The sequence below is a fragment of the Amycolatopsis sp. NPDC041971 genome (assembly GCF_055588925.1).
This window is the reverse complement of sequence record NZ_JBVJCE010000003.1, coordinates 441,984-486,437: the sequence shown is the minus strand read 5'-3', so window position 1 is coordinate 486,437 and position 44,454 is coordinate 441,984. Positions and strand designations below refer to the sequence as shown.

Sequence of the window (44,454 nt, the reverse complement as noted above, 5' to 3'; positions counted from 1 at the left end):
GGGCGAGGGTGGGGGGGGGTTTGGTGGTGGGGGCCGGGAGGGGTTTGCTGATGTTTGGAGCCCTTCCTCCCCTTGTGTTTTCGTCCTCTGGATGCGGTCCTTGCACACGCAAGGACCGCATCCAGAGGACGAAACGCGGAAGAGGGTCAGGGTTTCTTCTTGCCGTACGGGTCGCAGCGGGCGGTCCCGAGGTAGATGTCGCCCTTCGCCGGTCCGCCGCCCTGCGGGAACAGCTTGATGTGCAGCATGTGCGTCACGAGGCTTCCGTCGGGCGGCGTCGGCGTGACGGTCTCGTTGACCGTCAGCGACGCCAGTGCCGTCCCGTCTTTCCCGCCGGGGATGGTCAGCCGGTGGTTCTGCGGGATGTTCTCCGGCAGCGTGAAGCCGGTGACGTCGCCGAATTCGATGTAGCCCAGGCTGCCGTCCTTGGTGGTGCTGCACTTCGCCTTGAACGTGCGGACGCCGATCACCGGGCCGCCGAAACGGTTGAGCAGGGTGGTTTCGAACCGCCGCCCGGACGCCTCGGCGACGGCCACCGCGCCGGTCCGGCCACAGTTCGAGTCGCCGCCGCCGAACCGGGCGAAGTCGCCGGTGATACTGCCCTGGGTCTTCGCGATCAAGGGGCCGTCGACGTCGCACGGCGCGAGCTCGCCGGTGACGACGTGCTCGTCGCCGATCTCCACGTCGAGCGAACCGACCGACGCGGACGCCGTCGCGGGCGCGGGCTCGGCTGACGCGCTCGCCGGTCCTCCCGTCGCCAGCGCCCCGGTCAGCATCGTCACCGACAACAGCCTCGAAACGGGTTTTTTCATGTCCGGCAGCCTTCACCAACTGCCTGTCCCGTGCAGGGTCATGCCACCCGGTCGAGTGGATCGTGAGGTGCCCGACATTCGGACCGCGGCCCGTCGTCTGGCGTTAACCTCGGTTCACATTCGTGTACTCATAGGAGGTCTGAGTGTCTTCGCTGTCCGTGGCCGTCCCCCGTCCGGTCCTCGCCGACCTCGTTCCCGGCGCCCTCGTCCGCGACGCGGTCCTGGTCGCCGGTGGTGCCGCCCTGACCGGCGCGGCCGCGCAGATCATGCTCCCGGTGCCCGGCTCGCCGGTGCCGATGACCGGCCAGACGTTCGCCGCCCTGCTGGTCGGTGCCGCGCTCGGCTGGAAACGCGGCGCGTTGTCGATGGCGCTGTACCTCGCCGTCGGCGCGGCCGGTTTCGGCTGGTTCCGGGACGGTTCTTCGGGCCTGTTCGGCCCCAGCGCCGGCTACATCGTCGGCTTCGTGCTCGCCGGCGCGCTGGTGGGTGCGCTCGCCGGCCGCGGCGGCGACCGCACGCCGCTGCGTATGGCGGGGACGATGGTGCTGGGCAACCTCGCCATCTACTCGGTCGGTGTGCCGTGGCTGATGGTCTCGGGCGGCTACGGCCTGTCGACCGCGCTCCAGTACGGGGTCGTGCCGTTCCTCATCGGTGACGCGCTGAAGATCGCCGTCGCGGCGGCTCTGCTGCCGGGCACCTGGGCGCTGGTTTCCCGCTTCCGCCAGGAGGCGTGACCGGCCCTTTCGCGGCCCCACGAGCTGCCATGAACGGTCCGTTCCTTGCAAAATTTGCGAGGAACGGACCGTTCCTTGCACGGGGCGGGCGATCTTGACGGTGCCCCCGGCTATCGTCTTGTCCCGTGCCTTCCCGTGCTGACTTCCCCGGTGTCCTCGAACTCCTGACCCACGCGGTCGAGTCCGTGGGCGGTGCCGAGCGCGAGGGCCAGGTGAAGATGGCGGACGCCGTCGGCCGCGCCATCCGCACCGGTGAGCACCTGGCCGTCCAGGCGGGCACGGGTACCGGGAAGTCGTTGGCCTACCTCGTTCCCGCGATCCGGCACGCGGTCGATAAGGAGGCCACGGTCGTGGTCTCCACGGCCACCATCGCCCTGCAGCGCCAGCTGGTCGACCGAGACCTCCCCCGGCTGGCGAAGGCGCTGAAGAAGCCCCTCGGCCGCGAGCCCACCTTCGCGATCCTCAAGGGCCGCCGTAACTATCTCTGCCTTCACCGGCTCGATTCCGGCGCCCCGGACGAGCCCGAAGACCAGCAGCTGTTCGATCCGTTCGCCGTGTCCCGGCTCGGCAAGGAGGTCACGCGGCTGCGGGAATGGTCGTCCGACACCGAAACCGGTGACCGTGACGAGCTGGTCCCCGGCGTCTCCGATCAGGCGTGGCGCCAGGTGTCCGTCACCGCGAAGGAATGCTTGGGTGCCTCGCGCTGTCCCATCGGCACGGACTGCTTCGCGGAACGGTCCCGCGCCGAGGCGGGCAAGGCCGATGTCGTGGTCACCAACCACGCGCTGCTGGCGATCGACGCGCTGCAGGGCTACCAGGTGCTCCCCGAACACGACCTGGTGATCATCGACGAGGCGCACGACCTCGTGGACCGCGTGACCTCCGTGGCGACCGGCGAGCTGACCAGCGGCATGGTCTCCGCCGCCGCCCGGCGCTGCGGGAAACTGGTCGACGACGAAGTGGCCGACCAGTTGCTGGAGGCGAGCGACGGGCTGGCCCTGATCCTCGACGACCTGCCGTCTGGCCGCATGGACTCGCTGCCGCAATCCCTCACCGGCGCGATCCCCGCGGTGCGCGACGCCGCGCACCGCTGCCTCACCGCGCTCGGCAAGGACCGGAAGGAGGACGTCGACGAGGCCACGGCCCGCAAACTGGCGCGGTCGCTGCTCGAAGAGGTCCACGACACCGCGGTCCGGCTGCTCGAGGCCTTCGACGACGACAAGGCGCATCAGCGCGACGTCGTGTGGCTCACCGGGGACCGCTTCTCCACGAACCCGCGTCCGCCCGCGCTGAAGGTCGCCCCGCTGGGTGTCGCCGGTCTGTTGCGCGAGCGTGTCTTCAACCAGCACACGACCGTCCTCACGTCGGCGACGCTGACCCTGGGCGGCACGTTCGACACCATGGCCCGGCAGTGGGGTCTCCCGCCCGGCGGCGCGAGGGTCGAGAAGGCGCCTGGCGCGGCGACGGACAAGGCCGCTCCCGCCGACAGCGACGACGCCGAAGGCCCGAAGTGGACAGGCCTCGACGTCGGCTCCCCGTTCGACCACAAACGCAACGGCATCCTTTATCTGGCCAAGCATCTGCCGCCGCCGGGACGGGACGGGTTGCAGCCCTCGACCATGGACGAGCTGGCCGAGCTGATCGAGGCCGCGGGCGGCCGCACGCTCGGCCTGTTCTCCTCGATGCGCGCGGCGAAGCAGGCCACCGAGGAGATGCGGGAGCGGCTCGACCTGCCGATCCTCTGCCAGGGCGACGATTCCACCGGTCTGCTGGTGCAGAAGTTCTCCGAAGACGCGCGCACCTGCCTGTTCGGCACGCTGTCGCTGTGGCAGGGCGTCGACGTGCCCGGTCCGTCACTCCAGCTCGTGGTGGTCGACAGGATCCCGTTCCCCCGCCCGGACGATCCGGTCTCGTCGGCGCGGCAGCGGGCCGTGGAAGCCAGGGGCGGCAACGGTTTCCTCACCGTCGCGGCCACGCACGCCGCGCTGCTGCTCGCCCAGGGCACCGGACGGCTGCACCGTTCGGTCACCGATCGCGGCGTCGTGGCGATCCTGGACTCGCGGCTGGCCACCGCCCGCTACGGCGGATTCCTGCGTGCGTCGCTGCCGCCGTTCTGGCCGACCATGGATCCGAAGGTCGCCCGCGACGCGCTGCGCCGCCTCGACGCCGCCGCCCCGGCCTGAGTGGTCTGGAACACGGCCGAGTACCGTTAATGGAACGCCGAAGACAGGGAGAGCCGGTTGTCCCACGAGTCGCCCAACGCACAATCCCGGACCGTCAGCGTCGATGACACCGGAGTGCGGCGCCAGCTCGCGGACGGAAGCGAGGAAGCCGTCACGTGGTCCGAGCTGTCCGCGGTGGTGGTCAGAGTGATCCCTGAAGGCCCGTGGAAAGAAGACGTCTTCTTCATGCTCGCGGGCGCCGACGGGAAGGGCACCGCGATCCCCAGTGGCGACCCGGCCGCCGACGCCTTGATCGAGCGGCTCCAGACGCTGCCCGGCTTCGACAACGAGAAGTTCATCGAGGCCATGACCACCGACGCCGACGAGGCGTACGTGGTCTGGAGCGCCGAAGGCCACGCCGCCAAACACTGAGCCCAAGCGCTATGAACGGTCCGTTACTTGCAAATTTTGCAAGTAACGGACCGTTCATAGCATCCGGAGGACCTACTCGACCGGGAAGCTTTCCGTGACCGGGACGCCCTTCTTCAACGTCCGGCTCACCGTGCACAGCCGCTCGATGGCCCGGTCCACCGCCGCCGCGAGCGCCTCGCGCTCCAAAGCAGGCAGAGAAGACACGTCGACGTCGAAAGCCACATGGACCGCGTCGAGCTCCGAAGCGCCTTCGCGCCTGTCCGCGGTCACGCCGACCCGGAATTTCGAGTCCTCCCCGATCCGGCGCGTGATGAGGTTCTCGGCGGTCACGGCCGAGCAGCCCGCCGCCGCGATCTGAAGCAGTTCGGCGGGTGAGAAGGCGCCCTCGGCGCCCTTGCGACCGATCACGACCTCGGCGCCGCGTTCGTTGCGGCCGATGAAGCGGTGCTCGCCGTCGCGCTGGACTTCCAAAGACACGGTTTCCCTTTCAGGGTCTGTCGGCCGCCACCCGTTCAGAGTGGCGGCAGCCTAGGGGCGATCTCGCCGGCGAGCCGTTCCGCGGCCGGGCACATCTCCTGCGGCTTCTTGACCTTGTCCGCGACGTAGATCTCCACCGTCTCGATCATGGCACGGCCGTCGCCGGTGAAGGTCCGGTGCGGGATCTCGGCCTGGGCAAGCCTTCCACTCCGTCGAGATCTCGACGAAGGCCTCCCGCGATCCGAGAGCGACGCGCCTGCCCTCGTCTTCGAACGGCACCCGCTCCCGTTCGAACCGGATCGTCACCTCCGTCTCGCGATAATTCCAGTAGCACTCCCAGTTGCCGAAGACCGGGTCCGGCCCGGCCGGGCCGCCGACGATCGCCCGCGGCAGGTTCCCGCCCAGGGCGCAGGCGTCGAGGCTCCCGAGCGAACCGGCGGGAAACGGAGCGGGACGCCGCTTGACCGTCTCCCGGTTCAGCACGTCCGCCGCGTGCGCGGCCACCGGATCGACGTAATCGCACAGGTGCGCGTGCCAGTTCCGGATGTGCCGGGCGTGCACCCACACCTGGTTGCCGTCCGGCAGCGGGACACCCCGTGCGCACTTGTCTTCGGAGCCGCTCGGTAACTCGCGCACGATCAGGTGCCCTGGCATCGGCTTGTCCAGCAGGGGTGACGACGACGACGTCAGTTCGAGCCGGATGTCGACGATGTCCTCCTCGTCCGCGCTCAGGCGCAGGAGGACGCCGCACGAGTTGAAATTGCCGCCGGCGGTGTCCGGTTCGGGGGTTCCGAGGTGCTTCAGCACGGCCGGCTCCACGAGCGCGCACGGATCCGCCGTCCGTCGATCGCCGAGGGAATCGGCGGATGGTGTGGCCGCCATCGACGCTGGTTCCCTGGTGGCGTAGAGCAGACCTCCGACCAGCACCAGCACCACCGCGACGGCGCCGATCGCGACGGCCCGCCCGGGCATCCGGAACCGCCGCGACCGCGCGGGAACGGCGACATCCGCGATTCCGGACAGCAACTCGGCCGCGCGGACGGCGTCCGGCCGACCGGCGGGTTTGCGTCGCAGCAGTTCGGTCAGCACCGGCGCCAGCGATCCCGCCCGGCGGATCGGCTCCACGGAGTACGACGTCGCCCGCCGGAGCTGGACGAACGGTCCCACGCTCGCGTCGCCCCACACCGACGTGCCCTCGACGGCGGCGAAAAGTGTCGCGCCGAGCGAGAACACGTCCGCCGCGGCGCCCGCCTGACGCCCTTCGGCCATCTCGGGCGCGACGTAGCCGGGAGTGCCGACGTCGAGGCCGCCACCGGTTCGGGTCACCTCCGCCCACTGCGCGATGCCGAGGTCGGTGAGTTTGGCGGTGCCGTCGTCGGCCACCAGGACGTTGCCCGGTTTGAGGTCGCGGTGGACCATGCCCTTCTCGTGCATCGCCGCGAGCGCGGCGGCGAGCTGGACGCCGATCTTCGCCACCTTGCCGGGTGACAGCGGCCCGTCGGTGTCGATGACGTCGGCGAGGTTGCGCGAAGGCAGGTACTCCATGACGAGCCAGCGGTCGTCACCGTCGATCACGGCGTCGAAGACGGTGACGACGTTCGGATGGTGCAGACCCGCGCCGATCCGCGCCTCGCGCCGGATCTGGCCGCTGTCCCCGGCCTGCGAACGCTTGAGGGCGACGACCCGGCCGAGGTCCAGATCGGTGGCACGCCAGACCACACCCATGCCCCCGGCGCCGATCCGCTCCCCCAAGCGATAGCGCCCGGCGATCAGCCGGTCACCCATATGGGGAGTATAAGAGGCTAGGCCCTTCGGGCTAGGACCGTGACTGTTCCGGGATCGACTTCGGTGAACCCGGCGTCCCGGACCGCGACGACGCCGTCGCGGCGCCACGAGCCCTCCGGATCCTCGACCGGGCACAGTGCCTTCCAGGTCGCGACCGGCGGAGTCCGCACCGAGCACCGGAACCCGGTCTCTGCCCAGGCCGCCCGTTCGGCTTCGTCCAGCAGCGAGGCCAGGATCATCGTCGCGTGCCCGACCTGGGCGGCGCCCTTGCCGACGGTCATCGAGACCTCGGGGTTCAGCAGCAACCGAGGGAGACCGCCCGGCGCGGGCTCGGGCTCGTCGGCGGGGAGTTCACTCCCGGAGATCTGCAACCGCGAGACCTCTTTCGGGGTGTCGACGACGCGGCCGGGCAGCAACGCCCGCGCCTCGGCCCCGGCCACCTCGATGGTGATGCCGGGCAGCTCCTGAACAGCGTGCCAATGGGCGCCGCGCGCACGCCGGGCGACCTTGCGGATCCGGCCGTCGACCCACGCCTTGAGCGGCTCATGCCATTCGCCCTCGGGCTCGGCACGTTCGTCGAGACAAACCGCGATCGCGGCCGCCGCGGCGGCTTCCAGCAACGCGGTCCGCGACGGCGGTTCGGCGCGTTCCATCCGCAGGATCACCGGCATGGCGCGGACCTCGGCGGGATCCTCGTCGGAGGTGTCTTCCGCTCGAAGTGCTCTTTCCCGCTGAGAGCGCATCAGCACCGTGCTTTCCGCGGGGAGTCCGAGCCAGTACGCGTAGCGCGCGGCCAGCGGTTCCAGCACGCTCATGGCCGGGAAAACTCGAGCCCGTCGGCCGCGTCGGCGGCCTCGATCTCGGCCCTGGTGACCCCGAGCAGGAACAGCACGGCGTCGAGGTACGGATGCGAAAGCGCGGTGTCGGCGACCTCGCGCAGCGCGGGCTTCGCGTTGAAGGCGACGCCCATTCCGGCGACCGACAGCATGTCGATGTCATTCGCCCCGTCACCGACCGCGACGCACTGCTCCAGCGAGATCTCGTACTCGTCGGCGAACCGGCGCAGCGCCACCGCTTTGCCCGCGCGGTCGACGATCTCCCCGACCACCCGGCCGGTGAGCTTGCCGTCGATCACTTCGAGTTCGTTCGCGGCGGCGAAATCGAGACCGAGGTCGTCCACGAGGGACTGGATGATCTTGGTGAACCCGCCCGAAACGACCCCGCAGCGGAAACCCATCCGCTTCAGCGTGCGGATGGTAGTGCGCGCGCCAGGGGTGAGCTCGATGGACGCGGCGACCTCGTCGAGCACCGTCTCCGGGAGCCCTTCCAGCAGCGCCACGCGGCGCTCCAGCGATTCGCTGAAGTTCAGCTCGCCGCGCATCGCGGCTTCGGTGATTTCGCGGACCTGCGGCTCGACGCCGGCGTGCGCGCCGAGCATCTCGATGACCTCGCCCTGGATGAGCGTGGAATCGACGTCGAAGACGACCAGTCGCTTGGCGCGGCGGGCGAGCCCGGCCCGCTCGACCGAGATGTCGATCCCGGCCTCGACGGCGGCGTCCGCCAGCGCGGTGCGCAGCGCGGCGTCGGCCGCCGGGGTGTCCTGGGCGAGCGAGGCGTACAGCTCCAGTCCCGTGACCGGATAGTCGGCGACACTGCGGATCGAGTCGATGTTGACGTCCAGCGCGGCGAGGCGGCGCGCGACGTCGGAGAACGCCCGCGCGGTGACCGGGCGGCCGAGTATCAGCAGGACATGCGTCGAATCCTTCTTGCCGATGGCGAACGGGTCCGCGCCGATGGCCGAGCCGATCTTCACCTCGACCTGCATCCCGACCGATGCCATCGCCTGCTCGACGTATTCCTGCAGGCCTTCGGGGTCGCGGTACACCCCGGCGAGCACGCCGAGCACCAGCTGGCCGCGGATCACGACCTGCTCGACGTCGAGCACGTCGACATCGTGGCGCGACAGCACGGCGAACAGCACCGAGGACACACCCGGTTTGTCGGGACCGGTGGTGGTGATGAGAACTGGTGTCTGCGTCACGGACTCAGTCTTTCGTAGCCGGGCACGAAAAAGGCGCGTACCGCACCTCGGTGTGAGGCAGGGCACGCGCCATTTCCGCTTATCGGGTCACTTCTCGCTGGAGTTGTCCTTGGAGTGGTCACCCGGCATGGCCGCCTCGGTGAGCACCTGGGACGGCGCGCGGTGGGAGTTGACCTTCTGCTTCCCGAAGAAGCCGATCTCACCCTCCTTGTGGATGCGCTCGACCATATGCGGGTAGTGCAGCTCGAACGCCGGCCGCTCGGACCGGATCCGCGGCAGCTCGGTGAAGTTGTGCCGCGGCGGCGGGCAGGACGTCGCCCATTCGAGCGAGTTGCCGTAGCCCCACGGGTCGTCCACCGTGACGATCTCGCCGTACCGGTAACTCTTGAAGACGTTCCAGATGAACGGCAGCGTCGAAGCACCGAGGATGTACGCGCCGATCGTCGAGATCGTGTTCAGCGTGGTGAACCCGTCCGACTGCAGGTAGTCCGCGTACCGGCGCGGCATGCCTTCGGCACCCAGCCAGTGCTGCACCAGGAACGTGGCGTGGAAGCCGATGAACGTGGTCCAGAAGTGCCACTTGCCGAGCTTCTCGTCCATCATGCGGCCGGTGATCTTCGGGAACCAGAAGTAGATCCCGGCGAACGTGGCGAACACGATCGTGCCGTAGAGCACGTAGTGGAAGTGCGCGACGACGAAATAGCTGTCGGACACGTGGAAGTCGATCGCCGGCGCGGCCAGCATGATGCCGGTCAGTCCGCCGAAGAGGAACGTGACGATGAAGCCCATCGAGAAGATCATCGGCGTCTCGAAGGACAGCTGGCCCTTCCACATCGTGCCGATCCAGTTGAAGAACTTCACCCCGGTCGGGACCGCGATCAGGAAGGTCATGAAGGAGAAGAACGGCAGCAGCACGGCGCCGGTCGCGTACATGTGGTGCGCCCACACGGCCACCGACAGCGCGGCGATCGCCAGCGTCGCCCAGACCAGGCCCTTGTAGCCGAAGATCGGCTTGCGGCTGAAGACCGGGAAGATCTCCGACACGATCCCGAAGAACGGTAGCGCGACGATATAGACCTCTGGATGGCCGAAGAACCAGAACAGGTGCTGCCAGAGGATCACGCCGCCGTTCGCGGGGTCGAACACATGCGCCCCGAGATGCCGGTCCGCCAGCAGGCCCATCAGGGCCGCGGTCAGGATCGGGAACGCCAGCAGGATCAGGATGCTGGTGACCAGGATGTTCCAGGTGAAGATCGGCATCCGGTACATCGTCATACCCGGCGCGCGCAGGCAGATCACCGTGGTGATCATGTTGACGCCACCGAGGATGGTGCCGAGACCGGACACGACCAGACCGGAGATCCACAGGTCGGCGCCGACGCCGGGCGAGTGGATGGCGTCCGACAGCGGGGTGTAGGCGAACCAGCCGAAGTCGGCGGCGCCACCCGGGGTCAGGAAGCCGGACATCACGATCAGGCCGCCGAAGAGGTACAGCCAGTACGAGAACGCGTTCAGCCGCGGGAAGGCGACGTCGGGCGAACCGATCTGCAGCGGCAGGATGAAGTTCGCGAAACCGAAGAGGATCGGCGTCGCGTACAGCAGCAGCATGATCGTGCCGTGCATGGTGAACAGCTGGTTGTACTGCTCCTGCGAAAGGAACTGCTGCCCGGGACGCGCCAGCTCGGAGCGGATCAGCATCGCCATCGCGCCGCCCACCATGAAGAAGGCGAACGACGTGACCAGGTACATGATGCCGATTTGCTTGTGGTCCGTCGTGCGGAACAACCGCAGCAGGTACGAACCCTTTACCGACTCCCGCGCGGGATACGGGCGCGTGGCGATCGGCTTGGGGGCTACGGCCGTCACTCCTGCCTCCAACACTCAAACCTTGTGGTGGTCAATTTCCGGTCGCCGGGCGGGTTCGGGACCCACTCCGGCGGCTAGTGGGGATCGTAGCCCTCACTACCGACAGTCGCGCGCACCGGCTGGCAAGATCGCGCCGTGACCGACGAACACACGCGTGCGGGAGTGGCCGCGGCGGTCGCCGTCGGTGCTCGGTACGGGCTGCCCACCGATGCCCCCGAGGTCCTGCATTTCAAGTCGAACGTGCTGGTGAGACTGGGTCCGGTGGTGGCGCGGGTGCCCGCCACGACGCGCCTCGCGCGCTCCTCCCCAGAGCACTGGCTCTTGCGCGACGTCGAGCTGTCGAGCCACCTTACGGAACGTGGTGTGCTCGTCGTCTCACCCACCACGAACCCCCCGGCAGGACCACATTTCGCCGACGGCCTTCCGGTCACTCTCTGGCACTACACGCCGCACGAACCGGGGCACACGCTGTCGCCGCGCGAGGTGGCGATCTCACTGGCCCGGGTGCACGCCGCGCTCGCGGACTACCCCGGCGAGCTACCCGAATTCGGACCGGTCCGTGCACTCCGGACGTTGCTCGACGAGCACGGTTCCGCCATGGGTGCGGCGCGGCGCCGCGGTTGTCCGAAGAACTCGAACGGGTCGTGGCGGCGCTTCCGGCGGACGAGGTCCGGCCGCTGCACGGGGACGCTCATCGGGGCAACGTCATCGCGACGGCGGCCGGACCGTGCTGGCTCGATTTCGAGGACACCTGGCGCGGCCCGCTCGGCTGGGACCTCGGCGTGCTCTACGCGGAGGCAGGCCCCGCCGCTTTGGACGAATACCCGGCGGACGTGACGCCCTCGTCGCTGGAACCGTTCATCGCGTTGCGGCGGTTGTTCGAGGTTCCTTGGCGATTCGTGATCGCGCGGCGGTTCCCGGAGCGGCTCCCGGAGGCCGAGGCCGCTCTGGAGCGCTACTTCCAGCGCATTTAGTCCTCTCGATGCGCCTAAGGGCCGGGACGACCTCGCGACGATGAAGGAATCGCGACATTCGACGTCCCGATTCGTGCACCCACTCCCGCCCACCCACGCATCCAGAGGACTAAATGCGGGGGAAAGCACCTCGCCCCCAGCGTTACCCCCGAGCGTTACCCCCGAGCGTTTCTCACGCGGGGTACCAGCCCAAGATCGCTTCGACGACGCCGGCCGGATCCTCCAGCGGCGTCAGATGTCCCGCCTCCGGAAGTACGACCAAGGTCGCGTCCAACAGCGTTTCCATCAGAGTGTTCGCCGCCTCCAGTGGGGTCAGGCCGTCCTCTTCGCCGACCACGACCAGCGCCGGCACTTCCACCGCCCGCAGCGTTTCGAGCGAATCGGGCCGGGCCGCCATCGCACGCGCCGCCCACGCGATTCCCGCCGGAGGCTGCGTCGTGATCAGTTCGCGAAGTCGTCCGGTCACCTCCGGGCCTGCCTTTTCGGCGAGCAGTCCGGGCGTGACGGCGTCGGGCATCCATCCGGCTCCTTCCGCCTCGACCCGGGCCGCGACGTCGTGCCGGGCCTGGGCGGCTTCGGGGGTGTCGGCCGTCGCCTTCGTGTCGATGAACACGAGCCCGCCCACCCGTTCCGGTGCGAGACGCAGCACCGCCATCGTCAGGTAGCCGCCCATCGAGCAGCCGCCGAGGACGACTTTGTCGAGTCCGAGCCGGTCGAGCAGTGCCACGACGTCGCGGGCGGCATCGTCCAGATCCGGTTCCCGGTCCGTCTCCGGCAGCGGGCTGCGACCGAGGCCGCGCTGGTCCGGGGTGATCAGCCGCAGACGTTCCGAGAGCGGCGCGCGGACCGCGTCCCACATGCGGGCGTCGACGGGGAAGGCGTGCAGCAGTACCAGCGGGAGATCCTTCATGACGTTAATTCTGTCGCACCCCGGCGCTACCGTCGGATCCGTGCTGACAGAGATCAAGACGGAGAGGCTGCTGTTGCGGCGGCTGCGCGAGGCGGATCGCGAGAACATCGTCGCGCTGCAGGCCGATCCGGAGACGAACAGGTTCAACCCCGTGCCGCACACCGTCGAGGGTGCGCGGGAGCTGTACGACGCCTGGATGAAGCAATGGGCCGAGCACGGGTTCGGCTATCTCGCGGTGTCCGCTTTGGACGATCCCGAGGTGATCGCCGGCTTCGGTGGCGTCCGCTATCACGAATGGAACGGCGAGCGCGTGCTGAACCTCGCGTACCGCTTCTGGCCGTTCGCCTGGGGCAAGGGCTATGCGACGGAGATGGCGGCCGCCGTCGTCGCATGGGCCGACCGGGAGATCCCCGACATCCCGGTGATCGCCGACATCATGGTGTCCAACGTGCCGTCGGTCCGGGTCGCCGAGCGGCTCGGCTTCAAAATCCACACGGAGGAGGAATTCGCAGGAGCGCCCTCACTGCACATGCGGCGCTGAGTCACCAGCGTCCGGGACGGCGCCGGGACCGCGCGCCCCAGCACGCCTTGTGCCAATGGCGGCGGTCGGCGACCCCGCCGATGTCGTCGGCGGGCCAGGCGACCACATGCGGGGTGCCCTGCCGGATCTCGTGGTCGCAACCGGGGCAGCGGTAGTCCTTGGTGGCCTGCGCGCCGGGCACGGTACGCACCAGCCATTCGCCGTCGGTGGCGGATTCGGAACGCGCCCAGCCGGTGGACGCGCCGAGGTCGGGGCGGTTACCGCGTTCGGGCCGGTTACGTCGTGGCACGCCGAAACGGTATACGGCCGAGTGTGCCGCGAGCGTGTCGTTTGTCCAATCACGCGTGACGGCCACCGGATCACGCCGCGCTAGCCGCCGAAGTAAGCGCCCGGTGTCACACCCACCGCCCGGCGGAAGGCGGCGACGAACGCGCTCGGCGAGGAGTAGCCGATCCGGCGGGAGACCGCGGTCAGCGGCATGCCCTCGGCCAGCAGCGGCAAGGCCGCGCGCAGCCGGGCCTGCACCCGCCAGGCGCCGAACGTCGTCCGGCATTCGGTGAGGAACAGCCGCGCGAGCGTGCGCTCGCTCGCACCCGCGTCGTGGGCGAAATCCGCGAGGCCGCGGCGATCCGCCGGATCGGCGATCACCGCCCGCGCGACGGTCAGCGCACGCCCGTCCGACGGCATCGGCACGGTGATCGGCACGACGTCCACCGGGTCCAGCAGGTCGAAGGCGACGGCCTCGGCCCGGCGGCGCGCGTCGTCGCGGAGGTCGGCCGCGCCGAGGTGCTCCAGCAGTTCGCGCAGCAACGGGCGGACGGCGATAAGCGTCGGTTCGAGCCAGTGCACCGGGCACCGGTCTCGAGCGGCGTAGATCCCCCGCAACACGGTCTGCGCGGTGGCGCCGGTGCGGTGCACGACACCGGCCGGGATCCACAGCGCTCGCGTCGGCGGCAGCACCCAATACCGCTCGCCGACGTTCACGCTCAAGATCCCCCGCGCCGCCCAGGCGAGCTGATGACCGTCGTGCTCGTGCCACGGAAGCCATGTACCGGCGGGCAGGTCCATCTCGCCGAGCACCATCGCCGTCGGCATCGGGGGCAGGAGTCCGATTCTCGACATCACTTGGCAGCCTATCGTCTACCGGTCACGGCTAGCTTCGGATTCATGCCGATGAACCTGGTACACCGCAAGCTCTGCAGTTCCGCGCTGTGGGCGAAAGCCGTCGCCGCCGAGATGCCGGGCAACGTCGCCGGTTTCGACCTCGGCGACTCCGTACTCGAGATCGGCCCCGGCTTCGGCGCGACCACCCGCGCGCTCGTCCGGCTCGTCCCCCGGCTCACCGCGATCGAGATCGACGGGACCTCGGCGGAACTGCTCGAGCGGGAATTCGGCGGCCGGGTACGGATCGTCCGGGGCGACGGCGCGGCGATGCCCTTCGAGGACGGCGAGTTCTCGGCGGTCGTCTGCTTCACGATGCTGCATCACGTGCCGACGACGGCGTTGCAGAACGCGATCTTCGCCGAAGCGTTCCGGGTGCTCCGCCCCGGCGGTGTCCTGCGCGCGATCGACAGTCTGGCGAACGTGCCGTTCCGGCTCTTCCACCTCGGCGACACGATGAACGCGCTCGACCCGGTTTCGCTCTGGCCCCGGCTCACCGGCGCCGGGTTCACCGACGTCGACGTCGATCACGTCCCGAAGCGGAGCGTGAAGTTCTCGGCCCGGAAGCCCGCCTGACGCGTTTCGTCCTCTGAATGCGGTAGTTGCACGCGCAAGGACCGCATTCAGAGGACGAAATGCGAGGCTAGCCGTGCGCGAGGACCAGCGGGACGAGTTGTTCGGCCGGCGTCAGCGAGCCGTGCTGGCCGACCAAGGAGGACTCGACGGCCTCGGCCAGTTCCCGCACGAGCCCGAACCGCCCCTTCGACGCCACGACCACGTCGCCGATGCGCGGGCGGACCCGGTCGGAGACCGGCCCGAACCAGCCCGCCTCGACGGCCTCGTCGCGCGGGAGGATCCACGCCCGGTCACCGATCACCTCGCGCCAGGCCGCCAGCACGTCGGCCTCGGCGCCCGGTTCGCTGTAGACGTGCCGTGCCCGGACCTCACCCCCGATCGCCCGGACGCCGCCGAGCAGCGCGGGTGTCTCGTCGATGTCGAGCGCGCCCTCGACGGTCACCATGCCGTGGTCGGCCACGACCGCGAGGAGCGAACCGGGCGGCAGTCCGTCCACAATGGACTCGACCAGTCGGTCGACGTGGCGCAGCTGCATTCGCCACGGCGCCGAACCGGGCCCGTAGACGTGGCCCAGCATGTCGAGTTCGCTGTGATAGCCCCAGCAGAACGCCGGCCGCGTTTCGAGGCAGTGCAGGATGCGGGCGGCAAGGTCGCCGAGCGCGTGGACGCCGACATAACGCGCACCCGACTGCGTCGCGCGGGTCAGCGCGGTGTCGGCGAACTTCGCCGAAGACACCACACTGGTCGCGATCCCGGCGGCCGCCGCGCGTTCGAACGTCGTCGGCAGGGGCTGGACTTCGCGCGGCGGCAGAACACCGCGGAGATCGCCGCCGTCCACGTGGCTGGTCCAGCGCAACGCGTTCAGGACACCGGCGCCCGGCACCTCGAAGCTGTAGCCGACCAGGCCGTGCTCCCCCGAGGCCAGCCCCGTGCCGATCGCGCCGAGACCGGCCGCCGTCGTCGCCGGGAAACCGACCCGCAGCGGCGACTTCGCCAGCTGGGTGAGCACGGGCGCGTCGGCGGCGTGCTCGGCCAGCAGTTCCCAGCCGAGACCGTCGATGAGCAGGACGCAGGCGCCGGCCGTCTCCGCCAGGCTCAAGGAGTTGGCGAACCCGCCGGCGCCGAGGGCGGACAGCACGGACGGGACGACTTGGCCGAGATGCGGCACATGCGCCGCGACAGGCAGTTCCACCCGGCCAGCTTGCCATCCCGAAGCCGGGAGGAGATGGGATAATGCCGGACATGCCGACTTACGCCTACCGCTGCCGCGAATGCGCCGGGACCTTCGAACTGCTGCGGCCGATGAGCCAGTCCGGCGCGCCCGCGCCGTGCCCGGAGGGTCACCAGGACACCGTCAAGCTGTTGACGACCGTCGCGCTGACCGGTTCGGCTTCCGGACCGGCCCCCGTTCCCGCGGGCGGAGGCGGCTGCTGCGGAGGCGGCTGCTGCGGCTGACCCACCCGTTCGGGTGGCTCACCGTGTGATCGTCCGAACGGCGGGTAACCCGTTCCCACCAGCCTGGAAGCTCCAAGGTGGAAGGGAGAACGTCCAGTGGCCACATCAGCACTGGCGGCCGTCGACTTCGGTCAAGGCGTGTCGAGCGCCTGGAGTTCGGTCGCCACCTTCGTCCCGAAACTACTCGCGTTCCTGGTCATCCTGCTCATCGGCTGGCTGATCGCGAAGGCGCTCGCCAAAGCCGTGAGCATGGTGCTCGAGAAGGTCGGGTTCAACCGGCTCCTCGAACGCGGGGGCTTCAAACAGATGCTCGCGCGAAGCCAGTTCGACGCGTCGGACATCATCAGCAAGATCGTCTACTACGCGATCCTGCTGATCGCCCTGCAGTTCGCGTTCGGCGTGTTCGGCCCGAACCCGGTGAGCTCGCTGCTCAACGACATCGTCGCCTGGCTGCCGCGCGCCATCGTCGCGATCATCATCGTGGTGATCGCCGGCGCGATCGCCAAGGCGGTCAAGGATCTGGTCGCCAACGCCCTCGCCGGCGTTTCCTACGGCAAGGTGCTCGCCACCATCGCTTCGGTGTTCATCTGGGGTCTCGGTGCGATCGCCGCGCTGAACCAGATCGGCGTGGCCACCGCGGTCACGCTGCCGGTGCTGATCACCGTGCTCGCCACGGTCGGCGGCATCGCCGTCGTCGGTGTCGGCGGTGGTCTCATCAAGCCGATGCAGCAGCGCTGGGAGACCTGGCTCGGCCGGGCCGAGGCGGAGATCCCCGCCGCGAAGGCGCAGGCCGAGGCCTACCAGCGCGGTCGCGAAGACGCCGGCCGTTCGGGTGACGTGCCGACCGAGCGCACGACGGTCGGCCAGCCGGTGTCCGCCGGGCACCACGCGGCCGAGGAGAACCGGATGGGTCAGCAGCCGACGCCGCACCAGCAGTTCCCGTCCAGCCAGGGTCAGGTGTCCCAGCACCAGGATCCCGGCCAGCGGCCCCCCGGTGGAAACATGCCCCCTCCGCCGGAGTACCGCTGACCTTCCCCGGGAGCGGGTGGGGCGTCCGGCCGCCCTACCCGCTCCCGGTCGGCCGGTCGTCGATCGTGGCGGCCAGCGAACACACGCCGACCAGCCGCGCGGTCATCCAGTCACTGGTGGTCCAAGCGGACAGATCGGCCGGAGGACGAAACGTCCACCCCTTGATCCTGGCCTCGTCGAGCAACCCTCGCGTGTAGCCGGCGAGCAGGACGACCCCGGCGACCGCCGCCGAACCTTCGACCCCCGCCGCGAGGATGTCCCGCACCGCGGCGGAGTGCTGATCGAAGACGGCCGACAGCCCGGGCAGGGCCGCCGCCGCGGCGAGCCCGGCGACACCGATCTGCTGGTGCAGCCGGGAAAGCGTGCTACGAGCCGAAGATTCCACCCAGGACGAGACCAGATCTTTCACCCGACCAGGTTAGCCAGGCCGGACGATTTGTCGACATAACGGTGACGACGATCGCAGCATTCAGCACGTCTTGAGTGCCTGATCCAGGTCGTGCCAGAGGTCCTCGACGTCCTCCAGTCCCACCGACATGCGGATGAGCCGGTCGGTGACCCCCGCGCCGCGCCGGTCGTCCTCGGCCACGATCCGGTGGCTGATCGACGCGGGATGCTGGATGAGCGAGTCGACGCTGCCGAGGCTGACGGCCGGGGTGATCAACCGGACCGCGCCGATGAGCGCGTGCGGATCTCCGTCGACCTCGAACGCGATCAGCGGACCGCCGACGGCCGGGTAGTGCACGGCGCTCACGTTCGCGTGACCGCGAAGCCGCTCGACGAGTTCGGCGGCCGTCGCGGACGCGGCGTTGACGCGCAGCGGAAGGGTCGAGAGGCCGCGAAGCAGCATGTACCCGGCCAGTGGGTGCAGGACGCCTCCGGTGGCGAAGCGGATCTGCCGCAACATCCCCGCGTCTTCGGCGCTACAAGCGACGACGCCGCCCATGACGTCGCCGTGGCCACCGAGGAACTTGGTCGCGCTGTGCAGGACGAACCGGGCGCCGTGCCGTCCCGGCCGCTGGAGCACGGGAGTCGCGAACGTGTTGTCGACCAGCACCGGGACCTCGCCCGCGGCGCGGACGATCTCGGCGATGTCGACCTCGCGCAGGGTCGGGTTCGCGGGTGTTTCCAGCAGCACCAGCCCGGTGTCGGGCCGCAGCGCCGACACGACGCCTTCCGGATCGGCCCAGGTCACCTCGGTGCCGAGCAGACCGGACGTGAGCATGTGGTCGGTGCAGCCGTAGACCGGCCGGACGGCGACGACATGCCGTTTGCCCTGCGCGACGGCGGCGAGCAGCGAAGCCGACACCGCGGCCATGCCGGTGGCGAACGCGACGGCGTCGTCGAAGCCTTCGAGTTCGGCGAGTGCCTTCTCGAACCGTTCGACGGTCGGGTTGCTCAGCCGCCCGTAGACCGGGAGCCCGGACAGCGAGCCCGAAGCGGCGAATTCGTCGATGCGGCCCGCCTCCTCGACGCTGTCCCGCGACGGGTAGGTCGTGGACAGGTCGAGCGGAGCGGCGTGGACGCCGAGGTCCGTGAGATCGTCACGGCCGGCGTGGACGGCTCGGGTGCGCAGCGTTGCGGTCATACTCCAGATGGTGCGATTTTCTCCGGACCTATCGCAATATCCTCGGATATCATTCGCCGATGTCGGATTCTGTCGAACTGAACACGGTTGATCTTCGAATTCTGCGGCTTCTCCAGAATGACGCCCGGATCTCGAACAAGGATCTGGCCGCCGAAGTCGGCATCGCGCCCTCGACCTGTCTCGACCGCGTCAACCGGCTGCGGGAACTCGGGGTGATCACCGGCCAGCGGGCGGAGGTGGACGCCGCCAAACTCGGCCGCCCGCTCGAAGCGCTCCTGTTCGTCCAGGTCCGCCCGCACCGGCGGGCGCTGGTCGACTCGTTCGTCGAGCATCTGCTGTCGCTGCCCGAGGTCCGCGCCGTCTACCACCTGACCGGCCCGGACGACTTCCTCGCGCATGTCGCCACCGCCTCGGCGACCGAGCTGCAACGGCTGGTGCTCGACGAACTGACCGCCCGCGACGAAGTCGCCAGGGTACACACCAACCTGGTCTTCCAGCACTGGAGCGGGGGACCTTTGCTACCGCCGGTCTAATCGATCCGGACCTTGAAGGGATGCGTGACGTCGGTGGGGCAGGTGAAGACGTTCAACACCCCCTGACGACTGAACGACCAGCCCGCCGGCTCGCCTTCGCCTGCTTCGCATCCGCAGCCGACCTCGTGCTCCTCCGTGGCCAGCGCGATCGTCTGGCGCAGTTCGGCACCGCACTCCCGGCAGCCCAGGTCGTACCGATCGGTCGCGTCCCAAGCGGTCCAGCCGCCGATCTTCGAATAGTGGCCCAGCTCGGGCCAGCCCTCCGGCTCGTCGCCCGAGCCCTCGGGGATGCCGAGCGCGGTGCGGGTCTCCGCCGGGAAGTCGCAGAGCCGGGGCAGCTCGTCGATCGAGCACGGTTCGAAAACGCAGGGTTCCGGCAGGTAGGCGGCTTCGGCGTCCTCGGGGCCGGGCGGCGGGTCCGCGATGTCCCGCACCTCGCCTGAATCACGCCAGATCAGCCGCACCGCGGGCCCCTGGTGATACGGGCTGTCGTGCTCCATCGGGCAGAACAGCATCTGCAGGACGTCGGTGCCCTCCGGGAAGGGCAGCTCCGGGAAGTCGTCCCGGAAGAACTGCGCCGCGCCGACCATCCCCGGGACCGGCTCGTCGAGCGGATGCCCGGCCGCCCACGCGTCGTCGGACGCGTCCGGGTCTGGCGGCCAGGTCACCGGGCACTCCGGCCACGGCTCGTCGGACGGCCAGAGCAGCGGGCCGCCGAAGTGGCTTTCGTCCGGACCGGGCACTCCGGGAGCGGGGTGCAGCCGGATGGCCGTCCGGACCAGGTCGTTCAGGCCGGGGATGGGCATCCCGTCGTATGTGAGCTGACGCACTCACGCGAGCTTAGAGGTCCGGCAGCGGATCTTCAGGTTTTGCCCGCAAGATCTCGGCGTCGGCCGCGCGTACCACCGCGACATATTCGTCGTCGATCTCGTAGTCGATGCCGTTGAACTTGAACCACGGGGTGGTCGCCGTCTCGACCGGCCCGATCCGGTGGTTGCGCAGCGTCGTCGAGATGACGTGTTTCGGCGCCTTCCCGCTCCACCGGCCGGTGGTCAGGATCGTGATCGTCTTGCGGGTCACCGCGAAGAACACGCTGGGAGTGAAGCTGCCGACGATGTCGGCTGGGAACACGTAGTGGATCTCGTCGTCCGGATCGAGGAGTTCCTTGATCCGTTTCCTGACCCCCGAGGAAACCGGCATGCCACCGAAGCTACCGGGCCGAGTAGTCCTTGAACCCCTTTCCGGTCTTCCGGCCCAGCCGCCCGGCGGTCACGAGGTGCTCCAGCAGCGGCGCGGGCGCGAAGCCCTCTTCACGGAACTCGTTGAACAGGGTCCGCTGAATCGCCAGCGAAACGTCCAGCCCGACGACGTCGAGCAGTTCGAACGGGCCCATCGGCAGTCCGCAGCCCACCTTCATCGCGGTGTCGATGTCGTCGGCCTCCGCGTAGTGCGCCTCGAGCATCTTCACCGCGTCGTTGAGGTACGGGAACAGCAGCGCGTTGACGATGAACCCGGCCCGGTCGCCGCAGTGCACGGGGTGTTTGCCGACCGCCGCGCAGACGGCGTCGACGGTCGCGATCACGTCGGGCGCGGTGGCGATGGTCGAGACGACCTCGACGAGTTTCATCACCGGCGCCGGGTTGAAGAAGTGCACGCCGACCACGTCCGAAGGCCGCGAGGTGGCGGCCGCGCATTCGATGACCGGCAACGAGGACGTGGTCGTCGCCAGCACCGCACCCGGCTTCACGACGTCGTCGAGCGCGGCGAAAACGGCCTGCTTGACGGCGAGGTCCTCGGCCACCGCCTCGATGACGAGGTCCACGTCGGCCAGTTCCTCGAAGTCCACCGCGGGCGAGATCCGGCCGAGCGCGGCGGCGGCGTCCTCTTCGGACAGTTTGCCCTTGACGACGGCCTTGTCCAGCGACTTCTTCACCCGCGCGACGGACGCCGCGGCCTTCTCCGCGCTGCGCGCCCGAAGGATGACCTCGTAGCCGCGTTTCGCGAAGACCTCGACGATGCCGGTCGCCATGGTCCCGGTGCCGACGACACCGACCTTGCGTACCTCCCGCGACGACGCGGTGTCCACAGTGGACTTCGTAACCGCGTCGGTCACCGTCGGCGAATCGGGCTCGTCGTAGGTGTAGAAACCCTGCCCCGTCTTCCGGCCGAGCAGTCCGGCGGTGATCATCTGCTTCAGCAGCGGCGCCGGCGCGTGCAACCGGTTGCGGGACTGGTGGTACATCGTGTCGAGGATCTCGTACGCGGTGTCCAGCCCGATGAGGTCGAGCAACGCCAAGGGCCCCATGGGATACCCGCAGCCGAACCGCATCGCCGCGTCGAGATCCTCACGCGTGGCGTAGCGCTGCTCGTACATCCGCACCGCGTGGTTGAGATACCCGAACAGCAGGGCGTTCGCGATGAACCCGGCGCGGTCCCCGATCACCACCGGGGTCTTGCCGAGGCGTTCGGCGAACGCCACGACGTCGGTGATCACGTCGGGTTCCGTGACGACCGTGCGGACGATCTCGACCAGCTTGAGGATCGGCGCCGGATTGAAGAAGTGCATCCCGACGACCTTGCCCGGCCGCGCGGTGTGCACCCCGATCTCGGTGATCGACAGCGACGAGGTGTTCGAGACGAAGATCGTGTCCGGGCCGGTGATCTTGTCCAGCTGCGCGAACACGTCGAATTTCGCTTCGAGGCTCTCCGGGATCGCCTCGATCACCAGGTCCACATCGGACAGTTCGGTCAGCGACGTGGTGTACCGGATCCGGCCGAGCAGCGCGTCGCGTCCGCCGGCGTCGAGTTTGCCACCGGACACCGCCCGTTCGGTCGAATGTTCCAGATGACCACGGCCCCGGCTCACGCCGTCGTCGTCGATCTCCACCGCGACGACGGACACGCCGCTCCGCGCGAGCACCTCGGCGATCCCGGCACCCATGGTGCCGAGACCGATGACTCCCACACTCGAGATTTCCCGCGCCACAACCGGCCTCCGGAGGTTACTCGCTGGTAGTTTCTCCGATCGTGCCACGCCGGGGCGCGGAAAGCAGCGGCTGTCACCCTCCGAATCGAGTAAGTGTCACTCGCGGACGACGTCTGACGGGGACTTTCCCCTGCATGTGACGCAGAAGGGCTCCTCACGCGAGGGATCAAGGGACCTTTGCTATCGCCTCCGCCCGGGCCGAAGTACATGAAGGCCCCCTTCACGGCGCTAGACGCAAGGAAGGGGGCCTTCACGTACTTGAGGCCGCCGAGAAGGGTCCTCAGCTCACTCGCCGAAGTTCTGATCGACGAGGTCCTTGACCTTGGTGAGCGCTTCTTCGGCCTGCGTCCCCTTCGCGCGGACCTCGATCCGGTCACCCTGGCGGGCGCCGAGCGCCATCAGCGCGAGCACGCTGTTGGCGTCCGCCGTCTCGTCGCCGAGCCGTACGGTGACCTCCGCGTCCAGGCCGGCGATGCTCCGGACCAGGACCGCGGCGGGCCGTGCGTGCAGCCCGACCTCGTTCCGCAGCGTGATTTCGACACTGCTCTCGCCGTCCTGCGCACCTTCGTAGAACGTCAGGTCCGGCGGAGCGCCCGCCGAAGCGGCGGCCGCGACGACGGCGTCGCGATCCGCCCCGCCCTGTGCCGCGACGGCGGCGGCGATCGCGCCCTCGACCAGCGGCGCGTCCACGACGATCGCGGCCGACGGGTCGGCGAGTGATTCGACGGCCAGTTCCGCGGTCATCTGCGCGCTGCCCAGGTCGTACAGCAGGACGACGCCCGCACCCGCGTCGGCGCGCTGCGTCGCGGCGACGACCTCGTCGTAATCCGTTCCGATCCCGCCGCCTGCCAGGCCCCCCGCCGCCGCGATGGTGACGTCCGGCGCCATCTGCGCGGCGAGGTCCGCCAGCCCTTCGGCGAGCTTGGCGCTGTGGGAGACGAGTACGATTCCGACGCTCACTTGGCGGCCTCCGCGAACGCGCGCAGCAGCAACGCCGTCGAACGGGCACCAGGGTCCATATGTCCCTTGGCCCGTTCGCCGAGGTACGACGCCCGGCCCTTGCGCGGTACGAGGTCCACAGTGGACTCGGCGCCCTTGTCCGCGGCGTCGGCGGCCGCGGCCAGGATCACCGCGACGTCGGAGCCGGAGGCTTCCTCGGCGGCGGCGACGGCGGGGATCAGGGCGTCGACCATGGTCGCGTCTCCCCCGACGGCCTTGCCGCGCGCCTGCACTCCTTCGAGGGCCGCGCGCAGGGCCTCGACGAGCAGCGGTCCGTCCACTTCGGCCGCGTCGCCCAGTTTGACCGACGCGCGCAGGAAAGCCGTGCCGTACAACGGGCCCGCCGCACCGCCGACCTTCGAGATCAACGTCGTGGCGGCCAGTTTCGCGACCGCTGAGGGGGTCTCGGGAGTCGCGGTGTCCAAAGCGGACACGATGGCGGTGAACCCGCGATCCATGTTCTCACCGTGGTCGGCGTCGCCGATCGCGCGGTCGAGGTCGACCAGTTCGGCGCGATGCTCGGCGATCACCGCGGCCGCCGCCCGCAAGGCGGCGGCGAGCGTCTCGGCGGTGCAGGCCATCAGACTCCCCACCTCAGTGCCGGGGTGTTCACCGGCGCGTCCCACAACTCGGTCAGCTCGTCGTCCAGTTTCAGCAACGTCAGGCTCATCCCCTGCATCTCCAGGCTGGTGATGTACGGCCCCACCAGGCGCCGCTCGACCACGATCCCACGCTCGGCCAACAACCGCTCGGCGATCCCGTGAGCGAGGTACAGCTCGACCAGCGGGGTTCCACCCATCGAGTTCGTGAACAGCAGGACCTTGTCGCCCTCGCCGAAGGGCAGGTCCGTGACCACCGCGTCGACCATGCGCGCGACGAGTTCGTCGGCGGACAGGGCCGGTGTCCTTTCGATGCCGGGTTCGCCGTGGATGCCGATGCCGAACTCGATCTCGTCGTCGGCGAGGTCGAAACTCGGCTCGCCCGCGTGCGGCACCGTCGGCGCGGTGAGCGCGACGCCGATCGACCGGACCTGGCCGATCACCTTGCGCGCCAAGGTCTCCACCGCGTCGAGCCGGTCGCCTCGTTCGGCGGCGGCGCCGGTGATCTTCTCCAGCAGTACCGTGCCGCCGACCCCGCGACGGCCGGCGGTGTAGGTGGAGTCCTTGACCGCGACGTCGTCGTCGATGACCACGCTGCGCACGTCCAGCCCCTCGGCGGCGGCGAGTTCCGCGGCGGTCTCGAAGTTGAGCACGTCGCCGGTGTAGTTCTTCACGATGAGCAGCGCACCCGCGTCTCCGGTGGTGGCCTTGACCGCGGCTTCCACGGCGTCCGGGGTCGGCGAGGTGAACACCGCGCCGGGAACGGCGGCGGAGAGCATGCCCTGTCCGACGAAGCCCCCGTGCAGCGGTTCGTGCCCGGAGCCGCCGCCGGAGATCACCGCGACCTTGCCCGCCAGTGGCGCGTCCACGCGCACCACGATCGCCGGGTCGTCCGCCACGCGCAGGACGTCCGCGTGCGCCGCGGCGAGTCCGCGCAAGGATTCCGCGACCACCGTCTTCGGGTCGTTGATGATCTTCTTCAAAGCGGCCTCCGACACGTCGGTGGGTGAGGTGTCCCCTTCCTACCTCGCCCGGCCGGATGCCGCCAGCGTCAGGGCTTCGGCAGCTTGGAGATCACCGATTTGGCGATCTTCGCCGCCTTCCCGCAGGACGCCGCTTCGTCCTTCTTCTCGTCGTAGTGCTTGTACATCACACTGACGATCTCGACGTACTCGCCGGCCCACGGCTTGTGCTGCCACTCGACCTTGCACTCGGCGGAGCTGCTGCTGCCGACCTTCTGGTAGGCGGTGACGCCGTCGATGTCGATCTGCTTGCTCTCATCGCGTACCTCCGGCGGACGACCGGGGCGGAAGCCGATCGAGATCCGCGGATTGGAGCCCGGGGTCCAGTCACAGGCGTGGAAGCTCGTCAGCATGGTGGCGCCATGCGGTACGACTTCACCGAGGACGCCCGTGTCCGCGGCGGTGCACGGGTCGACGGCGGTCAGCGTGCCCGCGTCGGCGGGGAACTTCGCCGGCGACGCGTGCAAGGCCTTCGCGGCCTTCGCGGCCACCGCGCGGGCAGTCCCGCACGGGTCGCCGCCGTCGTAGGTGACCGAGAAGCCCACCCCGCGCTCAGGCTTGCGCAACGTCATGATGCCGACATCGCAGCTCTTGCCGTCCTTGCTCTTCCGCTCGACCTGCGGCAGGCCCTCGACCACCGAAACGGTCACACCACTGGTCGAGACGTACGTCGACGCGCCGATGTCGACGGAGACCGTGAGCTTCTTGCCTCCGGCGTCGACGACCTTCGTCCGGCAGCCGCCGAACGAGATGGTCGACGGCTGCGGATCCTCGGGCGTGCCGAGGCCGCTCAGCACGTCCTTGCCCACCAGCGGGCACGGATCGATCGTGCGCATCACCGCGGGAGTGACCGCCGGGTCGTTGATGTCCCCGTCGGGCACCGAACCGGAGCCGGCTTCGGCGGCGACGGTGGTGCGGGCGAAGTTGGACTTGCCGAGGTTCTGACCGCAGGCCGACACCGCGCCGAGTGCGGCGACCAGGGCCAGCACGGACACGATCCGGCGACGTCGAGGGGTGAGCGACACGAGGTGCACGGTAGCCGGACCGCCTCGCGGCTGTCCGGACAACCCGGCTATTCGCCGCCCTCGACGTCGGTGCTGGGCGGCACCACGATGGGCCGCAGCTTCGCCCACAGCAGGAACAACGCCGCGAACACCAGCATGCCGATGCCCGCCCACAGGTTGATGTTGACGTCGGCGGCCTTGGCCAGCTCCTTCTCGGTGGTGAACCACAGGCCCATGATCGTGAGCACCAGCCCGTAGCCGCCGATGAGCAGGGCGATGATCAGCCGGATGTCGAACACGCCGGCCTTCTTGGGAGCTTGCGACGCAGCCATCTCCGGCCTCCTAGAAGACGATGTTGAGCACGATGGTCAGGATCAGCACGATGCCCGCGAGCAGGCCCGGCTTGCGGTACCAGCCCGCGTCGTCGCCGGTTTCGTCGTGCTTCAGCGACTCCTTCGGGGTGAGGGAGTACACGAGGCCGACCAGCTGGGCCTCCGGCTTCGGCGCGGTGGCGAGCGAGACCCCGACGCTGACCGCGATGTCGACGACGAACGCCGTACCGGCGGCCACGAAGCTGATGCCCTGCCCGGTGAGCCCGAGGATCCCGGCCTGCGACAGCAGCCAGACGGTGATCGCGGAGGCGGTTCCGGACACGAGGCCGACCCAGCCCGCGGTCGGTGTCATCCGCTTCCAGAACATGCCGAGGATGAAGGTGGCGAACAGCGGCGCGTTGAAGAAGGAGAACAGGTCCTGCAGGTAGGTCAGGATGTTCCCGGAGTTCGACGCGATGAACGCGGTGCCGATCGCGAGCACGGTGCCGACCGCGGTGACCAGGCGGCCGAGCCGGAGATAGTAGCCGTCCGACTCGTTCTTCTTCACGTACGACTGCCAGATGTCGTAGGTGAAGACCGTGTTGAACGAGCTCAGGTTCGCGGCCATCCCGGCCATGAACGAGGCGAGCAGACCGGCGAGCGCGACCCCGAGCATGCCGTTCGGCAGCAGGTCGCGCATCAGCAGCAGGATGGCGTTGTTCGCGGTGACCCCGCTGGGCGCGTCGCCGCCGTCGAGCAGGACCTGCTTGTCCTGGACGTACTCGGAAACGGTGACCGCGGCGATCATGCCGGGGATGATCACGATGAACGGGATCAGCATCTTCGGGAAGGCGCCGATGATCGGCGTCCGCCGCGCGGCGGACATGCTCTTCGACGCCATCGCGCGCTGGACCTCGACGAAGTTCGTGGTCCAGTAGCCGAAGGACAGCACGAAACCGAGACCGAAGACGAGACCGAGGACCGAAAGGAAGCTGTTGCCGAAGCCGGTGAGGTTGTCACCCGGCCACGAATGCAGCTGCGCTTCGCCGCCGGGGCTCGCGGTGACCTTGTCGACCAGGCCCTGCCAGCCGCCGACCTTCACCAGGCCGACGATGGTCAGCGGCAGCAGCGCCGCGACGATCACGAAGAACTGGAGGACCTCGTTGTAGATCGCGGCGGAGAGGCCGCCCAGCGCGGTGTAGGAGAGCACGACCGCGGCCGCGACGATGATCGACACCCACAGCGGCCAGCCGAGCAGGAGGTTCACCACGCTGGCGAGCAGGAACAGGTTCGCGCCGGCGATGAGGATCTGCGCGCTCGCGAAACTGATGCCGTTGACCAGGTGGGCGGGTTTGCCGAACCGGCGGAGCATGAACTCCGGGACACTGCGGACCTTCGAGCCGTAGTAGAACGGCATCATCACGATGCCGAGGAACAGCATCGCCGGGATCGCGCCGATCCAGAAGTAGTGGACCGTCGGCAGGCCGTAGAGCACGCCGTTGGCCGACATGCCCATGATCTCGACCGCGCCGAGGTTCGCCGAAATGAAGGCGAGACCGGTGACCCAGGCGGGCAGCGAGCGGCCGGAGAGGAAGAAGTCGAGGCTGCTCGAGACCGACCTTCTCGCCATGTACCCGATGCCGAGCACCAGCGCGAAATAGAAGGCGAGCAGGACGTAGTCGATCGGACTTGCGTCGAGCCGCAGGTTCGCATCGGCCAGCACGTGCAACCGACCCACCTCCATTGATGAATACGTTCACGAGAAACGCCGGTATCGCGTCAATCGCGGACCATACTGCATGGATTCAGCACCGGCAGTGCGGGTGGGTGAGGACCGCCCCGAAGTGTCTGAAATGGGGCTGTCGCTGACAATTCTTGTCCGGTTCGGAGGTCCGGGCGAACAGCGGAACCCACAGCCGGAAAAGGGCCGCTCCGGCTTTCGCCCGGAACGGCCCTTTCCCGTGACCGGTGGGGGTTTACCGGTCCGTGGGCAGGCCGACTTCGCCGTCCTCCCTGATCAACCGATCGAGGACGTCGTCCGGCAGGTACGTGCGGTGCGGGTAGCCCGAGCCCCACGAGTTGAGGAACGGCACGGCGCCCAGTTCGTCGGCGCGCGGGTTGCCCAGCACCTCGTGCACCTCGTCGACCGTCTTCGCCCAGCGGTAGGCATGGATGCCGTTCTTGGCGTCGGGCGTGTAGGCGGCCCGCTTGACGTGATCGTCGTCGGCGTAGGTCTCCGACCACGGGACATGCCCCAGTTCGAGCAGGACCTCGGCGGCGGCACGGCACGACGTGCCGTTGTTGTCACCGGGGTTGGTCTCGCCCCATTCGTCACGCAGCTTCGACTGGTCCCACAGCCACCGCGCGGCGTACAGATCGCCGTTGAACAACGTCATGCACCGCGACCAGCCGAAGCCGACGCAGGCGCCTTCCTTGCCTTGGTCGTAGAACGTGTACTGGGTGTCGCCGTCGGTCGACTCACCGGGTTCGAGGCAGACGCAGTGCCCGCCGCGGATCCTGGTGAGCGTTTTGGCGCCGCCCTTCGCGACGAAGAACTCGCCGGATTTCTCGTCCTTTTCGGGGACGTCGAATTCCTTGTACCAGTTGACACCGATGACGACCGGAGACCGGGTGGGCCGGTCCTCGGTGGCGAGCGCGGTCAACGGATAGCGCTCGATGTGACGCCAGTCGTCCGGGACGAACCGGCCGAGGCGGCCGTCCGCCGGGTCACTGCCGATCGGGCGATAACGCATGGGATCCTCCTATCCCTCATCCCACCGGAATACCGCCGGCGAGTTCATTGCGGCACGATCTTTTCCAGAAACCGCCGCGCGGCCTCTCGCCGCTTTCGAAGAGGCGCTTCTTCTCCTCTTCGCCGAGCCTGAAGTCCACGGCGGAAATCCCGGTCGTGTCGACGTACACCGTCCGCCGGTTCACACCTTCCTCGTGCAACCGGTAACGATTCCAGTCCGACAGCAGGGTTTCGAGCGAACCGATGGCGATCCGCAACGCACTCTTCACCGGTTCGTCCTTGCCGCCCACGGGCTCCCCGGAGAGCTTCACACCCCAGGTCGGCCACCGCGGCTTCTTCGTGTCGGTCCGGTCGAAGACGGTGATGGGAAAGTTCGACAGCAGTCCGCCGTCGACCCAGGCGACCGTGCCCTCGGGGCGGAAGTCGAACTGGACCGGCCGGAAATAGAGCGGGATCGACATCGACGCGCGGACGGCGTCGACGATCTTCTCCGTGCCGGGGTCGCGGCCGTACTGGGAATAATCCCAAGGCAACCGGACGAGGACGCGGCGGGTCAGGTCGCTGACGTGGACGACCAGGGAATACCGCTGATACGGAAGCAAAGTACCTTCGGGATCTTCGATGGCGAGATCGGCGAAAGTGCGCACACCGGTCTCTTCCAGCAACGGCGTGAGCCATTCGACGAGAAAGTCACCGGAGTGCATCCCGTCGTGCAGGAGCAGATCGACCCCGTCGCCGATCGGACCGGTGACCTTGTCGAGCAGGGACTGATCCTGGAAACGGCGGCAGTCCATGTCGTTCATCACCGCTTCCAGACCACCGAGATCCTTCCCGGCCTTCTGATAAGCGGCGACCAGCGCCGCGACGATCGCCCCGGCGCTCGTCCCGGCGATCCGCGGAAACGAATACCCGGCTTCGTGCAACTCCAGCACCGCGCCCAGCAGCCCGATGCCTTTCACGCCGCCGCCTTCGAGTACGAGATCGACGTTTTTCCGAGAATCTTTCATGGCCCGTCACCCTTGCACCCGCGACCACCGGATGTCGGTGGTACCCCTCGCGGAAATCGAGTGTGACACAGCGCGAGACGGAGCAATCCGCCGTTCACCCGAATGGCACGAAAACAGCTGGTTCTTTTGCGAGAGAACCCGAGTTCGTTAATTTCCCGCCGCCCTTTAGGGCATTCTGTGGCGCGGGAAAGAATGCAGATACAAAACCGAGGACTCGATTCGGTATCGGCTGTTCACCGCGGCCTCCCCCGCCCGCCACGGTGCTCGGGTGGCGGTTTCGCGTGAAGGGAACCTGGCTCGGGGCTCAGAAGAGGCGGAACTCGTCCGACTCGATGCCGCGCAAAGCGTCGTAGTCCAGCGTGAGGCACCGGATACCCCGGTCCTCGGCCAGCACCCGCGCCTGCGGCTTGATGATCTGCGCCGCGAAGACGCCCTGCACCGGCGCCAGCAGCGGGTCGCGGTTGAGCAGTTCGAGGTACCGCGTCAGCTGCTCGACGCCGTCGATCTCGCCGCGCCGCTTGATCTCGACGGCGACGCTGGCACCGTCGGCGTCGCGGGCCATGATGTCGACCGGGCCGATCGCGGTCGGGAATTCCCGTCGCACCAAGGTGTAGCCGTCGCCGAGGGTTTTGATGTGCTCGGCGAGCAGTTCCTGCAGGTGCGCCTCGACGCCGTCTTTCCGCAGTCCCGGTTCCGCGCCGAGTTCCTGGGCGTGGTCGTGGAAGATCTCGTCGATGGTGATGACGAGCTTCTCTCCGTGCTTGTTCTCGACGATCCACAGCTTGCCGTCCTCGATCAGCCAGCACGGCGGGCTCATCCAGTTCAGCGGCTTGTAGGCGCGGTCGTCCGAGTGCACGGACACCGAGCCGTCGGCCTTCACGAGCAGCAGCCGGGTGGCCATCGGCAGATGGGCGGTCAGACGGCCGGCGTAGTCGACCTGGCAGCGAGCGATCACAAGGCGCACCACGCGAGGGTAGGACAAGCATCGCGATACTGTGCGCATGGACCCCGTTCAGCGTGTCAGCTCGCGTGAGGTGTACCGGAACAACTGGATGACCGTGCGCGAGGACGCCGTCCGGCGGCTCGATGGATCCGAGGGGATCTACGCCGTCGTCGACAAACCCGTCTGCGCCGTGATCATCCCCTTCGACGGCGCCCGATTCCACCTGGTCGAACAGTTCCGCTATCCGATCGGGCTGCGGCGCTGGGAGTTCCCCATGGGCACCGCGCCGGACCGGGCCGACGTCCCGCCGCTCGAACTCGCCGCCCGCGAGCTGCGGGAGAAGACCGGGCTGATCGCGGGATCGATGATCGATCTCGGCGTGACCGACGTCGCCCCCGGGATATCGAGCCAGCGCGGGCGCGTGTTCCTGGCCACGGATCTCACGCAGGGTGAAGCCCAGCGTGAAGTGGAGGAGCAGGACATGCGGACGGCGTGGTTCGAGCTCGACGAGTTCGAGAAGATGATCGCCGCGGGTGACATCACCGACGCGCAGACGCTGGCCGCCTACACGCTGCTGCTCATGCGCGAACGCGCGCTCTGAACTCAGTCAGGCCACACCGGGGAACGCTTCTCCAAGAAGGCCGCCATTCCCTCACGCGCTCCGGGCAGCTGCGACGCCGAGGCCATCACCTCGAGCGCCAGCGCGTAGGCGTCGGCTTCGGGCCGGTCCAGCTGCGCGTAGAGGGTCTGCTTGCCCATCGCCTTGCTCGCCCGGCTCCCCCGCGTCGCGCGCCCGAGCAGTGAGGCGACGGCTTCGTCCAGCGAATCGTCCGGGACCACGCGGTTCACCAGACCCCAGTCCAGCGCGGTCGCGGCGTCGACGACGTCACCGGTGAGCGCAAGTTCCATCAGCCGTTTCCGTCCGATCGCACGCGCCACCGGCACCGCGGGGGTGTGGCAGAACCAGCCGCCCTTGCCGCCGGGCAGGGCGAATCCGGCGGATTCGGCGGCGACGGCGAGGTCGCACGAGGCCACCAGCTGGCAGCCCGCCGCGGTCGCGAGCCCGTGCACCCGCGCGACGACGACCTGCGGCACCGACTGCATCGCGCCCATCAGGTCGGTGCACAGGCGCAGCAGCTCACGCACGCCCATCAGGTCGCGCGCGGCGACGTCGCCGAAGTCGTGTCCCGCCGAGAACACCGGCCCGGCGCCCGCCAGGACGATCCCGGTGGCGTCGGTCTCCCCGGCTTCACGGAACGCCGCGAGCAGCTCGGCGAGGTGGTCCGCCGACAGTGAGTTGCGCCGCGCGGCGCGGTTCATGGTGATCGTGACGGTGTCACCGTCCCGCTTCACGAGGATGTGCTCGTACTCGGCCATGCTTCGACGGTAACCGACCGGAACGTCCGGCGATACGAATCGGGACCGACGCCGACGTCGGCCCGCAGCCGTCGTCGCAGGTTGGCGGCGGTGCCGAGGCCGGAACGCCGCGCGACCCGCTCGACCGGGAGCTCGGTGGTCTCCAGCAGCCGCCGCGCGAGCCGCACCCGTTGCGCGCGCAGCCACCGCCCCGGCGTCACCCCGGTGGCCGCCGCGAACTCGCGGTGGAAGGTCCGCTCGCTCAGCCCGGCGTGACCGACGAGGTCGTCGACGCCGATGTCGTCGGCGATCCGCGTCAACGCCCAGTCCATTGTGGACGACACACTCGGCCGTGACGGCTTGGGCGGCAACGGGTTGTCGACGTACTGCCGCTGACCGCCTTCCCGCGCGGGCGGCATCACGAGGCGGCGGGCGAGGGCGGCGGCGATCTCGGCGCCGTGATCGCGGCGCACCAGGTGCAGGCAAAGGTCCAGCCCGCCGACCACACCGGCGGACGTCAGCACGTCACCCTCGTCGGTGAAGAGGACGTCCCGCTGGACGACGGCGTCGCGAGCGGCCGCTTCGAGGTCGTCCAGCAGCCGCCAGTGCGTGGTGACGGACCGGCCGTCGAGCAGCCCGGCCGCGGCGAGGGTGAACGCCCCGGAACACAGCGACGCCAAGGTGATCCCCGCCCGGTGCGCCTTCCGCAGCGCGGCGACGGCGGCCGCGGGCACCTCGGCGTGCGGATCGACCCGGCCGGGTACGAGGACGAGATCGCAGCCCGCCAGCCCGCTCAGCCCATGGGTCGCCTCGATCTGGCCGAACGGGTGAACGGCGATCCGGCCGCGGCCGGCCGCGCAGAGCCGGACCTCGAAGGGGCCGATGCCGCTGTCGGTCCGGTCCACGTTCCAGACCTCGCCGATCACGCCCAGATCGAAGGACCGGCTGCCCGGCAGGAGGAGCACACCCACGGTTCTCATGGCAGAAAAGTACCGCATCGCGCTTCTTCTGCCACTCCCTCTTGATGACGAGGCGCGGGAAACTCGAAGCCATGACCACTGAGAACAAGGCTCTGCTCGTGATCGACGTCCAGCGCGGCTTCGACCAGCCCGTCTGGGGCCCGCGCAACAACCCCGGCGCGGAGGCCAACATCAAGGCGCTCGTCGACGCCTACCAGGAGCGCGGACTGCCGATCGTGCTGGTGCACCACGATTCCGTGAAACCCGGTTCGTCGCTGCGGCCCGGGCAGGAGGGCAACCACTTCAAGCCCGAACTCGACGGCGTGCGCGCGGACCTGGTGTTCGGCAAGAAGGTCAACTCGGCCTTCCACGGCGACGTCGATCTCGACGGCTGGTTCAAGACGCGCGGCATCACTTCGTTCGTGCTCGCCGGTATCCAGACGAACTTCTGCTGCGAGACCACCGCGCGCGTCGGCGGGAACCTCGGCTACGACGTGACTTTCGCGCTCGACGCCACTTTCACCTTCGACCTCGCCGGGCCGGACGGCGGCGTCCTGACCGCCGACGAACTCGCCAAGGCGACCGCGACGAACCTGCACGGCGGCGGGTTCGCCACGGTCACCTCGACGAAGGAGATCCTCGGAAGCCTTTGAGCCCCCGGACCAAGGGGGTCACCGTGGTCGTGAGTGGCGATTCGGGTTCTGCACCGACTGGGACAACTAACTACAGTCGGCAGAGCGTCTACCAGCGAGGATACGGCTATGAGCGCATCGGCACCTCGGAAGCGTCGGAGGTTCAAGAAGCAGACCAGTGAACGGCCGCCCGTCGTCCCCGTTCGATCCTATGGACGACGCGGCGGTCTGCTACTCGCGTGAGTCGCACTACGCGGATGAGAGCACGTCCAACGTGGTCCAGCGCGACACCACGCACCGGTGGACGTCTGCCTATGGGATTCTGGTGGTGGCGACCGTTGGGCTCGGGAAGTACGCGGCCGGTATCCGCGCGACCGACCTACGGATCAACCGAGACCGGCGAACCTGCGTAGCGGTAGGCATTACGGACGAGACGTTCGAGTTGGTGCGGACGTTCTATGTGCCGTTCGAGGACGGTGCTGACGACGTGTCACCGATCATTTCCCGCGCCATGGCGTTGATCGAGGAAGTAGGCCACGCCATTGAGACCAGCGCGCGGCCGGAACTCGACGCGGCACCCGTCGTCGCCGATCCTCTGGCTGATGTGGGCACGGTGATGAACGGCGAACGTCGCGTTCGGACACTGGTCATCCTGACACGGCTGGCACGGCACCACCCGGACGAGTACGAGGGATGGACGTTCCGGGACCCCACGGCCGCACTCACCGACTCCGGGATCACCCCGGTCAAGTCGGACGGAGTGAAGGTCATCCGCGTCGAAGACGTCGCCGCAGCACTCACCGACCGCGCCCAAGAAGACAGGGAGCCGGACAGGGACACGGCAGGGACACAGGGAGAACTCCCTACCGCGTCCCTGGAGCAAAATCACGGCGTTGACCAGGGAAAACCCGGCTCAGGGGCCCAGGGACCCGCCGACCGGACACCCCGGAATCGGGGCGAAACCCGGGTGTTCCTGGGACCCGGGGAGGTCCCTCCCTCACCGCCCGCAGCACGGAAGACGGGAGGTGACCGCCCTTGCCTGACCGTGTCCGCTCGACCCGACCAACGACCGAAGACAACCGCCTGAAAGGCAGCGACCATGCCCACGACCACCACGACGAACCCGAGGACAGCCAAGACTGCGGGGGCGGCCCGCAGGACGGAGACCAGCCGGATACCGACTCACCCTGGAACACCGGACAGAGCACCGCCGCACGGGGCTCTCAGCGGGGCGTAGGTGGCTCCGCGTCGTCGATGGCGGCATCGGGCCCGAGCTCGGGCGCGTGACGCTCAAGACCACATCAGAGGGCGCGGCGCGGGTAATGGTCGAGGGCTCCGACTTCGCGGAGTTGGCCGAGAGGATCAACGTGGTGTACGACGTCCTGACCAGTTCCCGCAAGGCGGTGACCAGCGCCGATAGGTGGTGTCCTGGCTAGTTCGGGCGCATCCTGAGTAGATGGGCGGAGGACCAGGATCGTTCTTTGATCGGATGGCAGAAACAGGTGAACGCGCCGCCGCTCGTGAGCGGCGGCGCGCTGCCATCAAACGGGGCGTCCGGGTAGTGGTTGTTCTGCTGACGACAAAGCGGCCCCTGCTATATGGCCCAGAGCTAGCAACAATCATTCGGAATCGGGGCGACCGTCGGGCTGGCTCATGCTCCGACGAGCATGGGCCAGCTTAAGCTTTTCCAGTAAGGTGGCTAACCAGTGAGATCGTGCTAGCGCAAGTCCTCCACTGCTCCTCAATAGCGCAACTAAAACATCTTCCTTGCACACGGCCTCAGGTTGGTTGCCAAATAACTTCCTTAAGGCTGTTCCGGCAAAGACAATTACATCTTTTCCTCTGTGGCCTAGTTCTTGGTTAAAGCTAGCTTCTGCTAGACGTTCAAGTTCCTGTGATTTCAGGTTCGAGCGGGATAACTGGATGAGAGCCGAGCAATAGTTGGGAATCTTTAATATTAGCGTATTTTTATCGATCTTCGACCCTAGGTCTACCTGGTCGAACGCTAAACCCAAGCCTCTCTTGACGTTTTCGTTGCGAAGAGTGCTCACGGGATCGACTTGCGAATTGATGAATTCAACTACTTTTTGGGCGCCGCCAAAATTTGAGATCTTCACGGTGGACCCAAGATGTTCCATGACTTGATCAAGGACTCCGAGGAAGATCAGCATCGACTCCAGGTCGCGCTGCTCGTATGGGTGATGAACATCGATTATATCGTCAACGTTGCCGAGGGGGTCAAAGTCGTTGTCCGTTACACATACGAAGCTATCAATCCCCCAGTTTTTCAAGCTTCGGGCAGCCTTGATAACGTTATTCTTGCCGTCGACGGGAAAAATTTTAACGGCATCAAGGTGCTGCTTAAGTATCAACTCATCCTCGGGGCCTTCGACGATCAAAATTGGAAGGTCGCTAACCTGACAATGCTGGCGAATTCTGTCTGCCGGTCTATCGAAGTCGCGGATAGAAGGCTGAGTCATATCAGTCAAGGACGTCCTCTGCCTCTAGGTCCGAATCGGCCTCCGTAGAATTCTCTGTTGTCAAATCGGGAAAGGTCAACTCTTCAGTGAGGTCCCAGCGGCCGTTGATGATTCCGGATGAGTGAGTGGCCAGAATAACCTGGAGGTTGGCAAGGTTTGCCACTCGTGTGATGTCTTCCAAAAAGTCATGCTTCCATGCAGCATGCATCGAAATCTCAGGTTCGTCGATCAGGACTATTGCACCTAGATGTGCGGTAAATAGAAGATGCGTGAAGAGTGCGATTAGATGCTGTTCGCCAGACGATAAGCTGGAAACCCTAATGCGGCGCTTTGATGACGTGATAAACTGTAGTATGCCGCGTTCGTTCATTGATGTTGCTTTTCCGGACGGCTTGAGCTTTGCGTCGATAATGTCGCGCAGGGTTTGAATCTTCTCGTTCAGTGGCCAAAGGGGCTGAAGGCGTTTCTCCCAGTCGTCAAGAAAAACTTTCAAAATCCGACGTACCGTCGGCGTCGTTTCGTTTGGGAACTCAAGTGGTGCTTCGCCGACTGCGAGCCCATTTCTCGCGAGTTCCTCGTACTTTTCTACGATTTCATCGTATCTTTTGTGAAGTGAAGCCTCTTTGACTGTGGCTTTAGCGGCCGCAAGCGCGCGTGCAGCGAAGCTTAGGTCGGCGCTTTGAGTTGCTCGGATAGAGCTTCTGCGAGCTTCCGCTACCTGGATACGTATTTCGTCGATGTAATTTACAATGCTTGATGAGCCCACAGTTAGGTCGCCTGGACGAAAAGTTTCGCGATCAACCTGAGGGGAGCGAGCGACTATTGCGTCAAGCCTCTTCGTGTCAATCATGATCGGCTGAGCTGAGCTAATCAGATTCACATAGTCGCTATAGGCGGGCTTCTTGCTCAACTCTTCAATTTTACGTCGATAATTAGCTCTGTAGCGTTTTTCAACAAGGTCGTTACTGATTATTCGATCGCTTCGCGAGTCATGCCAGTTTCCAGATGGCCTTCTGGTTAGCCAGCGAGGTATCTCGTCCTCGGAATCTGAAATTATCGAGGCGTCGACATGGAATGACTTGGCGCGATTAACGGTTTTGATAGAAAATTCTAATTGTTGACCCTTGTCTGGATCTTGAGAACGCTTCACGGAAAGCTGATCGCCTGAATGGAATTTAATAGTCAAACGTTCGAAAGGTGAGCGCAGAAGGCTCGCGAAATCCTGACTCAATGCGGCACGAATGAGTAGGAGGAGATGTGTCTTACCCGCTCCGTTCGGCGCCGTGATGATTGTTGGGTCGTGCTCTCGAACATCTACTGCATGCTTCATGAAGCCGAACAAGCCCTCGACTGCTACATGCTTGAGCTTCTGCACGGCGCTCCTGTCTGTCAGCATCGTCGGTCCGATCGATAACACGATAAGGCACGCGGACGCCGTTGGCAGACGCTCGGCGCGCTAACCCTCGGACTGGTCATGGTGACGGCCAGTTCGGTCAGGCCGGCGGTGCACGCGGCCGAGAAAACCCGCCAGAAACAAGAGGAACTGAACCAAGCCCCATGCGGAAGCGGCAGGCTGGCCGATCAGGCCAACGGGCGGCCGACGAACGGCCGCAACGGGGACGACTGCCCCCTCTGACTTCTGTTTCCATTTCAGCCCGCAAGCAGGGCAAGGGCATCTGGCGATCGGCTACCGACCATGCTGAGGACGTTCACCAGACATGGGCCGGACATGGCGATAGCCCCTGCCTCACTGCTAAAACGAGGGCTACCTAGCTAGTGCATACCTCACGTCCAGGGGTCAAAACAAACGGGGGCTGTCGCAACGTTCGCGACAGCCCCCCGCCCTGGATACTCGGTACGGCGGACCGGAACCACACGAATCCGGGCTAATCGAACAGGCCCGTGATATCTATCGTTCCACTTTGATCGCTGATTCGGCCGCCGCCACACTGGAGAGCCTGAAGAGCGGTGACATGAAGCGCGCGGCGATGTTCGGCGCGCTGCTGGACATGACGATCGAGGACAACGACAAGGCCGCCGAGAGCGCGCAGGAGTAGCCGCATCCCACGTTCACGCCGCCGTTAAAGTCACTGCCCGATTCCACCAGGTCGGGAACATGTGGAATCCAAGGTGAGTAGCAGGTCGCCTCCATGAGCTGTGTTGATCCACCTGCGGTAGGCATGAGTGCCAGAGTCGAGCCGCCCGCCCTTGACACGACCGGGGGGCTCCTCGCGCGGGTGGCCCCTACAGGACGAGCGCAGTACAGGGTTGTTGGTTGACTCAGGCGGTGGCTAACCCGAATCGCCACTCACGACCACCTGGACCGGCGCCTTCCCGCAGCTCTCCCCTCAGGCCCGGTCGATGACCGCCTTGAGGAACCGCCGCGTCCGGTCGTGCTCCGGATCGTTGAACAGCTTGTCCGGGGTGGCGTCCTCCAGCACCTGCCCCTGGTCGAACATCATCACCCGATCCGAGACGTCCCGCGCGAACTGCATTTCGTGCGTGACACAGAGGATCGTGATCTCGGTGGACGCCGCGATCTCACGCAGCACGCGCAGGACGTCGGCGACCAGTTCCGGGTCGAGCGCCGAGGTCACCTCGTCCAGCAGCAGCACGTCCGGCCGCATCGCGAGCGCGCGGGCGATCGCGACGCGCTGCTGCTGGCCACCGGAAAGCCGGCTGGGGTGCTCGTCCTTCTTGTCGGTGAGCCCCACCATTTCCAGCAGTTCGACGGCCCGTGCCTCGGCCTCGTCCCTGGCGACGCCGAGCGAGTGGATCGGCGCTTCGGTGATGTTGCGCAGCACGTTCATGTTGGGGAACAGGTTGAACTGCTGGAACACCATGCCGATCCGCTTGCGCGCCTCCCGCAGGTACTTCTCGTCCGCGGGCACCAGCTTTTCGCCGCGCCTCATGTGGCTCAGATAGTCACCGCAGACCTCGATGGTGCCGCCGTCGACCTTTTCCAGGGTCATCAGCAGCCGCAGGATCGTCGTCTTGCCGGACCCGCTCGGCCCGATCAGCGAAACGAATTCCCCCGGCGCGACGGTGAAATCGAGGTCCCGCAGCACGACGTGGTCACCGTAGGACTTGACCACCTGCGAGAACCGGATCATCGGGGAATCAACTGTGGGCGGCACGTCGCTCCAACCTTCTCACCAGAATCGAAGCCGGCAGGCTCACCAGCAGGAACAGCACCCCGGCCAGGGTGTACGGCTCGATGACACGGAAAGTTTCGGCGCCGACCTCTTTCGCCCGGTTGAGCACGTCGAGGACACCGATCCCCAGCAGCAGCGGGGTTTCCTTGAACATCGAGATCGTGTAGTTGCCCAACGCGGGCAACACCCGAGGAACCGCTTGCGGCAGGACGACCGCCGTCCACACCCGCCGGCGTGGCAGGTTCAGCGCGGTCGCGGCCTCCCACTGTCCTTTCGGGACGGCTTCGATCCCGGCCCGGTACACCTCGGCCGCGTAGGTCGCGTAATGAACGCCGAGCGCCACGACACCGGTGACGAACGCCGACATCGTGAAACCCGTCAGCGGCGGCACCAGGTAGTAGATCGCGAACACCTGGATCAGTAACGGCGTGCTGCGGACGAACTCGACGAACAGCGTGACCGCTTGCGACAGCACGGGAATCCCCGTGCGGCGGATCAGCGCGAACACCAGCCCGAGGGCGTACGCGACCACCGAGGCGAGCAGGGTGATCTCGACCGTGACGAGAAGACCCTCCAGCAGCAGAGGAATCGAATCGAAGGCCGCTTCCCAGCTCCAGTCCATCAGACACCCCCCGCCGCGGCCGTCATCTTCGCCGGCGCCCTGCCGAGGCGCCGCGCCGCGACCCGCTCCAGCGCCCGCATCCCACTGGTGATCAGCAGGGCGATGAGCAGGTAGAGCACGAGTTCGGTGCCGTAGATCCAGCCGATCTCGGAACCGAACACCGGCCGGAGCAGTTCACCTTGCCGCGCCATCTCCGGAACGGCGATGAACGAGAGCAGCGCGGTGCTCTTCAGCAGCTGGATGAACAGGTTGTTGAACGGCGGCAGCATTTCCGCGAACGCCTGCGGCAGGATCACCCGCCGCATCCGCTGGGCGGGTGTCAAATTGAGCGCGATGGCACCTTCGAACTGTGCCCGCGGAACCGAATTCACCGCACCGCGCACGATCTCGGCGCCGTACGCGCCGTGATTCAGCCCGAGCACGAGGATCCCGGCGAACATCGGGACCAGTTGAAAGCCCACCAGCACGGGCAGGACGAAATACAGCCAGAACAGCTGGACGACTTCCGAGGTCCCGCGGAAGATCTCGACGTAGACGCGGGAAATTCCGCGCACGAACCGGGATGGCGATCTGAGCGCGAGCCCCGCGACCAGGGAGAGCACCACGGTGAGCGCGATCCCGCCGATCGCGGCGGTGACGGTCGCGGTCAGTCCACTGAGGACGGACGTGATGATGTGCGATACCGACGACGACATGACGTCAGCCCCGTTACACCGCGCAGAGTTTCTCGGTGGTGACGTCGGGTTTCGGCAGGTTGGCCGCCGTGAACCCGAACGGCGTCACGATCTTGGTCCATTCACCGCTGTCCTGCAGCTTCTTGAGTTCGGCGTTGAACGCCTCGCGCAGAGGGTTGTCGTCCTTGCGGAAGACGAAGGCGCCGGCGGAAACGACCGGCTTGCCGTCCTTGATCGGATCGAAGCCGGGCGTGACTTCCGCTGCCGCGCCAGGGCTCTTGCTCAGCACGTCCTTGAGGGAGATGTCGGTGAGCGCGGCGCAGTAGACCCGGCCGTCGGTGACCGCGCGGAGCATGTTGTCCTGCGAATCGAGGGTGACGATCTGGTCCTCGGCGACACCGGAATCGGTGGCGTACCCCTTCTCCACGGCCGCCGACAGCACGGCGACCTTGAGCTTCTTGGCCGCGATGTCCTCGAACTTGAGCACCTGCTGCGGATTCCCCTTGGGTACCAGCAAAGCGGTCAGCGCCGAATAGTCGGGGATCGAGAAGGCCGCCGCGTCGCACCGCTCCTTCTTGATGTTCATCCCGGCCGCGACGACGTCGTACTTCCTGGCGTTGAGCCCGGGGATCAGCTGATCGAAGGAGACCGCTTCGGCTTCCACGTTGTCGATACCCATGGCCTTGAAGACGGCTCGCGCGACTTCGGGCGCCTCCCCGGTGACCTTGCCGCTCTGATCCGTGAAACCGTAGGGCGCTTCGTTCGCGATACCGATCTTGATCTTCTTGGAGCTTTTCGCCGCCTCCAAGGCGTTCCCCGAGGACGTCGTCGTACACGCGGACAACAGCACCGGGCCGCCGATCGTCACCGCTCCCAGAACAGCCGACCGCCGGAAGAATTCTCGCCTCGACCACTCGCCGTGCGCCATCACCGCACCCCTTTTCGATTAATCAGTTTGATCAAAACGTAGGGGGGTACCTTTGCACGGGCAATGTGAGTGAGCCACCCACCGGCCGCCGTTATCCGACCGCAATCGACGGTGACGTTAAGTGCTCAGACCGTGGCGCTCCCGCACCAATCCGACAATTCCGTCCATGATGTCGGTGAGTTCGTAGTCCTTCGGCGTGAACACCCTCGCGATTCCCCGCTCCAACAGGAGCTTCTCGTCATCGGGCGGGATGATGCCGCCGACGATGACCGGGATGTCGCCCGCGCCCGCGGCTCGCAAGCCGTCCACCACCTGCGGCACGACCTCGAGATGCGAACCCGAGAGCACCGAAAGCCCGACCACGTGCACGCCCTCCTGGACGGCGGCCGCGACGATCTGTTCCGGCGTGAGCCGGATGCCCTGGTACACCACCTCGAAACCGACGTCACGCGCCCGGACGGCCACCTGCTCGGCGCCGTTCGAGTGCCCGTCGAGGCCGGGTTTGCCGACCAGGATCCGCAGCCGCTCGCCGATCTCGGTGTTCGTCGCCTTGACCCTGTCACGGACGCGGCGGAGTTCCTCGTTGCCCTCACCCACGGCCGCCGACGCGGAAACCCCGGTGGGAGCGCGGTATTCACCGAACACCTCGCGCAGCGCACCGGACCATTCACCCGTGGTGACGCCGGCGCGGGCGCACTCGATCGTCGCCTCGAACAGGTTTTCCGACGTCTTCGCGACGGTCTTCAGCTTCTCCAGCGCCGACTCGGCGGCCGCGCTGTCGCGGTGCGTTCGCCATTCCTCGATCGCCGTGACGGCCTGCTTCTCGACGGCGGGGTCGATCGTTTCGATCGCCTTGGCGCCCTCGGCTTGCAACGGGGAGGGCTCCGTGGTCTCGAATTTGTTGACCCCGACCAGGATCCGCTCGCCGTTCTCCATCCCGCGCCGGTACTCCGCGAGCGAGCCGACGAGTTGCGACTTCATGTAACCGCTCTCGACGGCCGCGACCGCGCCGCCGATCTCCTGCACCCGCGCGATCTCCTCACGCGCGCCCGCCATGATCTCGTCGACCTTGGCCTGGATGACGTGCGAGCCGTCGAAGATGTCCTCGTACTCCAGCAGGTCGGTCTCGAACGCGAGCACCTGCTGCATCCGCAGCGCCCACTGCTGATCCCACGGCCGGGGCAGGCCGAGCGCCTCGTTCCACGCGGGCAACTGGATCGCGCGGGCCCTGGCACCACGCGAAAGCGACACCGCGAGCATCTCCAGCACGATGCGCTGGACGTTGTTCTCCGGCTGCGCCTCGGTCAATCCCAGCGAGTTGACCTGCACGCCGTAACGCAGCCGCCGCGCCTTGGGATCCGTGACGCCGTAACGATCCCGGGTGATCTCGTCCCAGAGCGCGGTGAACGCGCGCATCTTCGACATCTCTTCGACGAACCGCACACCGGCGTTGACGAAGAACGAGATCCGCGCGACCACCTTCGCCATGTCGGCCTGCTCGACCTGCCCGGAATCCCGGACCGCGTCGAGGACGGCGATGGCGGTGCACAACGCGTACGCGACCTCTTGCGTCGGCGTCGCGCCGGCCTCCTGCAGGTGATAACTGCAGATGTTGATGGGGTTCCACTTCGGCACGTGGTGCACGGTCCACGCGATCATGTCGGTGATCAGGCGGAGACTCGGGCCCGGCGGGAAGATGTAGGTGCCGCGGGAAAGGTATTCCTTGATGATGTCGTTCTGCGTCGTGCCGGTGAGCTTGGCGAGCACCTCGTCCACGTCGCGTCCTTCGGCCTCGGCCTGCTCACGCGCCACGGAGACGTAGAGCGCCAGCAGCCACATGGCGGGCGCGTTGATCGTCATCGACGTGTTCGCCTCGGCGAGCGGAATCCCGTCGAACAGGCGCCGCATGTCGCCGATATGCGAGACCGGGACGCCGACCTTGCCGACCTCACCCTTGGACAGCTGGTGATCCGGGTCGTAGCCGGTCTGCGTCGGCAGATCGAAGGCGACCGAAAGACCGGTCTGCCCCTTCGCCAGGTTGCGGCGATACAGCTCGTTCGACGCGGCCGCGGACGAGTGGCCCGCGTAGGTCCGCATCACCCAGGGGCGGTCCCGTTCACGATCCGTGGGATAGGGCACGGTATACCTCCGGCGCTGGACGACCGTCTGAGTGTACCGGCCGGTAACATCGGCCGCGCAGTTGAATCGGACACAGTCGGGTCATTCTCCGGCGGCTGAATCGGGGCGCTGTCGTGCCTCGTCCACGGCTTTCGCGAGCTTTTCCCGCACCTTCGCCACATCGCTGACACCCACAAGGATGACCGTCGGCTCGCGGTCCTTCCCGGTGCCCGCACCGAAGTTCGCCGACGCCCACGCCAGCACGCCGAGCCTGCCGAAGGTGATCGTCCCGGTCTTGCCGGGCCCCGGGGTGACGACGGGATCCGCCAGTCCTGACAGCTCCTTGGACTTCTCCCTGCGGCGGATCAGCGAACTGGTCTCGATGACCCGGCCGTCCGTCACGGCGTAGGTGGTCGAAGCGAGCCGCAGGTAGCGGATCAGCGGCCTGCCGACGAAATGGAACACACCCGCGACGGTGAGCACGGCCCATGCGGCCACTTGGAACGCCGTTTCGTGGTTGCCGGCGAAGAAGAGCGTCACGCCGCCGAGCCAGAGCAGGCCGACAGGGACGTTGAAGTAGTCGCCGGGATTGAAGAGGGGCCTGCGCACCGGCTGCCCGGCCCAGACGACCCGTTCGCCTGGTAGGAGGTCGATCTGCCCCTCATGCATGCCACGGCACCCTACCCGTCCGCGAGGCGGGCGAGGAGTGTCCGTTCGTCGGTGAAGTCTCGGGCCGAACGGTCGAGTTGGTCGTGAGTGGCGATTCGGGTTCTAACCCGAATCGCCACTCACGACCCACCCGACCCAAGGCGGCCCGCTGTTGTGCTGGGT

At 67.4% G+C, this 44,454-nt stretch carries 47 protein-coding genes; 13 read left to right on the top strand and 34 right to left on the bottom strand.

Annotated elements, in window-relative coordinates:
• Positions 1-146 precede the first annotated feature (146 nt).
• Positions 147-812, bottom strand: a complete 666-nt coding sequence (locus ACZ6DT_RS10545) for a choice-of-anchor P family protein (RefSeq protein ID WP_465591725.1) — start codon at positions 810-812, stop codon at positions 147-149.
• A 143-nt stretch (positions 813-955) separates the two neighbouring features.
• Here ACZ6DT_RS10545 and ACZ6DT_RS10540 point away from each other — a divergent pair, with 143 nt between their 5' ends.
• From ACZ6DT_RS10540 to ACZ6DT_RS10530, 3 genes are all read left to right on the top strand, one after another.
• Positions 956-1,546 (top strand): biotin transporter BioY, encoded by a 591-nt coding sequence (locus ACZ6DT_RS10540; protein WP_465591722.1) that lies wholly within the window; start codon positions 956-958, stop codon positions 1,544-1,546.
• Between the two features lie 125 nt (positions 1,547-1,671).
• Entirely contained in the window at positions 1,672-3,729 is a 2,058-nt protein-coding gene (locus ACZ6DT_RS10535; protein ID WP_465591720.1) for an ATP-dependent DNA helicase, read from the top strand.
• 57 nt (positions 3,730-3,786) lie between these two features.
• Positions 3,787-4,140 (top strand): hypothetical protein, encoded by a 354-nt coding sequence (locus ACZ6DT_RS10530; RefSeq protein WP_007028272.1) that lies wholly within the window; start codon positions 3,787-3,789, stop codon positions 4,138-4,140.
• A 72-nt stretch (positions 4,141-4,212) separates the two neighbouring features.
• On the opposite strand, the gene ACZ6DT_RS10525 is transcribed toward ACZ6DT_RS10530, so the two are convergent.
• From ACZ6DT_RS10525 to ctaD, 5 genes are all read right to left on the bottom strand, one after another.
• On the bottom strand, positions 4,213-4,617 hold the full coding sequence (locus ACZ6DT_RS10525) for an OsmC family protein (RefSeq protein WP_465591717.1): 405 nt from the start codon (positions 4,615-4,617) through the stop codon (positions 4,213-4,215).
• A gap of 51 nt (positions 4,618-4,668) precedes the next feature.
• Positions 4,669-6,402: a serine/threonine-protein kinase gene (locus ACZ6DT_RS10520; RefSeq protein ID WP_465591714.1), complete on the bottom strand. Its 1,734-nt coding sequence runs from the start codon at positions 6,400-6,402 to the stop codon at positions 4,669-4,671.
• Positions 6,403-6,419: 17 nt separating this feature from the next.
• Entirely contained in the window at positions 6,420-7,217 is a 798-nt protein-coding gene (locus tag ACZ6DT_RS10515; RefSeq protein ID WP_465591711.1) for a peptidyl-tRNA hydrolase, read from the bottom strand.
• On the bottom strand, positions 7,214-8,443 hold the full coding sequence (gene serB / locus ACZ6DT_RS10510) for a phosphoserine phosphatase SerB (RefSeq protein ID WP_465591708.1): 1,230 nt from the start codon (positions 8,441-8,443) through the stop codon (positions 7,214-7,216). The genes ACZ6DT_RS10515 and serB overlap by 4 nt, the downstream gene beginning before the upstream one ends.
• A gap of 87 nt (positions 8,444-8,530) precedes the next feature.
• A complete protein-coding gene (ctaD, locus tag ACZ6DT_RS10505) occupies positions 8,531-10,309 on the bottom strand; it encodes an aa3-type cytochrome oxidase subunit I (protein ID WP_410650610.1) in 1,779 nt (592 codons plus the stop codon).
• A 77-nt stretch (positions 10,310-10,386) separates the two neighbouring features.
• Here ctaD and ACZ6DT_RS10500 point away from each other — a divergent pair, with 77 nt between their 5' ends.
• Positions 10,387-11,283 carry a phosphotransferase gene (locus ACZ6DT_RS10500; RefSeq protein ID WP_465591704.1) on the top strand — a complete coding sequence of 299 codons (897 nt, stop codon included), beginning with the start codon at positions 10,387-10,389 and terminating at the stop codon, positions 11,281-11,283.
• A 172-nt stretch (positions 11,284-11,455) separates the two neighbouring features.
• Here the strand turns inward: ACZ6DT_RS10500 and ACZ6DT_RS10495 are convergent, their stop codons facing one another.
• On the bottom strand, positions 11,456-12,193 hold the full coding sequence (locus ACZ6DT_RS10495) for an alpha/beta fold hydrolase (RefSeq protein ID WP_465591701.1): 738 nt from the start codon (positions 12,191-12,193) through the stop codon (positions 11,456-11,458).
• Positions 12,194-12,233: 40 nt separating this feature from the next.
• Here ACZ6DT_RS10495 and ACZ6DT_RS10490 point away from each other — a divergent pair, with 40 nt between their 5' ends.
• The gene (locus tag ACZ6DT_RS10490; RefSeq protein WP_465591698.1) at positions 12,234-12,734 is read left to right on the top strand and encodes a GNAT family N-acetyltransferase; all 501 of its coding nucleotides are present in this window, start codon (positions 12,234-12,236) and stop codon (positions 12,732-12,734) included.
• Position 12,735: 1 nt separating this feature from the next.
• Here the strand turns inward: ACZ6DT_RS10490 and ACZ6DT_RS10485 are convergent, their stop codons facing one another.
• Both ACZ6DT_RS10485 and ACZ6DT_RS10480 read right to left on the bottom strand, forming a co-directional pair.
• On the bottom strand, positions 12,736-13,023 hold the full coding sequence (locus tag ACZ6DT_RS10485; RefSeq protein WP_465591695.1) for a hypothetical protein: 288 nt from the start codon (positions 13,021-13,023) through the stop codon (positions 12,736-12,738).
• 80 nt (positions 13,024-13,103) lie between these two features.
• Positions 13,104-13,856 carry an AraC family transcriptional regulator gene (locus ACZ6DT_RS10480; protein WP_465591692.1) on the bottom strand — a complete coding sequence of 251 codons (753 nt, stop codon included), beginning with the start codon at positions 13,854-13,856 and terminating at the stop codon, positions 13,104-13,106.
• Between the two features lie 51 nt (positions 13,857-13,907).
• Here ACZ6DT_RS10480 and ACZ6DT_RS10475 point away from each other — a divergent pair, with 51 nt between their 5' ends.
• Positions 13,908-14,471 (top strand): class I SAM-dependent methyltransferase, encoded by a 564-nt coding sequence (locus ACZ6DT_RS10475; RefSeq protein WP_465591870.1) that lies wholly within the window; start codon positions 13,908-13,910, stop codon positions 14,469-14,471.
• A gap of 67 nt (positions 14,472-14,538) precedes the next feature.
• Here ACZ6DT_RS10475 and ACZ6DT_RS10470 read toward each other — a convergent pair whose 3' ends face one another.
• The gene (locus ACZ6DT_RS10470) at positions 14,539-15,663 is read right to left on the bottom strand and encodes an alkaline phosphatase family protein (RefSeq protein ID WP_465591689.1); all 1,125 of its coding nucleotides are present in this window, start codon (positions 15,661-15,663) and stop codon (positions 14,539-14,541) included.
• Between the two features lie 50 nt (positions 15,664-15,713).
• Between ACZ6DT_RS10470 and ACZ6DT_RS10465 the strand changes: the two genes are divergently transcribed.
• Both ACZ6DT_RS10465 and ACZ6DT_RS10460 read left to right on the top strand, forming a co-directional pair.
• Positions 15,714-15,926: an FmdB family zinc ribbon protein gene (locus tag ACZ6DT_RS10465; protein ID WP_465591687.1), complete on the top strand. Its 213-nt coding sequence runs from the start codon at positions 15,714-15,716 to the stop codon at positions 15,924-15,926.
• 96 nt (positions 15,927-16,022) lie between these two features.
• Positions 16,023-16,955 carry a mechanosensitive ion channel family protein gene (locus ACZ6DT_RS10460; RefSeq protein ID WP_465591685.1) on the top strand — a complete coding sequence of 311 codons (933 nt, stop codon included), beginning with the start codon at positions 16,023-16,025 and terminating at the stop codon, positions 16,953-16,955.
• A 34-nt stretch (positions 16,956-16,989) separates the two neighbouring features.
• On the opposite strand, the gene ACZ6DT_RS10455 is transcribed toward ACZ6DT_RS10460, so the two are convergent.
• A complete protein-coding gene (locus tag ACZ6DT_RS10455) occupies positions 16,990-17,364 on the bottom strand; it encodes a DUF6401 family natural product biosynthesis protein (RefSeq protein WP_465591682.1) in 375 nt (124 codons plus the stop codon).
• A gap of 60 nt (positions 17,365-17,424) precedes the next feature.
• Positions 17,425-18,543 (bottom strand): trans-sulfuration enzyme family protein, encoded by a 1,119-nt coding sequence (locus ACZ6DT_RS10450; protein ID WP_465591679.1) that lies wholly within the window; start codon positions 18,541-18,543, stop codon positions 17,425-17,427.
• Between the two features lie 59 nt (positions 18,544-18,602).
• Here ACZ6DT_RS10450 and ACZ6DT_RS10445 point away from each other — a divergent pair, with 59 nt between their 5' ends.
• Positions 18,603-19,076 (top strand): Lrp/AsnC family transcriptional regulator, encoded by a 474-nt coding sequence (locus tag ACZ6DT_RS10445; protein ID WP_465591676.1) that lies wholly within the window; start codon positions 18,603-18,605, stop codon positions 19,074-19,076.
• Here the strand turns inward: ACZ6DT_RS10445 and ACZ6DT_RS10440 are convergent.
• From ACZ6DT_RS10440 to nucS, 12 genes are all read right to left on the bottom strand, one after another.
• The gene (locus tag ACZ6DT_RS10440; RefSeq protein ID WP_465591673.1) at positions 19,073-19,906 is read right to left on the bottom strand and encodes a YwqG family protein; all 834 of its coding nucleotides are present in this window, start codon (positions 19,904-19,906) and stop codon (positions 19,073-19,075) included. The genes ACZ6DT_RS10445 and ACZ6DT_RS10440 overlap by 4 nt on opposite strands.
• Positions 19,907-19,916: 10 nt before the next feature.
• Positions 19,917-20,276, bottom strand: coding sequence for a hypothetical protein (locus tag ACZ6DT_RS10435; protein ID WP_465591671.1), 360 nt, complete (start codon positions 20,274-20,276; stop codon positions 19,917-19,919).
• Between the two features lie 10 nt (positions 20,277-20,286).
• Positions 20,287-22,062, bottom strand: a complete 1,776-nt coding sequence (locus ACZ6DT_RS10430) for a 3-hydroxyacyl-CoA dehydrogenase family protein (protein ID WP_465591668.1) — start codon at positions 22,060-22,062, stop codon at positions 20,287-20,289.
• Positions 22,063-22,347: 285 nt separating this feature from the next.
• Entirely contained in the window at positions 22,348-23,022 is a 675-nt protein-coding gene (gene dhaM, locus ACZ6DT_RS10425; RefSeq protein ID WP_465591665.1) for a dihydroxyacetone kinase phosphoryl donor subunit DhaM, read from the bottom strand.
• Entirely contained in the window at positions 23,019-23,642 is a 624-nt protein-coding gene (gene dhaL, locus ACZ6DT_RS10420) for a dihydroxyacetone kinase subunit DhaL (protein WP_465591662.1), read from the bottom strand. Before dhaL ends, dhaM begins: the two co-directional genes overlap by 4 nt.
• Positions 23,642-24,643: a dihydroxyacetone kinase subunit DhaK gene (dhaK, locus tag ACZ6DT_RS10415; protein ID WP_465591659.1), complete on the bottom strand. Its 1,002-nt coding sequence runs from the start codon at positions 24,641-24,643 to the stop codon at positions 23,642-23,644. Before dhaK ends, dhaL begins: the two co-directional genes overlap by 1 nt.
• Positions 24,644-24,711: 68 nt before the next feature.
• Positions 24,712-25,707 (bottom strand): DUF3558 domain-containing protein, encoded by a 996-nt coding sequence (locus ACZ6DT_RS10410; protein ID WP_465591657.1) that lies wholly within the window; start codon positions 25,705-25,707, stop codon positions 24,712-24,714.
• 47 nt (positions 25,708-25,754) lie between these two features.
• Positions 25,755-26,018 (bottom strand): hypothetical protein, encoded by a 264-nt coding sequence (locus tag ACZ6DT_RS10405; protein ID WP_465591654.1) that lies wholly within the window; start codon positions 26,016-26,018, stop codon positions 25,755-25,757.
• Positions 26,019-26,028: 10 nt separating this feature from the next.
• Complete coding sequence (locus tag ACZ6DT_RS10400; RefSeq protein ID WP_465591652.1) at positions 26,029-27,726, bottom strand: sodium:solute symporter family protein; 1,698 nt, start codon at positions 27,724-27,726, stop codon at positions 26,029-26,031.
• Positions 27,727-27,973: 247 nt separating this feature from the next.
• Positions 27,974-28,750 (bottom strand): hypothetical protein, encoded by a 777-nt coding sequence (locus tag ACZ6DT_RS10395; RefSeq protein WP_465591649.1) that lies wholly within the window; start codon positions 28,748-28,750, stop codon positions 27,974-27,976.
• 16 nt (positions 28,751-28,766) lie between these two features.
• Positions 28,767-29,756 carry a patatin-like phospholipase family protein gene (locus ACZ6DT_RS10390; RefSeq protein WP_465591646.1) on the bottom strand — a complete coding sequence of 330 codons (990 nt, stop codon included), beginning with the start codon at positions 29,754-29,756 and terminating at the stop codon, positions 28,767-28,769.
• A gap of 304 nt (positions 29,757-30,060) precedes the next feature.
• Positions 30,061-30,720, bottom strand: coding sequence for an endonuclease NucS (gene nucS, locus ACZ6DT_RS10385; protein WP_465591643.1), 660 nt, complete (start codon positions 30,718-30,720; stop codon positions 30,061-30,063).
• 37 nt (positions 30,721-30,757) lie between these two features.
• Here nucS and ACZ6DT_RS10380 point away from each other — a divergent pair, with 37 nt between their 5' ends.
• Positions 30,758-31,300 (top strand): NUDIX domain-containing protein, encoded by a 543-nt coding sequence (locus ACZ6DT_RS10380; protein ID WP_465591640.1) that lies wholly within the window; start codon positions 30,758-30,760, stop codon positions 31,298-31,300.
• 2 nt (positions 31,301-31,302) lie between these two features.
• On the opposite strand, the gene ACZ6DT_RS10375 is transcribed toward ACZ6DT_RS10380, so the two are convergent.
• On the bottom strand, positions 31,303-32,076 hold the full coding sequence (locus ACZ6DT_RS10375; protein ID WP_465591637.1) for an enoyl-CoA hydratase-related protein: 774 nt from the start codon (positions 32,074-32,076) through the stop codon (positions 31,303-31,305).
• The gene (locus tag ACZ6DT_RS10370) at positions 32,049-33,035 is read right to left on the bottom strand and encodes a GlxA family transcriptional regulator (protein ID WP_465591634.1); all 987 of its coding nucleotides are present in this window, start codon (positions 33,033-33,035) and stop codon (positions 32,049-32,051) included. The genes ACZ6DT_RS10375 and ACZ6DT_RS10370 overlap by 28 nt, the downstream gene beginning before the upstream one ends.
• 71 nt (positions 33,036-33,106) lie before the next feature.
• Here ACZ6DT_RS10370 and ACZ6DT_RS10365 point away from each other — a divergent pair, with 71 nt between their 5' ends.
• Together ACZ6DT_RS10365 and ACZ6DT_RS10360 are read left to right on the top strand one after the other, a co-directional pair.
• Complete coding sequence (locus tag ACZ6DT_RS10365; protein WP_465591631.1) at positions 33,107-33,667, top strand: cysteine hydrolase family protein; 561 nt, start codon at positions 33,107-33,109, stop codon at positions 33,665-33,667.
• Positions 33,668-33,857: 190 nt separating this feature from the next.
• Positions 33,858-34,733, top strand: coding sequence for a hypothetical protein (locus ACZ6DT_RS10360; RefSeq protein ID WP_465591629.1), 876 nt, complete (start codon positions 33,858-33,860; stop codon positions 34,731-34,733).
• A gap of 532 nt (positions 34,734-35,265) precedes the next feature.
• On the opposite strand, the gene ACZ6DT_RS10355 is transcribed toward ACZ6DT_RS10360, so the two are convergent.
• Both ACZ6DT_RS10355 and ACZ6DT_RS10350 read right to left on the bottom strand, forming a co-directional pair.
• Entirely contained in the window at positions 35,266-36,135 is an 870-nt protein-coding gene (locus tag ACZ6DT_RS10355; protein ID WP_465591626.1) for a hypothetical protein, read from the bottom strand.
• Positions 36,128-37,501: an AAA family ATPase gene (locus ACZ6DT_RS10350; RefSeq protein WP_465591623.1), complete on the bottom strand. Its 1,374-nt coding sequence runs from the start codon at positions 37,499-37,501 to the stop codon at positions 36,128-36,130. Before ACZ6DT_RS10350 ends, ACZ6DT_RS10355 begins: the two co-directional genes overlap by 8 nt.
• Positions 37,502-38,048: 547 nt before the next feature.
• On the opposite strand from ACZ6DT_RS10350, the gene ACZ6DT_RS10345 reads away from it, so the two are divergent.
• Positions 38,049-38,183 carry a hypothetical protein gene (locus ACZ6DT_RS10345; RefSeq protein ID WP_465591620.1) on the top strand — a complete coding sequence of 45 codons (135 nt, stop codon included), beginning with the start codon at positions 38,049-38,051 and terminating at the stop codon, positions 38,181-38,183.
• Positions 38,184-38,474: 291 nt separating this feature from the next.
• Here ACZ6DT_RS10345 and ehuA read toward each other — a convergent pair whose 3' ends face one another.
• The 6 genes from ehuA to ACZ6DT_RS10315 all read right to left on the bottom strand — a co-directional run bounded on the left by ehuA (position 38,475) and on the right by ACZ6DT_RS10315 (position 44,292).
• Positions 38,475-39,239: an ectoine/hydroxyectoine ABC transporter ATP-binding protein EhuA gene (ehuA, locus tag ACZ6DT_RS10340; protein ID WP_465591867.1), complete on the bottom strand. Its 765-nt coding sequence runs from the start codon at positions 39,237-39,239 to the stop codon at positions 38,475-38,477.
• A 7-nt stretch (positions 39,240-39,246) separates the two neighbouring features.
• Complete coding sequence (gene ehuD, locus ACZ6DT_RS10335; RefSeq protein ID WP_465591617.1) at positions 39,247-39,903, bottom strand: ectoine/hydroxyectoine ABC transporter permease subunit EhuD; 657 nt, start codon at positions 39,901-39,903, stop codon at positions 39,247-39,249.
• Positions 39,903-40,598, bottom strand: a complete 696-nt coding sequence (gene ehuC, locus ACZ6DT_RS10330; protein WP_465591614.1) for an ectoine/hydroxyectoine ABC transporter permease subunit EhuC — start codon at positions 40,596-40,598, stop codon at positions 39,903-39,905. The genes ehuD and ehuC overlap by 1 nt, the downstream gene beginning before the upstream one ends.
• Before the next feature lie 13 nt (positions 40,599-40,611).
• A complete protein-coding gene (gene ehuB, locus ACZ6DT_RS10325; RefSeq protein ID WP_465591611.1) occupies positions 40,612-41,505 on the bottom strand; it encodes an ectoine/hydroxyectoine ABC transporter substrate-binding protein EhuB in 894 nt (297 codons plus the stop codon).
• 117 nt (positions 41,506-41,622) lie between these two features.
• On the bottom strand, positions 41,623-43,644 hold the full coding sequence (locus tag ACZ6DT_RS10320) for a protein meaA (protein WP_465591609.1): 2,022 nt from the start codon (positions 43,642-43,644) through the stop codon (positions 41,623-41,625).
• An 81-nt stretch (positions 43,645-43,725) separates the two neighbouring features.
• A complete protein-coding gene (locus tag ACZ6DT_RS10315) occupies positions 43,726-44,292 on the bottom strand; it encodes a hypothetical protein (protein ID WP_465591606.1) in 567 nt (188 codons plus the stop codon).
• Between the last annotated feature and the right edge of the window lie 162 nt (positions 44,293-44,454).

Excerpts from the sequence above, each read along its gene's own strand:
- ACZ6DT_RS10405 (WP_465591654.1), bottom strand. The coding sequence starts at position 26,018 with ATGGCTGCGTCGCAAGCTCCCAAGAAGGCCGGCGTGTTCGACATCCGG.
- ACZ6DT_RS10445 (WP_465591676.1), top strand. The coding sequence starts at position 18,603 with ATGTCGGATTCTGTCGAACTGAACACGGTTGATCTTCGAATTCTGCGG.
- ACZ6DT_RS10395 (WP_465591649.1), bottom strand. The coding sequence starts at position 28,750 with ATGCGTTATCGCCCGATCGGCAGTGACCCGGCGGACGGCCGCCTCGGC.
- ACZ6DT_RS10360 (WP_465591629.1), top strand. The coding sequence starts at position 33,858 with ATGGACGACGCGGCGGTCTGCTACTCGCGTGAGTCGCACTACGCGGAT.
- ACZ6DT_RS10475 (WP_465591870.1), top strand. The coding sequence starts at position 13,908 with ATGAACCTGGTACACCGCAAGCTCTGCAGTTCCGCGCTGTGGGCGAAA.
- ACZ6DT_RS10545 (WP_465591725.1), bottom strand. The coding sequence starts at position 812 with ATGAAAAAACCCGTTTCGAGGCTGTTGTCGGTGACGATGCTGACCGGG.
- ACZ6DT_RS10390 (WP_465591646.1), bottom strand. The coding sequence starts at position 29,756 with ATGAAAGATTCTCGGAAAAACGTCGATCTCGTACTCGAAGGCGGCGGC.
- ACZ6DT_RS10435 (WP_465591671.1), bottom strand. The coding sequence starts at position 20,276 with ATGCCGGTTTCCTCGGGGGTCAGGAAACGGATCAAGGAACTCCTCGAT.
- dhaL (WP_465591662.1), bottom strand. The coding sequence starts at position 23,642 with ATGGCCTGCACCGCCGAGACGCTCGCCGCCGCCTTGCGGGCGGCGGCC.
- ACZ6DT_RS10480 (WP_465591692.1), bottom strand. The coding sequence starts at position 13,856 with ATGTCGAGAATCGGACTCCTGCCCCCGATGCCGACGGCGATGGTGCTC.
- ACZ6DT_RS10515 (WP_465591711.1), bottom strand. The coding sequence starts at position 7,217 with ATGAGCGTGCTGGAACCGCTGGCCGCGCGCTACGCGTACTGGCTCGGA.
- ACZ6DT_RS10315 (WP_465591606.1), bottom strand. The coding sequence starts at position 44,292 with ATGCATGAGGGGCAGATCGACCTCCTACCAGGCGAACGGGTCGTCTGG.
- ACZ6DT_RS10375 (WP_465591637.1), bottom strand. The coding sequence starts at position 32,076 with ATGGCCGAGTACGAGCACATCCTCGTGAAGCGGGACGGTGACACCGTC.
- ehuA (WP_465591867.1), bottom strand. The coding sequence starts at position 39,239 with ATGATCCGGTTCTCGCAGGTGGTCAAGTCCTACGGTGACCACGTCGTG.
- ACZ6DT_RS10520 (WP_465591714.1), bottom strand. The coding sequence starts at position 6,402 with ATGGGTGACCGGCTGATCGCCGGGCGCTATCGCTTGGGGGAGCGGATC.
- ACZ6DT_RS10450 (WP_465591679.1), bottom strand. The coding sequence starts at position 18,543 with ATGACCGCAACGCTGCGCACCCGAGCCGTCCACGCCGGCCGTGACGAT.
- ehuC (WP_465591614.1), bottom strand. The coding sequence starts at position 40,598 with ATGTCGTCGTCGGTATCGCACATCATCACGTCCGTCCTCAGTGGACTG.
- ACZ6DT_RS10370 (WP_465591634.1), bottom strand. The coding sequence starts at position 33,035 with ATGAGAACCGTGGGTGTGCTCCTCCTGCCGGGCAGCCGGTCCTTCGAT.
- ACZ6DT_RS10465 (WP_465591687.1), top strand. The coding sequence starts at position 15,714 with ATGCCGACTTACGCCTACCGCTGCCGCGAATGCGCCGGGACCTTCGAA.
- ehuB (WP_465591611.1), bottom strand. The coding sequence starts at position 41,505 with ATGGCGCACGGCGAGTGGTCGAGGCGAGAATTCTTCCGGCGGTCGGCT.
- ACZ6DT_RS10365 (WP_465591631.1), top strand. The coding sequence starts at position 33,107 with ATGACCACTGAGAACAAGGCTCTGCTCGTGATCGACGTCCAGCGCGGC.
- ACZ6DT_RS10380 (WP_465591640.1), top strand. The coding sequence starts at position 30,758 with ATGGACCCCGTTCAGCGTGTCAGCTCGCGTGAGGTGTACCGGAACAAC.
- ehuD (WP_465591617.1), bottom strand. The coding sequence starts at position 39,903 with ATGGACTGGAGCTGGGAAGCGGCCTTCGATTCGATTCCTCTGCTGCTG.
- ACZ6DT_RS10495 (WP_465591701.1), bottom strand. The coding sequence starts at position 12,193 with ATGAAGGATCTCCCGCTGGTACTGCTGCACGCCTTCCCCGTCGACGCC.